Annotated in this window: 54 protein-coding genes; 26 read left to right on the top strand and 28 right to left on the bottom strand. The window is 64.8% G+C overall.

Annotated features, from left to right (window positions below; genetic code table 11):
• Window positions 1-24 precede the first annotated feature (24 nt).
• Window positions 25-1290, top strand: coding sequence for a D-amino acid dehydrogenase (locus tag ABIC03_RS36105; protein ID WP_354065309.1), 1266 nt, complete (start codon window positions 25-27; stop codon window positions 1288-1290).
• A 117-nt stretch (window positions 1291-1407) separates the two neighbouring features.
• Here the strand turns inward: ABIC03_RS36105 and ABIC03_RS36100 are convergent, their stop codons facing one another.
• Entirely contained in the window at window positions 1408-2082 is a 675-nt protein-coding gene (locus tag ABIC03_RS36100; protein WP_354065307.1) for a helix-turn-helix domain-containing protein, read from the bottom strand.
• Between the two features lie 180 nt (window positions 2083-2262).
• Between ABIC03_RS36100 and ABIC03_RS36095 the strand changes: the two genes are divergently transcribed.
• The 4 genes from ABIC03_RS36095 to ABIC03_RS36080 are packed head-to-tail and all read left to right on the top strand — an operon-like array spanning window position 2263 to window position 5733.
• The gene (locus tag ABIC03_RS36095) at window positions 2263-3021 is read left to right on the top strand and encodes an ABC transporter substrate-binding protein (protein ID WP_354065305.1); all 759 of its coding nucleotides are present in this window, start codon (window positions 2263-2265) and stop codon (window positions 3019-3021) included.
• Window positions 3022-3052: 31 nt separating this feature from the next.
• Window positions 3053-3706, top strand: coding sequence for an amino acid ABC transporter permease (locus ABIC03_RS36090; RefSeq protein ID WP_007600584.1), 654 nt, complete (start codon window positions 3053-3055; stop codon window positions 3704-3706).
• Window positions 3703-4434, top strand: a complete 732-nt coding sequence (locus tag ABIC03_RS36085; protein WP_063993772.1) for an amino acid ABC transporter ATP-binding protein — start codon at window positions 3703-3705, stop codon at window positions 4432-4434. Before ABIC03_RS36090 ends, ABIC03_RS36085 begins: the two co-directional genes overlap by 4 nt.
• Window positions 4435-4446: 12 nt before the next feature.
• Window positions 4447-5733: an NAD(P)/FAD-dependent oxidoreductase gene (locus tag ABIC03_RS36080; protein WP_354065302.1), complete on the top strand. Its 1287-nt coding sequence runs from the start codon at window positions 4447-4449 to the stop codon at window positions 5731-5733.
• Window positions 5734-5735: 2 nt separating this feature from the next.
• On the opposite strand, the gene ABIC03_RS36075 is transcribed toward ABIC03_RS36080, so the two are convergent.
• The 3 genes from ABIC03_RS36075 to ABIC03_RS36065 form a co-directional block, all read right to left on the bottom strand.
• On the bottom strand, window positions 5736-7325 hold the full coding sequence (locus ABIC03_RS36075) for a gamma-glutamyltransferase family protein (RefSeq protein ID WP_354065300.1): 1590 nt from the start codon (window positions 7323-7325) through the stop codon (window positions 5736-5738).
• Between the two features lie 224 nt (window positions 7326-7549).
• Window positions 7550-7726: a hypothetical protein gene (locus tag ABIC03_RS36070; protein WP_275172179.1), complete on the bottom strand. Its 177-nt coding sequence runs from the start codon at window positions 7724-7726 to the stop codon at window positions 7550-7552.
• A 9-nt stretch (window positions 7727-7735) separates the two neighbouring features.
• The gene (locus ABIC03_RS36065; protein WP_007600593.1) at window positions 7736-7969 is read right to left on the bottom strand and encodes a DUF6894 family protein; all 234 of its coding nucleotides are present in this window, start codon (window positions 7967-7969) and stop codon (window positions 7736-7738) included.
• A gap of 206 nt (window positions 7970-8175) precedes the next feature.
• Between ABIC03_RS36065 and ABIC03_RS36060 the strand changes: the two genes are divergently transcribed.
• From ABIC03_RS36060 to ABIC03_RS36050, 3 genes are all read left to right on the top strand, one after another.
• Entirely contained in the window at window positions 8176-10248 is a 2073-nt protein-coding gene (locus ABIC03_RS36060; protein ID WP_354065297.1) for a PQQ-dependent sugar dehydrogenase, read from the top strand.
• Complete coding sequence (locus ABIC03_RS36055; protein WP_354065295.1) at window positions 10205-11146, top strand: SMP-30/gluconolactonase/LRE family protein; 942 nt, start codon at window positions 10205-10207, stop codon at window positions 11144-11146. The genes ABIC03_RS36060 and ABIC03_RS36055 overlap by 44 nt, the downstream gene beginning before the upstream one ends.
• A 126-nt stretch (window positions 11147-11272) precedes the next feature.
• The gene (locus ABIC03_RS36050) at window positions 11273-12298 is read left to right on the top strand and encodes a histone deacetylase family protein (protein ID WP_354065293.1); all 1026 of its coding nucleotides are present in this window, start codon (window positions 11273-11275) and stop codon (window positions 12296-12298) included.
• 137 nt (window positions 12299-12435) lie between these two features.
• Here the strand turns inward: ABIC03_RS36050 and ABIC03_RS36045 are convergent, their stop codons facing one another.
• The 4 genes from ABIC03_RS36045 to ABIC03_RS36030 form a co-directional block, all read right to left on the bottom strand.
• A complete protein-coding gene (locus ABIC03_RS36045) occupies window positions 12436-13416 on the bottom strand; it encodes an LLM class flavin-dependent oxidoreductase (protein WP_275172173.1) in 981 nt (326 codons plus the stop codon).
• Window positions 13413-14144: a 4'-phosphopantetheinyl transferase family protein gene (locus tag ABIC03_RS36040; protein ID WP_354065290.1), complete on the bottom strand. Its 732-nt coding sequence runs from the start codon at window positions 14142-14144 to the stop codon at window positions 13413-13415. Before ABIC03_RS36040 ends, ABIC03_RS36045 begins: the two co-directional genes overlap by 4 nt.
• Window positions 14145-14389: 245 nt before the next feature.
• Window positions 14390-14560, bottom strand: a complete 171-nt coding sequence (locus ABIC03_RS36035; protein ID WP_162847227.1) for a hypothetical protein — start codon at window positions 14558-14560, stop codon at window positions 14390-14392.
• A 141-nt stretch (window positions 14561-14701) separates the two neighbouring features.
• Window positions 14702-21157 carry a non-ribosomal peptide synthetase gene (locus ABIC03_RS36030; RefSeq protein WP_354065288.1) on the bottom strand — a complete coding sequence of 2152 codons (6456 nt, stop codon included), beginning with the start codon at window positions 21155-21157 and terminating at the stop codon, window positions 14702-14704.
• 143 nt (window positions 21158-21300) lie between these two features.
• Between ABIC03_RS36030 and ABIC03_RS36025 the strand changes: the two genes are divergently transcribed.
• The 3 genes from ABIC03_RS36025 to ABIC03_RS36015 all read left to right on the top strand — a co-directional run bounded on the left by ABIC03_RS36025 (window position 21301) and on the right by ABIC03_RS36015 (window position 26607).
• A complete protein-coding gene (locus ABIC03_RS36025; RefSeq protein WP_354065286.1) occupies window positions 21301-24765 on the top strand; it encodes an ATP-binding protein in 3465 nt (1154 codons plus the stop codon).
• A gap of 1 nt (window position 24766) precedes the next feature.
• The gene (locus ABIC03_RS36020; protein ID WP_354065284.1) at window positions 24767-25561 is read left to right on the top strand and encodes a protein-L-isoaspartate O-methyltransferase family protein; all 795 of its coding nucleotides are present in this window, start codon (window positions 24767-24769) and stop codon (window positions 25559-25561) included.
• A gap of 95 nt (window positions 25562-25656) precedes the next feature.
• Entirely contained in the window at window positions 25657-26607 is a 951-nt protein-coding gene (locus tag ABIC03_RS36015) for a DUF6492 family protein (RefSeq protein WP_354065281.1), read from the top strand.
• A 3-nt stretch (window positions 26608-26610) separates the two neighbouring features.
• Here ABIC03_RS36015 and ABIC03_RS36010 read toward each other — a convergent pair whose 3' ends face one another.
• Window positions 26611-27678: an endo-1,4-beta-xylanase gene (locus ABIC03_RS36010; protein WP_354065279.1), complete on the bottom strand. Its 1068-nt coding sequence runs from the start codon at window positions 27676-27678 to the stop codon at window positions 26611-26613.
• A 304-nt stretch (window positions 27679-27982) separates the two neighbouring features.
• Between ABIC03_RS36010 and ABIC03_RS36005 the strand changes: the two genes are divergently transcribed.
• From ABIC03_RS36005 to ABIC03_RS35995, 3 genes are all read left to right on the top strand, one after another.
• Window positions 27983-29419, top strand: a complete 1437-nt coding sequence (locus ABIC03_RS36005; protein WP_354065277.1) for a lipopolysaccharide biosynthesis protein — start codon at window positions 27983-27985, stop codon at window positions 29417-29419.
• Window positions 29420-29584: 165 nt separating this feature from the next.
• The gene (locus ABIC03_RS36000) at window positions 29585-30616 is read left to right on the top strand and encodes a fatty acid desaturase (protein ID WP_354065349.1); all 1032 of its coding nucleotides are present in this window, start codon (window positions 29585-29587) and stop codon (window positions 30614-30616) included.
• Between the two features lie 318 nt (window positions 30617-30934).
• Window positions 30935-32491, top strand: a complete 1557-nt coding sequence (locus ABIC03_RS35995; protein WP_354065275.1) for a L,D-transpeptidase — start codon at window positions 30935-30937, stop codon at window positions 32489-32491.
• 22 nt (window positions 32492-32513) lie between these two features.
• On the opposite strand, the gene ABIC03_RS35990 is transcribed toward ABIC03_RS35995, so the two are convergent.
• The 6 genes from ABIC03_RS35990 to ABIC03_RS35965 form a co-directional block, all read right to left on the bottom strand.
• Window positions 32514-33329, bottom strand: coding sequence for a class I SAM-dependent methyltransferase (locus ABIC03_RS35990; protein WP_354065273.1), 816 nt, complete (start codon window positions 33327-33329; stop codon window positions 32514-32516).
• Between the two features lie 115 nt (window positions 33330-33444).
• Window positions 33445-33981: a VOC family protein gene (locus ABIC03_RS35985; RefSeq protein WP_354065271.1), complete on the bottom strand. Its 537-nt coding sequence runs from the start codon at window positions 33979-33981 to the stop codon at window positions 33445-33447.
• A gap of 40 nt (window positions 33982-34021) precedes the next feature.
• Window positions 34022-34153: a hypothetical protein gene (locus tag ABIC03_RS35980; protein ID WP_354065269.1), complete on the bottom strand. Its 132-nt coding sequence runs from the start codon at window positions 34151-34153 to the stop codon at window positions 34022-34024.
• Complete coding sequence (locus ABIC03_RS35975) at window positions 34150-34989, bottom strand: Bug family tripartite tricarboxylate transporter substrate binding protein (RefSeq protein ID WP_354065267.1); 840 nt, start codon at window positions 34987-34989, stop codon at window positions 34150-34152. Before ABIC03_RS35975 ends, ABIC03_RS35980 begins: the two co-directional genes overlap by 4 nt.
• Before the next feature lie 14 nt (window positions 34990-35003).
• Window positions 35004-35897 (bottom strand): MBL fold metallo-hydrolase, encoded by an 894-nt coding sequence (locus ABIC03_RS35970; RefSeq protein WP_354065265.1) that lies wholly within the window; start codon window positions 35895-35897, stop codon window positions 35004-35006.
• Between the two features lie 3 nt (window positions 35898-35900).
• Window positions 35901-37103 (bottom strand): ABC transporter substrate-binding protein, encoded by a 1203-nt coding sequence (locus tag ABIC03_RS35965; RefSeq protein ID WP_354065263.1) that lies wholly within the window; start codon window positions 37101-37103, stop codon window positions 35901-35903.
• A 107-nt stretch (window positions 37104-37210) separates the two neighbouring features.
• Between ABIC03_RS35965 and ABIC03_RS35960 the strand changes: the two genes are divergently transcribed.
• From ABIC03_RS35960 to ABIC03_RS35950, 3 genes are read left to right on the top strand one after another with little or no spacing between them, the layout of a single operon-like run.
• Window positions 37211-37912, top strand: coding sequence for a TetR/AcrR family transcriptional regulator (locus ABIC03_RS35960; protein WP_354065261.1), 702 nt, complete (start codon window positions 37211-37213; stop codon window positions 37910-37912).
• A complete protein-coding gene (locus tag ABIC03_RS35955; RefSeq protein WP_354065259.1) occupies window positions 37890-38441 on the top strand; it encodes a carboxymuconolactone decarboxylase family protein in 552 nt (183 codons plus the stop codon). Before ABIC03_RS35960 ends, ABIC03_RS35955 begins: the two co-directional genes overlap by 23 nt.
• 10 nt (window positions 38442-38451) lie before the next feature.
• Window positions 38452-39300 (top strand): SDR family NAD(P)-dependent oxidoreductase, encoded by an 849-nt coding sequence (locus ABIC03_RS35950; RefSeq protein ID WP_354065257.1) that lies wholly within the window; start codon window positions 38452-38454, stop codon window positions 39298-39300.
• Between the two features lie 15 nt (window positions 39301-39315).
• Here the strand turns inward: ABIC03_RS35950 and ABIC03_RS35945 are convergent, their stop codons facing one another.
• The 4 genes from ABIC03_RS35945 to ABIC03_RS35930 are packed head-to-tail and all read right to left on the bottom strand — an operon-like array spanning window position 39316 to window position 41860.
• On the bottom strand, window positions 39316-39825 hold the full coding sequence (locus tag ABIC03_RS35945) for a DoxX family protein (RefSeq protein WP_354065255.1): 510 nt from the start codon (window positions 39823-39825) through the stop codon (window positions 39316-39318).
• Window positions 39825-40604 (bottom strand): HvfC/BufC N-terminal domain-containing protein, encoded by a 780-nt coding sequence (locus tag ABIC03_RS35940; protein ID WP_354065253.1) that lies wholly within the window; start codon window positions 40602-40604, stop codon window positions 39825-39827. Before ABIC03_RS35940 ends, ABIC03_RS35945 begins: the two co-directional genes overlap by 1 nt.
• Window positions 40594-41508: an MNIO family bufferin maturase gene (gene bufB / locus ABIC03_RS35935; protein ID WP_275172146.1), complete on the bottom strand. Its 915-nt coding sequence runs from the start codon at window positions 41506-41508 to the stop codon at window positions 40594-40596. Before bufB ends, ABIC03_RS35940 begins: the two co-directional genes overlap by 11 nt.
• 46 nt (window positions 41509-41554) lie before the next feature.
• On the bottom strand, window positions 41555-41860 hold the full coding sequence (locus ABIC03_RS35930; protein ID WP_354065251.1) for a BufA1 family periplasmic bufferin-type metallophore: 306 nt from the start codon (window positions 41858-41860) through the stop codon (window positions 41555-41557).
• A 319-nt stretch (window positions 41861-42179) separates the two neighbouring features.
• On the opposite strand from ABIC03_RS35930, the gene ABIC03_RS35925 reads away from it, so the two are divergent.
• From ABIC03_RS35925 to ABIC03_RS35915, 3 genes are all read left to right on the top strand, one after another.
• Window positions 42180-44273, top strand: a complete 2094-nt coding sequence (locus tag ABIC03_RS35925; protein ID WP_354065249.1) for an adenylate/guanylate cyclase domain-containing protein — start codon at window positions 42180-42182, stop codon at window positions 44271-44273.
• Window positions 44274-44380: 107 nt separating this feature from the next.
• Entirely contained in the window at window positions 44381-44965 is a 585-nt protein-coding gene (locus ABIC03_RS35920; protein WP_275172142.1) for a HutD/Ves family protein, read from the top strand.
• Window positions 44966-45107: 142 nt separating this feature from the next.
• The gene (locus ABIC03_RS35915; RefSeq protein WP_275172140.1) at window positions 45108-46295 is read left to right on the top strand and encodes an adenylate/guanylate cyclase domain-containing protein; all 1188 of its coding nucleotides are present in this window, start codon (window positions 45108-45110) and stop codon (window positions 46293-46295) included.
• Window positions 46296-46307: 12 nt separating this feature from the next.
• On the opposite strand, the gene ABIC03_RS35910 is transcribed toward ABIC03_RS35915, so the two are convergent.
• Window positions 46308-46811 (bottom strand): hypothetical protein, encoded by a 504-nt coding sequence (locus ABIC03_RS35910; protein WP_502916977.1) that lies wholly within the window; start codon window positions 46809-46811, stop codon window positions 46308-46310.
• Between the two features lie 116 nt (window positions 46812-46927).
• Between ABIC03_RS35910 and ABIC03_RS35905 the strand changes: the two genes are divergently transcribed.
• On the top strand, window positions 46928-47725 hold the full coding sequence (locus tag ABIC03_RS35905) for an adenylate/guanylate cyclase domain-containing protein (protein ID WP_354065347.1): 798 nt from the start codon (window positions 46928-46930) through the stop codon (window positions 47723-47725).
• A 28-nt stretch (window positions 47726-47753) separates the two neighbouring features.
• Here ABIC03_RS35905 and ABIC03_RS35900 read toward each other — a convergent pair whose 3' ends face one another.
• Window positions 47754-48755, bottom strand: coding sequence for an NADP-dependent oxidoreductase (locus ABIC03_RS35900; protein ID WP_354065244.1), 1002 nt, complete (start codon window positions 48753-48755; stop codon window positions 47754-47756).
• A 47-nt stretch (window positions 48756-48802) separates the two neighbouring features.
• A complete protein-coding gene (locus ABIC03_RS35895) occupies window positions 48803-49660 on the bottom strand; it encodes an oxidoreductase (RefSeq protein ID WP_354065242.1) in 858 nt (285 codons plus the stop codon).
• Window positions 49661-49788: 128 nt separating this feature from the next.
• Here ABIC03_RS35895 and ABIC03_RS35890 point away from each other — a divergent pair, with 128 nt between their 5' ends.
• The 5 genes from ABIC03_RS35890 to ABIC03_RS35870 all read left to right on the top strand — a co-directional run bounded on the left by ABIC03_RS35890 (window position 49789) and on the right by ABIC03_RS35870 (window position 52855).
• A complete protein-coding gene (locus tag ABIC03_RS35890) occupies window positions 49789-50340 on the top strand; it encodes a TetR/AcrR family transcriptional regulator (protein WP_354065240.1) in 552 nt (183 codons plus the stop codon).
• A gap of 120 nt (window positions 50341-50460) precedes the next feature.
• Window positions 50461-50643, top strand: a complete 183-nt coding sequence (locus tag ABIC03_RS35885; RefSeq protein ID WP_354065238.1) for a hypothetical protein — start codon at window positions 50461-50463, stop codon at window positions 50641-50643.
• 25 nt (window positions 50644-50668) lie between these two features.
• The gene (gene rpoH / locus ABIC03_RS35880) at window positions 50669-51541 is read left to right on the top strand and encodes an RNA polymerase sigma factor RpoH (RefSeq protein WP_354065236.1); all 873 of its coding nucleotides are present in this window, start codon (window positions 50669-50671) and stop codon (window positions 51539-51541) included.
• A gap of 365 nt (window positions 51542-51906) precedes the next feature.
• Window positions 51907-52398 (top strand): Hsp20/alpha crystallin family protein, encoded by a 492-nt coding sequence (locus ABIC03_RS35875; RefSeq protein WP_354065234.1) that lies wholly within the window; start codon window positions 51907-51909, stop codon window positions 52396-52398.
• A gap of 166 nt (window positions 52399-52564) precedes the next feature.
• Window positions 52565-52855 carry a hypothetical protein gene (locus ABIC03_RS35870; protein ID WP_354065232.1) on the top strand — a complete coding sequence of 97 codons (291 nt, stop codon included), beginning with the start codon at window positions 52565-52567 and terminating at the stop codon, window positions 52853-52855.
• A 69-nt stretch (window positions 52856-52924) separates the two neighbouring features.
• Here the strand turns inward: ABIC03_RS35870 and ABIC03_RS35865 are convergent, their stop codons facing one another.
• From ABIC03_RS35865 to ABIC03_RS35840, 6 genes are all read right to left on the bottom strand, one after another.
• On the bottom strand, window positions 52925-53221 hold the full coding sequence (locus ABIC03_RS35865) for a hypothetical protein (RefSeq protein WP_354065230.1): 297 nt from the start codon (window positions 53219-53221) through the stop codon (window positions 52925-52927).
• Window positions 53222-53326: 105 nt separating this feature from the next.
• Window positions 53327-53539, bottom strand: coding sequence for a hypothetical protein (locus ABIC03_RS35860; RefSeq protein WP_354065228.1), 213 nt, complete (start codon window positions 53537-53539; stop codon window positions 53327-53329).
• A 242-nt stretch (window positions 53540-53781) separates the two neighbouring features.
• The gene (locus tag ABIC03_RS35855; protein WP_354065226.1) at window positions 53782-53961 is read right to left on the bottom strand and encodes a hypothetical protein; all 180 of its coding nucleotides are present in this window, start codon (window positions 53959-53961) and stop codon (window positions 53782-53784) included.
• Between the two features lie 118 nt (window positions 53962-54079).
• On the bottom strand, window positions 54080-54289 hold the full coding sequence (locus ABIC03_RS35850) for a hypothetical protein (RefSeq protein ID WP_354065224.1): 210 nt from the start codon (window positions 54287-54289) through the stop codon (window positions 54080-54082).
• Window positions 54290-54428: 139 nt separating this feature from the next.
• On the bottom strand, window positions 54429-54557 hold the full coding sequence (locus ABIC03_RS35845; protein ID WP_007600646.1) for a hypothetical protein: 129 nt from the start codon (window positions 54555-54557) through the stop codon (window positions 54429-54431).
• Window positions 54558-54629: 72 nt separating this feature from the next.
• Window positions 54630-55097, bottom strand: coding sequence for a universal stress protein (locus ABIC03_RS35840; protein WP_354065221.1), 468 nt, complete (start codon window positions 55095-55097; stop codon window positions 54630-54632).
• Between the last annotated feature and the right edge of the window lie 298 nt (window positions 55098-55395).

Genomic DNA, 55395 nt, shown 5'->3' with positions numbered 1-55395 from the left:
GATGCCGCGGGAGTTTGACGAAGCGTGAAAGTTCTGATCCTCGGCAGCGGTGTCATCGGTGTCACCTCTGCCTACTACCTCGCGCGTGCCGGCCATGAGGTGACGGTTGTCGACCGTCAGCCCGAACCGGCGCTCGAGACCTCCTTTGCCAATGCCGGCGAAGTGTCGCCCGGCTATTCCTCGCCCTGGGCCGGTCCCGGCGTCCCGGTGAAGGCGGTCAAATGGCTGCTGATGAAACACGGCCCGCTGGTGATCCGGCCGAAGCTCGATCCCGTGATGTGGGTCTGGCTGCTCAAGATGCTGCGCAATTGCACCAGCGAACGCTACGCGATCAACAAGAGCCGGATGATTCCGATCGCGGAATATAGCCGCGATTGCCTGCGCGACCTGCGCCGCGACATCGGCATCCAGTATGACGAGCGCTCGCAGGGCACGCTGCAGCTGTTCCGCTACCAGGCTCAGCTCGACGGCACCGGTGAGGACATCGCCGTGCTCAAGGAGTACGGCGTGCCGTTCGAGGTGCTGAGCCGAGAGGGCTGCATCGCGGCCGAGCCGGCGCTGGCGGGCGTGAAGGAGAAGTTCGCGGGCGGACTCCGCCTGCCGCAGGACGAGACCGGCGATTGTCACATGTTCACGCAGGCGCTGGCCAAGCACGCCGAAGCGCTTGGCGTGCGCTTCATGTTCAACACCGGCATCGACCGCATCGTCACCGACGGCGCGCGCGTCAGCGGTGTCGCGACCAGTGCCGGCATGTTGCAGGCAGACGCTTACGTGCTCGCGCTCGGAAGCTGGTCGTCGCGGCTGGTCGCGCCGCTCGATATTTCGCTGCCGGTCTATCCCGTGAAGGGCTATTCGATCACTGTGCCGATCAAGGACGCTTCCGGCGCGCCGGAATCGACCGTGATGGACGAGAGCTATAAAGTCGCGATCACGCGCCTCGGCAATCGCATCCGCGTCGGCGGCACCGCCGAGATCTCCGGCTTTTCGAGCCAGCTCTACGATGCGCGCCGCGCGACGCTCGATCACTCCCTGACCGATCTGTTCCCGCGCGGCGGCGACCTCTCCAAGGCGACGTTCTGGAGTGGCCTGCGTCCGATGACGCCGGACGGACCGCCCGTGATCGGCCCGACGCAGTACGCCAACCTTCACCTCAACACCGGCCACGGCACGCTAGGCTGGACCATGTCCTGCGGCTCCGGCCGCGTGCTCGCCGACATGCTGTCGGGCAAGAAGCCGGACATTGATGTGAGTGCGTTGACGGTGGATCGGTACAAGTACCGGTTTGGCTAAGTGAGGCCGTCATTCCGGGGCGTCTCGAAGAGACGAACCCCGAATCTCGAGATTCTCAGGTGCGCAATCGCGCACCATAGTTCGATGCTGCGCATCGCCCCGGAATGACGGGCTGCACTACCCCGTCCCCGTCACGCAATTCACCCACAGCACCACCGCCTTGGCATCCTCAGCCGGATTTGAAAACCGGTGCGGCCTCCGGCTGGCAAACCGAAAACTGTCGCCGGTCTTCAGCGACCATGTCTCGCTGTCCACTGTCAGCATCATCTCGCCTTCGAGCACGAGGCCGGCTTCCTCGCCGTCATGGGTATAGAGCTCGTCGCCGGTGGAGCCGCCGGGCTCCAGATGTACCAGGAACAGGTTGAGCCGGTTGTCGGTGCTGGCGGGGCTCAGCAATTGCTTCGACACGCCGGTGCGCCAGAGCTTCAGTTCGGGCCGCTGCAGCCCTCGCGTGACGATTTGATCGGATGCACCGTCGGCATTCGGGCTCGCGCCGAACAGCGCGGCGATGCCGACGCCGAGCACGTCGGCGAGCGTGGCCAGCACGCGCAGCGACGGCGACGACAGGCCGCGCTCGATCTGGCTGAGGAAGCCGATCGAGAGATCCGTGCGCGCAGCGACCGTCTCGAGCGAGAATTGCCTGATCCGCCTGAGATCGCGAACGCGGCGGCCGACCGCGACATCCATCGCCGGCTCGGCCGCTTTCGCAATAGTCCTGGTGCTGGCGCTGGCTTTCACCTTCACCTTTATCTGCACCTTCTTCACCCGCTTTGCGGCGGCCGGTCTGCGCATTCTTTTGCCACCGCTCACGTCAAACCGCTTCCTTCATGTGCATGAAAACCGCTTGCATCACCCGCGAAAATGTGACCAAATTTTCATACTGGTGAAACTAGGCCGAAACGGCTTGGCCCGCAACGTCTGCGATGACGATATCTGCGAGCGCTGCCATCGGCCGGGCCCAAGGGGGATGCGATGAAGCGTTTTGGTCTGGCCGCGGTCGCGGCACTCGCGATTGCCGCAGCAGCGCCGGCTTCGGCGCAGCAAGTGCTGAAGGTCGGTTCGACGCCGACAGGCATTCCGTTCACGTTCCTCGACACCAAGACCAATAGCATCCAGGGCATCATGGTCGATCTTGTCACTGAAGTGGGCAAGGATGCCGGCTTCAACGTGCAGATCGAGCCGATGCAGTTCTCGGCGCTGATTCCGTCGCTGACATCGAGCAAGATCGACATCATCGCGGCCGCGATGTTCATCACGGCGCCGCGCAAGGAGGTCGTCGACTTCTCCGATCCGATCTACACCTATGGCGAAGGCCTCGTGGTCCCCAAGAGCGATACCAAGGCCTACGCCACCCAGGACGATCTGAAGGGCGAGACGGTCGGCGCCCAGGTCGGCACCGCCTTCGTCGACGCGCTGAAGAAGTCCGGCCTGTTCGCCGACGTCAAGGCCTACGACACCATCCCCGACATCCTGCGCGACGTGAACACCGGCCGCCTCAAGGCCGGTTACGCCGACTATCCGATCCTCGCCTACAATCTAAAGCAGGGCGGCTTTCCCGAGGTGCGCCTGGTCGACGGCTATAAGCCCGTCACCGTCGGCTCGGTCGGCATCGGCGTGCGCAAGGGTGAGACCGCGCTGCTCGGCAAGATCAACGCCTCGCTCGCCAAGCTGAAGGCCAACGGCACCATCGACAAGATCCTCGATAAATGGGGCCTGAAGGCACAGGGTTGATCGCCAGACGCCGATCGATGAAAGCTGATTGATGAAGGGCTTCTGGCACGACGCGGCCGAATTCTTCCCGATCCTGATGAGCGGCGTCGTGCTGACGATCGTCGTCACCATCGGCTCGCTGCTGCTGTCGACGGTGCTTGGCCTCGTCTGGGCGATGATGCGGGTCTCCGGCATCCGCGTCCTGTCGCTGCTCAGCGCCAGCCTGATCAATGTGATCCGCGGCATTCCGATCATCGTGCTGTTGTTCTACCTCTACTTCGTGATGCCCGATCTCGGCGTCACGCTCAGCGCGTTGCAGGCCGCGATCCTCGGGCTCGGCATCGCCTACTCGGCCTATCAGGCGGAAAATTTCCGCGCCGGCATCGAGGCGATCGACAAGGGCCAGATCGAGGCGGCGCAATCAATCGGCATGGGCTGGTGGCTGACCATGCGCCGGGTCGTGCTGCCGCAGGCGGTGCGCATCGTGCTGCCGCCCTATGGCAATGTCATGATCATGATGCTGAAGGATTCCTCGCAGGCTTCGACCATCACGGTCGCCGAGCTCGCCCTTCAGGGCAAGCTGATCGCGTCATCGACCTTCAAGAACACCAACGTGTTTACGATGGTTGCGCTGATGTATCTCACCATGAGCATTCCGCTGATCCTGCTGGTCCGTCACTTCGAGAAGCGGGCCGGCAAGAAATGATCGAGCTGACCGACGTCCACAAGAGCTTTGGCGAGAACGAGGTGCTCAAGGGCATCACGGCGTCCGTGCAGAAGGGCGAGGTGGTCTGCATCGTCGGCCCCTCCGGCTCCGGCAAGTCTACCATTTTGCGCTGTATCAACGGGCTCGAAAGCTATGACCGCGGCGAGATCAGCGTCGAAGGATTGAAGGTCGACCGCGACGCTCCGTCGATCGTGAAAATCCGCACCCAGGTCTCGATGGTGTTCCAGCGCTTCAATTTGTTTCCGCACCGGACAGTGCTGGAGAACGTGGTCGAAGGTCCGCTCTATGTGAAGAAGGAGCCGCGCGCTGCCGCATTCGAGCGTGGCCGCGCGCTGCTCGCCCAGGTAGGCCTTGCCGAGAAAGCCAACGAACATCCGCCGCAGCTCTCCGGCGGCCAGCAGCAACGCGTCGCGATCGCGCGGGCGCTGGCGATGCAACCCAAGGCCATCCTGTTCGACGAGCCGACCTCGGCGCTCGATCCTGAATTGGTCGGCGACGTTCTCGGCGTGATGCGCAAGCTCGCCGACGACGGCATGACCATGGTCGTCGTCACCCATGAGATGGGCTTTGCCCGCGACGTCGCCGACCGTGTGCTGTTCATCGACGGCGGCGTCATCGTCGAGCAGGGACCGGCGAAATCGGTGCTCAACCAACCGCAGCACGCGCGGACGCAGGACTTTTTGCGCCGCGTGCTGCATCCGCTCTGACTGGTTCTTGCCATGAACGCGCGCCTGCCTCTGCCCCCATCTCTCTATGCCGACACCGCCGTCGCGCCGGTGGCCACGCCGCCGCTCGACATCGACAAGACGGTCTCGGTCGCCATCATTGGCGGCGGCTACACCGGCCTGTCCACCGCGTTGCATCTGGCGGAGCAGGGCGTCGAGGCACTGGTGCTGGAGGCGCAGGAGCCTGGCTGGGGCGCCTCCGGTAATAATGGTGGCCACACCAATCCCGGACTGAAGCACGACCCCGATCAGATCGAAGCCGATTTCGGCGCTGAACTCGGCCGCCGCATGGTCGCGTTCTCCTACGGCACGACGAACTTCACCCACGATTTGATCCGCCGCTACCAGATCCCGTGCGAAGCGCGGCAGAATGGTACGCTGCGCGCGGCCTATAACGAGGCCAGCGCCGCCGCGATCGAGACAACCGCACAACAGTGCATCGCCCGTGGGATGCCGGTGACGTACCTCAATCGCGAGCAATTGCGCGAGATGACCGGCACCGATCGCTACATCGGCGCCATGCTGGATACCCGCGGCGGCGACCTGCATCCGCTCAGCTACGCCCGCGGCCTTGCGCGCGCCGTGATCTCCGCGGGCGCGCAGGTGCATGGCGAAACACCGGCACTATCGCTCCGTCGCGAGGGCAGCCGCTGGCGCATCGAGACTCCGCGCGCGGTGGTTCATGCCGACAAGGTGCTGCTCGCGACCAACGGTTTTACGGACGATCTCTGGCCGGCGCTCCGCCGCACCATCGTGCCGGTGTTTTCCTCGATCGCCGCCACGGCGCCGCTTTCTGATGACGTGGCACGTTCGATCATGCCGACGCGACCGGTGCTCTACGAGAGCGGCCACATCACCGTCTATTACCGCATCGATCAGCAGAACCGCCTCTTGATGGGCGGCCGCGGTCCGATGCGCTGGATCAGTTCGCCGCGCGACGTGGCCTATCTCATGCGATACGCGGAGCGGCTTTGGCCGCAACTCAAGGGCGTCGCCTGGACCCATGGCTGGAACAGCCGGCTCGCCATCACCGCGGATCATTACCCGCATGTGCACGAGCCCGCAGACAACATCCTGATCTCGCTCGGCTGCAACGGCCGTGGCGTCGCGCTCTCGACGGCGATGGGCGCGCAGCTGGCGCGACGCCTGATCGGTGGCGCCAAGGCCGAGATCGACATGCCCGTCACCGGCATCAAGCCGATCCCGATGCACGCATTCTGGCCGGTCGGCGTGACGACGGCAGTGATCGCAGGCCGGGTGCGCGACCGGCTCGGGATCTAAGCTTAGCCCTCCGCCACCGCGTCGGCCCAGGGCTGGAAAATCTCGACTGCGCCGGAATTGGTGTCGCCGTCGCGCATCACCACGCTCGGGCAGGCGAACTTCTGCGGCAAGGACTGCACCCGCGCTTCCTCATAGTCGAAGCGCGCCGCGAGCGTCTCGCGTGTGCCCGCAGGCAACCTGGTATCGCCGATCACGATTGCGCCTTCGCTGGCATCGATGCGCGGCTGATGGATCGCGGCATCGAGATCCATGCCGAAATCCATCGCAAACGACACGATCTGCATCACCGACGGCAGAATGCGTCGGCCGCCGGAGGCGCCGACCGCAAGCCGTCTGCCGTCCTTGGCCTCGGCGATAACAGGCGTGTAGTTGGTGAGGCAGCGCTTGCCAGGGGCGAGCGAGTTGGTGGTGCCCGGCGTCGGGTCGAACCACATGATGCCGTTGTTCATGGCGATGCCGGTGTTCGGCGTGACATATTTCGAGCCGAAGGAAGACAGCAGCGTCTGCGTCACCGCCGCGATGTTGCCGTGGCGGTCGACCACGGAGAAGTGCGTCGTGCAGGCGGGCGCCAGAAAGTCCGCGCCGAGCGAGCGCTTGCCGTCGGCATCGCCCATATCCTTGAGCCGCTCGCGATAGGCTGATTGCAGCGCGGCGGCATATTCGACGTAGGCGGCTGCATCCGGCGCGCTTCCCGGCTTAAAGTTCTGTTGCAACAGGCGCAGCGCATGCGCCATCGTCGGTCCGGCCGTGAGCTCCGGCGTCGCAAACACCTTGCCGCCGCGATAGGGAATCGCCAGCGGCTCGCGCAGATGGGCTCGGAACGCGGCGAGATCCTCCACCGACAGCGCGCCGCCGTCGGCCTTGATGTCGGATGCGATGCTCCTGGCGAGATCGCCCTGGTAGAAATCGCGCGGACCGGCATCGGCAAGGTGCGCCAGTGTCGCCTTCAGCGTGTCCAGCGGCAGTCGCGTCTCTGACTTGATGCCCCATGGCGCGCTCGGCGGCAGGCCGTCCTTCAGGAATGCTGCCGCGCTAGCGGGATAGCGCCGAAGATCGGCCGCCGATGCCGCGATCGTCAGCGTGGTCCACCAGTCGACCAGCAGGCCTTCGCCGGCGAGGGCGACGGCCGGCGCGACCAGATCTTTCCAAGGCAGCCTGGCGTGACGACGATGCGCCTCTTCCATGCCGGCGACGACGCCGGGCACGGCGATCGAGCCGGGGCCGTGGATGTTGCGGTCGTCCTTGACCCGCTGCCAGGGAAACAGATCGGAAGCCGCGCCTTCGCCGCTGAGCGGATAGTCGGCGGTGCGCAGGCTTTGCGGGGCGCACATGCCGTAGTCGATCACTTCGTAGCGATTTTCCGCCGCACGGTAGAGCACCATCGCGCCGCCGCCGCCCATGCCGCTGTTCCAGGGCTCCAGCACGTTGAGCGCGAAGGTGGTGGCGACGATCGCATCCACACAGTCGCCGCCTGCCGCCAGCACTTGCGCCCCCACTTCGGCCGCCCGCCGCGATTGCGCAGCGACGATGCCGCCTTTGGATGTAACGGCGGGCTTGCGGACGGTTTGGGCGTGGCTGAACTGATGAGGCATGATGATGTCTGTGTGCTGTCTTCGGTTTGGCTTCGTTGCGCTGAGCTCCGCAATGGGCGGGAGCGTGCGAAGAATGGCACATCGCCCCCACCGAGAACATGGAAAGGGAGGCGCGACATGGCTGGTGTGAAGCAGGCGGGGGAGGCGCCAACACGTGAATGCCCGGGCAGGCCCGGGCATGACGAGTTGTGAGACCGATCAGTGGGAAGCAGGAGCCGCAGGGCTCAGCGGGCGCGATCCAGCCGGCTGGCCTGATACTTGGCGTGCCATTTCGGGCCAGGCCCGCGCATGTAGTGGAGCTCGGGCCGGTAGGGATTGCCGGCGATCCGGATCAGCGTCTGCCATTTGCTGGCGACGAAGCTCAGGGGCTGGCGGAGTAGGGTCAGTGACGCGAGCAACATGGCATCACCTCAGTGCGGCTTGCCGAGCATGGCAGTGAAGGGGAGGTCGAAGATCTCCTCGCCGTCGGAGCCGCTGACATGGATCACCCAGTCGCGCCAATCCTCAGCGCCGGGCGTCAGGATCATCGCGTTCATGATCTGGGCGGCACGGTCGCGCGCCTCGGTCAGGTTGGTCACGGCTGTGCCGCTGCGATCGATCAGCGTGCCCTCGGTATTGGAGCAGTGAAAATAGACCTGGACCATATGCGTCTCCTATTGGGAGCGATTCGGACGGCAAACCGATACCATTCCAAGCCTTCGCGAAACATTCGGGTCGAGCCCGGTAAGGGAATCTACGGAGATTGGTCGGCGCCAAGCCCCCTGCTGGTTTGATCACAAGGGGGTGTTGATCAACTGGACGGCATTCCCACGGCATGGAACAACCCTGGACGGAAAGTCCGGGAGGCGCCGTGAACCACCTCACATTCTGGCGTGAACGCCGAAGCCTGCGCGCATGCGCGGGCGTCTTGGTGGTCCTCCTGACCCTCGCCTCGGTAGGCTCATCAGAACCGGTCCGCAAGAGCGGCTATGTGATCGGCATGGAGACCTGCGGCAGCGCCGATCTCGCCTTTCCCAGAATCCAGATCGACATGAAGGCGGGATTTTGCGCTGGCCTCGTCGCCAGCGAGGAGGATCGGCTGAAATTCCCGCGCTCGATCATCCAGGTGCCCGGTCGTGACCTGTTCGTGGTCGCCGACATGGCGGGCTGGGGCCATACCGACGGCCGGCTGCTGTTGCTCGACCCACGTGCACCCCAGGGACAGCGGTTCAAGGAGCTGCTGACTGCAATCGAATATCCGTTCGGTCTCGTGATCGGTCCGGACAAGAAGCTCTATGCCTCGAGCGCGGAGACGATCTTCCGGTTCGATCCGCTCGCCGACAAACCGCGCGATACGGTCGAGACCATCGTCCGTCACATGCCGGGCCGCCGGATCACATTGCCCGACGGCACCAGGGTCGACGAGAGCGCGCATCCACTCAAGCAGTTTGTCTTTGATAAGAACGGCCGGCTGTTCGTCAACATCGGCTCGCACAGCGACGACTGCATCACGCCGGCGCCGATCACGAAACCTTGCGCGGCGGCCGAGGGCGCTTCCGCGATGGCATCGATCTGGCTGTTCACGCCGCCCCCGGGCGGTATCTTCCCGGCGTTGAAGGCTGGCGAACCCGACCCGCCGCACAGCGTCTATGCGCGCGGCCTGCGCAACTCGATGGCGCTGGCGCTGCACCCGAGCTTTCCCGATGCTGGTTATGCCTTCCTGCAAGGCGAGAACGGCCGCGATCTGCCTGACATTTTCAAGCCGAACGAGGAGATCAATTCGATCGAGCAGGGGAGGCATTACGGCTGGCCCTATTGCTACGATCTGTCGACGCCGAGTCCCGAATTCAGAATCGTCTTGCAGTCGGGGGTCTACAAATCGCTGTGCACCTCCAACGTTCTCTACAAGTCGCCGTTCTCGCTGCTGCCGCCGCACGGTGCGCCGCTGGCGATGCTCTATTATCACGGCGCGAAATTTCCGGAGCTCGAGGGCAAGCTGCTGGTCGGCCTGCATGGCTATCGCCCGACCGGCAGCCGCGTCATCGTCTATGAGGTCGACGACCACGGCTTCCCGAAGCCCGCCCCGGCGCCGGTGCGCTATCATGTCAGTTGCGCGGCCGATCCGACCCACAGCTTTCAGACCGAGGCCGGCGACGTCGCCGCCGCGCCGTTCGAGGAGCTGATCGCAGGCTGGCACCGCGTCAACGGCGCGCGGCCGCAAGGTGAGCCCGTCGGCATGACGGTTGCGGAGGACGGCGCAATCTGGTTGGTCGAGGACAAGAACCAGACCGTGATCCGGATCGACCGGGCCGCGGGCGATGCGCCCGCGCCGTTGCCCTGCGACATACGTAGCCAGGCGCTGATCGATCAACTGGCGGTCTTCGTTGCCAGGGACGCGCAGAACAGCGTCCGGCTCACCAATTTGCGCAAGGGCCTCGTCGAGAAGCATTGCGTCGGCTGTCACTCGGATTTCGGCCTGAAGCCGGGCCAATCTGACGCACAGAAGGACGCGACGGTGCTTCGCTTCATGCTGTCACAGGACGGCTGGATCTATCCTGGCGATCCAGACTCCGGCAAGTTGCGCACGCGGCTTCGCGGGTTAGGCGCGGAGAAGCTGATGCCGCCGGGTGGCGAAGGCTTGCCGAAGGCCGAGCCTGGTTACACGCGCCTGCTCGACACGGCGGATCTGCTGGTGTCAAAAATGGTTCCGGGCATCCGGATGCGGATCAAGCCCGGCCCGCCGCAGCGCAAGTTCTTTGGGAAAACCAACAAGGAATGCGGCGAAATACCGGCTGCCAAGGTCGTCGTCGTGACACAAAGGAACGCTGTAGACAAACCCGGCTTCAGCCGCTTCTTCCGGCCGGCCGATCCCTATCTGAATGGCGAGTGCAGCGACGGCGATGGCTATTACATCCGGCAGGAATTTCTGGTGCCTGTGCAGTAGCGTTGTTCTCGTCCTTGCGACGGCACCGGTCCGAGCGGAAACGAAACTGTTCGAAAGCGTACAGGTGACGCCATCAGGCGAATACACCTTTGGCATCGAAGGCCCGGCCGCCGATCTCGACGGCAACCTCTTCGTCGTCAATTTCGGCAAGCCCGGCACCATCGGCAAGCTGCCTGTCGGCGGCGCGGCGTCCGTGCCGTTTACGGCTTTGCCCGAGGGCAGCGTCGGCAACGCCATCCGCTTCGCGCGCGACGGCACCATGTTCATCGCCGACTACAAGAAGCACAACATCTTCGCGATCCCGAAGGGATCGACCGAGCCCGCCCTCTGGTTTCACTCCGACGAGATGAACCAGCCCAATGACATCACCATCGCCCGCGACGGCACGATCTACGCGAGCGATCCGAACTGGAAAGGTCGCGAAGGTCACATCTGGCGCATCGCGAGGGGCGCCGACGGAACGGTGCAGGGACAGCTCATGTCGGCGCCGCGCGCGATGGGCACGACCAACGGCATCGATCTCAGCCCTGATGACAAGACGCTCTATGTCGGGGAATCCAGCAGCGGCCAGATCTGGTCCTACACGCTCGGCGGCAACGAGCTCACCAGTCCAAAACTCGTCAAGGCGTTTCAGCCCGACACCGTCGACGGCCTGCGCACCGACGTGGCCGGCCGCCTCTATGTCGCGCGCATCCTCAAGGGCACGATCACGTTGATGAAGGCCAATGGCGCGGTCGAGCGGGAGATCGCGCTCAGGGCCAAGGAGCCGACCAATCTCGCCTTCGGAGGCCACGACGGCAAGACGATCTTCGTGACCCAGCGTCAGGGCGGCTTCGTCGAGTCCTTCCGCACCGACCAGCAGGGCCGCGAGCACTGTCTTCAGCGCGGGCGCTGCTGAGTTTCACGAGCGATCTGCTTCCGGCGCAGGGCGGTGCGACACGGGCGGCATTCTTCTTGCTTGCATCTCGCCGCCGCGGGAATTTAGACATCTGTGGCACCGTCAAAGCGACCACGGAGTGTTTGAGTGAAAGCCGTCCATACCGAGCTGCATCGCAGCCACGATCCGCAATTCTTCCTGGTCCGCGGCGTCGTCAAGCGCACCACCGAGCAGCCCGAACGTGCCGACCGCCTGCTTAAAGGGCTCAAGGACGGCAAGCATCAACTGGTCGAGCCCACCATATTCGGGCAGGGGCCGCGTGCGCGCATCCACAGTCCGGAATATTTGTCGTTCCTGAGCGAGGCTTGGGAGGCCTGGACCGCGCTCGGCGATTCCGGCCCGGAGATGATCGGCAACATCCATCCGGTGCGCCATGCCGCGACTTATCCCACTCATATCATTGGCAAGCTCGGCTGGCACACCGCCGACACCGCGGCGCCGATCGGCCCGGGCACCTGGGCCGCGGCCTGCGCCGCGACCGACGTTGCCGTCAGCGCGGCACAGATGGTGATGGACGGCGAGGATGCGACCTATGCGCTCTGCCGGCCGCCCGGCCATCACGCCTATCGCGATATGGCCGGCGGTTTCTGCTTCCTCAACAACAGCGCGATCGCGGCGGCGCATCTGCGGCAGAAGCACGAGCGTGTCGTGATCCTCGACGTCGACGTCCATCACGGCAACGGCACGCAAGGCATCTTCTACGCGCGGCCGGACGTCTACACGGTCTCGATCCATGCCGATCCCGTCGCGTATTATCCTTACGTGTGGGGCTATGCGCATGAGCGCGGCGAAGGTCCCGGCCTCGGCACAAATCTCAACATCCCCCTGGCGATCGGCACCGGCGATGACGGTTACATCCAGGCGATGGACGTCGCGCGCAAGGCGATCGAATCCTTTGCGCCCGGCGCCCTCGTCATCGCTCTCGGCCTCGACGCCTCCGAGCACGATCCGCTGAAGGGTCTCGCCGTCACTACGCCCGGCTTCCGCCGCATCGGCCAGGCCATCGCGAAGATGGGCCTGCCGACCGTGTTCGTGCAGGAGGGCGGCTATCTCTCGGATATCCTGGGCGCGAACCTGACCTCGGTGCTGGCGGGATTCGAAGAGGCGCGGTGATTCTCGCTGAGTAGCCCATCATTCTCCGTCATTGCGAGCGTAGCGAAGCAATCCAGAATCTTTCCGCGCAGGGACTCTGGATTGCTTCGCTACGCTCGCAATGACGATGTGATGGTTAGGTCGACTTCATCAACAACTCAAAACATCCCGCTTGCCGCGAGCGCCTTGCAGACGTGCTGCATCTCGGTCTCGTCTGCGACCATGTCGAGCATGATCGTGGTCAGCCCTTTCGCGGCAAATTCCTTCAGCTTCGCGCCGATCTCCGCGTAGCTGCCGACGAGGTAGGGGCAGTCGGCCTGGAAGGTCAGGAACGGCAGCAGCCAATAGCCATTGTCCGCTAGCTCGCCGCTCTGGCCCTCGTAGAGGCGCCGCTTCCACACGGAATCGCTGTTTTCCACGGTGAGTGCGAGCAGTTCGCGATCGTCGGCATTATCGCGGAAACGCGCCTTTGCCGCTTGTCGTGCCTCGTCGCGTCCCTCGCGGGCGAAAATTCCAAAATTCACGCCCGGCGCATCGAGGCCGCGGTCGAGATCGGGCGGCAGCATCTGCATCTTGATGCAGCCGGTCTCCTTCGCCACGCGCTGTGCCGGCTCGGACTGGCCTGCGACCAGAAATTCCGGCATCAGCTCCGGCGGCAGGCGCGGCCGCAGTTGCAGGTTGCTTGCGCGGTAGAACCGGCCCTCGAAAGTCGCCGGCCGCGGGCTTGCCAGCAGCTGGCGCATCAGCGCAACGAATTCGCCGAGCCGGACATAGCGGTCGGCATGCGACTGCTCGTCGCCGAGCCCCTGCAAATCGCTGACCGCCGTCCCCGTGATCATGTTGAGATAGACCTTGCGGCCGTGGAGCTGCGCAAAGGACGAGACAAATTTCGCCGCCGTGAACGGGTGCATGTAGACCGGATTGACCGCGATCAGCGGCGAGGATCGGGTCGTCTCGCCGATGATGTGCTGGGCCATCGCCCAGGGCTCGACGAACACGTCGTTGCCTTCGAACAGCAGGATGCCTTCGAAGCCGTTGCGGTCGGCGAACTGCGCGACCCGCATCAACTCGGCGACGTATTTCTTGGGGTCGCGGTTGCGCGAAATCGCGGGAAATACGCGCAGCCGCCGCGGCGTCATTCAGCCGCCTCCTGCAGCGGCCACGCATTGCGGGTGATGGGAAGGCCGCCGGTGGCGCGGGAGCCATCGGCAATCGCGAGACGATGCGAGGGCGACGGCGAGATCAGCTGGAATCGCCACCCTTGCGGATCGTCGGCAATATCGGGCTTGAAGCTGATCTCGATCGCCTCGCGCGAGACCTGCATTGCGAAGGCGTCGAGCGGCAGATTGAGGCCGAAACCCCTGGCCTTCAGATAGGCTTCTTTCAGCGTCCAGTAGTCGAAGAAGCGCTCGGTCGCAGCGGGCTCCGGCAGTCCGCGCAGCGTTTCGACCTCTTCCGGCGCGAAGAACCGAAGCGCGGTCGACAGCGGCGCCACCCGACTCGAGACGGTCTCGACGTCGACGCCGACGGTCTCATGCCCTGACACGACGCAGGCGACGCAGCCGTCGGCGTGTGACAGGCTGAAATGCAGCGAGCTCGAGGTCTTGGGCGATGCGACAAACGGCCGCCCGTAACGCCCGGCCGCAAACGACCAGTCGGTGGGTGCGACATCAGGTGCGACATGCGAGAGCGCAAGGCGCAACATTGCGTGCGCGAAAATATATTGCCGCTGGTGTCGCTCGAACACGAAGCGGTCGGCTCGTACGCGTTCGTCGACCGAGAGCAGGCGCCGGCACGTATCAACCGCATCCGGCCCGTCAAAAGTCTCGATCAGTCCGACAAACAGTTCAATTCTGTCGTCTGCCATCAATTGGGCCCATGGCGTCAGGCCGGGGCCAAATCCCCTGCCATGACGGAAGAATCAACTGAGCAAGAATCAACTGAGCGGACCGCTTCTAGCGGTCCACTCGGGCGAATCCTTGTCGATTGCTGGCCGGTTTACGGGCGCAAGCTTGTGCGAGACCCCAACTCGACACGCGAGCGGCCAAATTTGAAAGCTGAAGCCCGAAAACTGAAGCCTGGAGATTGGTGCGGCGTCCCGGCCGACGAGTCTTACGTCTTCTTCTTCTTGGACTTCTTTGAGCCGCCCAACATCGAGATGCTAGCGTCGACGTCCTTCAGCGCGGACTGCAGCTTCTTCTTCTCGGCGCCGAGCAACTTCTGCAGGGCCTTGCGGTCCTTGTCGCTCAACGAGGTGCCCTTGGTAAATTTGATGAAACCCATAACGAACTCCCCGGTTGAAAATAATCGTCCAAATCAAAACGCGAGAATAATCTTGCGCGATGGCGCCAAATAATCAAGATGCAACTTGGTCATTCACAGCTTTGACGAGTGACCCCGTATTCGTCCGTGCTTTGCGGCCGGTTATGCCGCCCTGCGATTGAGCAATCGGCCGAGTGGCGCATTGGGTTGGACGAGAGCAGCCCCGAGCAGCGCGACAAGATCCTCTATCCACTGGCCGATCGTAGCGCCGTCGAGCAGCTCGCTCTTGTAATTGCATGAACCGGTGATTCCCGTCGACCGCTCCTTGAGCATCAGCGACAGCCAGGTCTGGTCGATCGGCAGCACCGGCTGGCCTTCGCGGGCGATGTTGCCGATCGATGCTGTCGTGAGATCAGGCAAATCGAGCGGCCGGCGCAGCGGATTTTGCAGGGTGAAATAGACCTGGAGCAGCGAGGCTGGATTGATCCCCTCCTGCTCCAGATGGTCGGCCAGGATGTTGAACGGCAGCTCCTGGCGCGCATGCGCGTCGAGCACGCTCTGGCGGACCCGGTCCACGGCCTGCGCGAACGACAGCTCCGGGGTGATTTTGGTGCGAACGATCACCGTGTTCTCGAACGGACCGACGATCCGGTCGGTGTCCGGCTGGGCGCGATTGGCCATGGCGGTGGCGACCGAGATGTCGTCGCGACCGGTCCGCGCCAGCAGCAGGGCCTTCAAGCCGGTCAGCAGGCACATGAACAGCGTGCAATTGTGCTGGCCGGCGAAAGCCGTGAGCCGGCTGATCAGCTCACGCTCGAGACTGACCGGATGGTGCCCCCTGGACGGGCCCGGGCTTGATTCGCCCTCGAAGAGGGGAGGCGCCCCGCGCAAATTCTCGGTCCAGTCGGCCGCCTGACGGCGGGCGGCATCGGTGCCGCACCACCAGCGTTGCCAGCGCGCCACGTCCGAAAAAGCCGGCGGCGGTTTCGGCAGCGGCACCGACCGATAGCCGGCCAGCGCCGCATAACGGTTGGATATTTCCTCGAACAGCACGCCGATCGACCAGCCATCGACGACGGCGTGGTGCAGTGTCAGCAGCAACACGTGATCGCCGTCGTGAAGTCGCAGCAGCCGGGCGCGCAGCAGCGGCGCGCGCGTGGTGTCGATCGGGGTATAGGTCTCCTGTTCGATCAGGAGATCGATCTTGCGGAGCTCCAGCGCCTTGCGCCGCTTGTTGTTGTGGGGCTGACCGTCGCCGATCGTCTCGACGGCCAGAACACGGCCGAGGGCGCCGGGCGCGGCGATGCGGCTGACGGGCTCCCCGCCGTTCCAGCCGAAATGGGTCCGCAGCGATTCGTGCCGGCGCACGATGTCGTCGATCGCCTGCGCCAGAGCAGCCAGAATGAGCGGCCCCTGGAGACGGAAGGCGAAAGGCAGGTTGAACAGCGGCAGTCCCTGAAGATTCTGCTCGATCCGCAGCATCTGGTCCTGCGCGATCGAGAGCGTGGGAGGGCTGCCTTCGGCCAGGCTCGCTGTAGCCAGCCTTGCGAAACTTGCGGCCGGCTTGCGCGGCTTTGCCGCCACGGCCTCGTCGACCCGCCGGGCAAGCTCGTCGATCGTCGGTGCCTCGAAGATGGTCTTGATCGGCAGCGACACGCCGAGCGCCCGAGCGACGCGCGCCATGACTTGGCCCGCCAGCAGCGAATGGCCACCGAGGTCGAAGAAATTGTCGGTCACGCCGAGGCTCTCGACCGTCAGCAGGTCGATCCAGATGTCGGACAGTACCTTTTCGGTGAAGCGCCGCGCCGGCACGGTCGTATCCGGTCCGGACGTTTCCTGCTGCGCCGGCGCCAGCAGCGCGCTCCGGTCGATTTTGCCATGGGCATTGAGCGGCACCTGATCCAGGAACAGGAACGCGGACGGGATGGCATGGCCCGGCAGCCGGCTCTTCAGGAAGTCGCGCAGCTCGCTGGCGCTGCTCCGGCTGCCGGATCTTGCGACGATATGGGCGATCAGCCTGACATCGCCGCTCGCTTCGCGACGGGGCTCGACGATGCCGGCGCGCACATCCGGATGGTCGGCAAGCGCGTTCTCGATCTCCTTGAGCTCGATACGGTAGCCGCGGACCTTGACCTGATGGTCGGCGCGACCGAGGCATTCGATCGTGCCGTCGGCGCGGCGACGGGCGAGGTCGCCGGTCCGGTACAGCCGGCTGCTTGCTTTGCGCGAGAACGGATCGGGCAGGAAGCGCTGCCGGTTCTGCGCGGGATCGTTGACATAGCCGCGGCCGACACCGGCGCCGCCGATGCAGAGCTCGCCGGTCACGCCGACCGGCTGCGGCTGCAGGCTTGCGTCGAGCACGTAGAGCTGCATGTTCGGAAGCGCCGCGCCGACCGGGACATGGCCCGTGTCGGTCGCCGGCGCCTTGGTCAGGCGATGCAGCGACACGTCGTCGGAACATTCCGACGCACCATAGGCATTGATCAGCGGCACTTTCGGGCAGTGGGCAAACCAGGCCTTGCAGAGATCGACGGGCAGCGGTTCGCCCGTCGAGATCAGAAGGCGCAGCCTTGCAAAGGCGCGTCGGACCTGTGTCTCGTCCATGCGATCGAGGATCACGCGCAGCAGCGACGGGACGATCTCCAGCACTGTGATGCCCTCGCGCTCGATCTCGCGCGCGAGCAAAATCGGGTCCTGCACGATCGCGGTACCGCAGACATGGACGCGCGCGCCGACCATGGGCCCCGCGAGGAACTGCCACACCGAGATGACAAAACTCTGCGGCGCGGTCTGCGCGATCACGTCCCGGGACGAGAGGTTCAGCTCGGAGATGAGCGAGGCCAGATGGTTCGAAAGCCCGCGCTGCTCGATCATGACGCCCTTCGGCGCGCCGGAGGAGCCGGAGGTGTAGATGAGATAGGCAAGGCTCGAAGCCGCGCGCCGCGTTGCGCGGGCCGGCTTGGTCGACGCTGGCGCGATGGCGTCCTCGAGCTCGGCCGTTTGAATGCGCTCGACCAGCGGTTCGAGCAGCGCCTCGGCCATGGACGACTGCGCCCGTCCGGTCAGCAGCATGCGGGCGCCGCTCGATCCGAGGATGGTTGCGAGCCGTGCCGGTGGCTGGTCGGGATCGAGATTGAGGAAGGCGGCGCCAACGCGTTGCACGGCGATCATCGCGGCAAGCAGGTCGGGCCCGCGATCTGCAAGCAAGGCAACCACGGCCTCGGCACCGATGCCTTCGAGGGTGAGCCAGCGCGCGACCGCCTGGCTGCGGCGGGCCAGCTCGCGATAGCTCAGGGACGTGCGGCCGTCCGACACCGCGATCGCGTTCGGGGTCTTCTTGACCTGGCGGTCGAAACGTTCGCTCGGATTGCCGCGCGTGGCGAAATTGGCCGGCACGCCCCGGCCCTGCGCCAGCAGCTGCCGGCGTTCGGTCTCGGTCAGGAGTGGCAGGTGCGAGATGCGCTGCTCGGGATCGGCGATGACGGATTTGAGCAGGGTTTTGAACTGAGCTGCCATACCTTCGATCGTCGCCGCGTCGAACAGATCGGTGGCGTATTCGAAGAAGCCGGTGAAACGGCCGTCGGCCTCGACCAGTTCGAGCGTGATGTCGAATCGCGCCACCTTTGGATCGATCTCGAGCCGCCGCGTCGACAGACCGGAGAAACGTGCCGCCTCGATCGAGGCGTTCTGGAGGATGAACATGATCCGGAACAGCGGGTTGCCGTCGCTCCTTCGCGCGATCTGAAGCGCGCGCAGGACTTCCTCGATCGGGAGGTCCTGATTGCGATAGGCATCGAGCGTGACCTGCCGTACCCGGCGCAACATGTCGACGAAGCTCGGATCGCCGCCAAAATCATTGCGCAGGATCAGGGTGTTGGCGAACAGTCCGATCAGGCGCTCGCTCTCGATCTGGTTGCGGTTGGCGATCAAAGATCCCGTCGCGACATCCTCATGTCGGGTGTGACGGAACAGCAGGCACTGGAACGCCGCGAGGAGGGTCATGAAGGGCGTGACGCCCTGGTTCTGGCTCAGCGCACGCAGGTCGGCCGACAGAATTCTGGAGAACTCGAGATAGTGACGGGCACCGTGGCCGCTCCAGACCTCCGGCCCTGGCCGGTCGGTTCGCAGCGGCAGCGTGGTGACGCCGTCGAGATGCGTCCGCCAGTAGTCGAGCTGCTCTTTTGCCGCCGACGTCTTCGTCCAGCTCTGCTGCCAGAGCGCAAAGTCGCGGTACTGGAAGGCGGGCGAAGGCAGTGCCGCCACGTCGTTCTTGCGCGCTGCCGAATAATGGGCGGCGAGTTCTTCCCAGAACAGCCGCTGCGACCAGCCGTCGGTGACGAGGTGATGGACATTGACCACGAGCGCGTGGCTGCTCTTGTCGAACGAGAGCAGCGTGACCTTCAGGGGCGCCTCATGCGCAAGGTCGAACGGATGTTGCGCGAGCCGGAGCGCTTCGCGCCTGACGACAGCGGCCCGCTTGTCCGCAGGGCAGGGCTTGAGCTTGATCCGCTCGAACTGCGGCGGCGATTGCAGCACAAGCTGCACCGGCTCGCCCTCGCGTTCAACGATGATCGATCGCAACGCCTCATGGCGCGCCGAGATCGCGGCGAGGCCAGTAGAAAGTGCGGCGACGCCGAGCCCACCCTTGAGGAGCGCGACTTCGACGACGTTATAATTGTAGCGCGTGGGGTCGAGCCGCGAGAGCACGTACATCCGCTGCTGCTGGAACGAGAGCGGCGCGTCTGCTTCCGTGGCCTGCTGCCAGGCCGGCAGCAGCGTTTCGCGATGGGTTGAGGCAGTCTCGATCCGGGCCGCAAGCGCGGCGGCCGTGGCGCAATCAAAAACGTCCTCGAACGAGAAGTCGACATTGAAACGCTCGCGCAGGCGCGAGCGCATCTGCGTCACCGCGAGCGAGTCCGCGCCGAGCGCGAAGACGTCCTGATCGCCCCCGACCTGCGGCAGCTCCAGCAAATTGGCCCAGACCCCGGCGAGCTCAGTCTCCAGCGCGTTGCGCGGCAGACGGGCAGCCTCCTCGCCGCCGTCCACGTTTGCGATCAGCTCGGCCAGCGCATTGCGCTTGACCTTGCCGCTGGCGCCTTTCGGCAGCGTCGCCACGCTGCGGATCAGGCTCGGCACCTTGTAGGCCGCGAGCCGCTTCCGGGCGAACTGACGCAACTGGTCCGAGGTCGCCTCGGAATTCGGCCGCAGCACCACGATTGCGGCGACGTTCTCGCCGAGCTTCTGGTGCGGGACGGCAAACACGCCGGCCTCCAGCACCGCCGGATGGCTGAGCAGAACCTCTTCCACCTCGAGGGGCGAGATCTTCTGCCCGCCGCGGTTGATGACGTCCTTGATGCGGCCGACGATGAAGAGATAGCCGTCAGCGTCGAGATAGCCGAGATCGCCGGTCCTGAACCAGCCGTTGCGAAATGCAGCCTGCGTCGCCGCCTCGTCATTATAGTAGCCGCGGCTCATGTTGAGTCCGCGCAGCATGATCTCGCCATGCTCGCCGCTGGCGAGCGCGCGGCCCGTCTCGTCCATGATTGCGATTTCGGGGCCCGCGGCACGGCCGACCGATCCGGCCTTGCGCAGCTCGAACGGGTTGGCCGCGATCTGCGAGGCCGCCTCCGTCATGCCGTAGGTTTCGAGCACGGGAACGCCGAACGTCGCCTCCAGCCCGTCGAGGATCGCAGGCGCAAGCGATGCCGAGGCGGAGCGGATCACGCGCAGCGACGACGATCGGGCAAGATCCGGGTTCGCCTCCGCCGCCGTCAGCAGCGCGCGATGGATGGTCGGCACTGCCGTGTACCAGGTCGGTTGCAGCTGCCGCATCCAGCCGAAGAAGGAGGATGCGTCGAAACCGTCGGTACAGATCACGCTGGAGCCCGCGGCCAGCGCCGTCAGCAGGCCGGAGATCAAACCATGGGCGTGAAACAGCGGCAGGACGTTGAGCAGACGATCGTGGGACGCGAGCGACAGCACGCGGCCGGCGTTGTAGGCGGAGAGACACACATTGCGATGCGTCAGCGGCACCATCTTCGGCCGCGCCGCCGTGCCCGATGTCAGCAGGATGAACGCGTCATCGTCGCCGCGCGAGGCGCCGATGCTGCTCGCCGGTCCAACCGCAGGCCCGACGAACGCGCAGCCGCCGAGATCATCTTGCGGCCCCGGCATGAAATCGATCACGGCAATATCGAGCGCCTTGGCGACATCGCGGGCGGCCGAGTTCGTGTCGGCCCTGGTGACGAGCGCCGTCAGCTTCAATTCGCTGAAATAGCGTTGCAGCTCGTCCGCCGTCAGATCGGGATTGACGGGGACGCAAGCGCAGCTCGAGGCGACCGTAATCAGAGCCAGTGCGCTGTCGGCACCGCGCGGCAGCGCAACCGCAATGCGGTCGGCAGGTGCAATGCCAAACCCGCGCAGCGTGCTGACGAGCTCATGCGTTCGCTCGGCAATCTCGCCGTAGTTGAGGACCGGCCGGCCGGGGGCGAGGAGGGCGGGGGCCGCCGGCGTCTTGCGGGCATGGAAATCGAGAAGGCCGCCGATATGCGCGAATATCTTCGTTTCGGCCGTCGTGCCGGCTGATTCCTGCGGCGCTGGGCGTGTGGCGTCCGACAATTCCGTTCCCTTTTGATCCGATTGGGCTATTCTTCCAAGAAGTTAAGGAACGCGTCCAGTCTGAGGTGAAGTTTTGGCCCCAAAATCTGTGGTTGCGGGGCCCTGAGCCCTTCGACGGAGTGATTGGGTCGGGCAGAATCACCATGCTGGAGAATGAGCCGGGCACGGGAGCGGAAGGCGGGCTGAAGCGCTGGCTCGAGGGCATCGGTCTTAGCCACTATACCGATCTCTTCGCGCAACACCGTCTCGATCTCGACGTCATGGGGGACCTGACCGAATCCGATCTGGTCGAGCTCGGCTTGCCGCTCGGCGATCGGAAGCGGCTCCAGCGGGCCATGACCGCGCTGTTCCGGGCCGAAACCGCGGAGAAGGCCGACGCGACGGTGCGCCCGCAAGTCCGGACGGAGGTCGGCGCCGAGCGACGTCAGCTCACCACCATGTTCTGCGACATGGTGGATTCCACCTCGCTCTCGGTGCAGTTCGATCCGGAAGACGTGCGCGACATGATCGCGAGCTTCCGCGAAACCTGTGTCCGCGTGGTGAAGCATTACGAAGGTTTTGCCGCCCGTTTCGTCGGGGACGGTATTTTGGTCTATTTCGGCTATCCGACCGCACATGAGGACGACGCCGAGCGCGCCGTGCGTGCGGGGCTGGAAATCGTCCGGGTGCTGTCCACCGCCCGCGCGATCGAGCCACGTGGCGCGCTCAGCCACTCACCCGCCGTCCGCATCGGCATCGCGACCGGTATCGTCGTGGTTGGCGACCTCGTCGGACAGGGCACCGAAGAGCGCGACTCCGCGGTCGGAGAGACCGTCAATCTCGCCGCGCGCCTGCAAGGTCTGGCGCCGCCCAACGGTGTGGTGATTTCCACGTCGACCCAGTCGCTGCTGAAGGGGAAGTTCGACTACCGCGATCTCGGCGTCCACGCGCTGAAAGGCATCTCGGAGAAAGCCCAGGCCTGGCACGTGATGCGCGCCTCGCGGGTGGAGACCCGCTTCGCCGCCGCGATGGGCACGCGGCTGACCCCGCTCGTCAACCGCGAGGAGGAGATCGCGCTGCTGATGGGGCGCTGGCAGCAGGCCAAGGAGGGCGAGGGCCAGGTCGTGGTCAAGTTCGGCGAGCCCGGCATCGGCAAGTCGCGCATCATCCAGGAAATCTTCGAGCGCATCGCGGGCGATCGCCATGGACAGGTCTCGTTCCAGTGCTCGCCCTATTACACCTCCACGGCGTTCTATCCGTTCGCCGAACAGCTCAAATTCTCTCTCGGTCTCGATCGCGAGGACGCGTCCGTGCAGTCGCTGGCGAGCCTGGAGACCGCGATCGCCGCCGCTCATGGCGACATCGAGCAGGTTGCGCCGCTGCTTGCCGCGCTGTTGTCCATTCCGACCGGTGACCGCTATCCGCCGCTGGAGCTGTCGCCGCAGCAGCAAAAGGATGCAACCGTCGCGGCACTGGTCAATCATTTCCTCGGCCTTGCGCGCGAGCAGCCGCTGGTGATCGCATTCGAGGATCTGCACTGGATCGACCCGACATCCCGTGAGGTGATCGATCTCCTGGTCGACCGGGCACAGAACCGGGCAATCCTGGTCATCATCACCGCGCGGACCGAATTCCAGCCGAGCTGGAACGCCCATTCGCATATCACGACCCTGGTGCTGAGCCGGTTGAGCCGGCAGTTGCGCGCGACGCTGGTCGAGCGCGTGGCGGGACGCGAGCTTCCCAAGGAAGTCATCGAGGAAATCATCGTCAAGACCGACGGCGTGCCGCTGTTCCTGGAGGAGCTGACCAAGACGGTGCTCGAATCCAACCTCCTGACCGAACGGCACGGGCGCTACGTGCTGTCGGGCCCGTGGCGGCAGCTCGCGATCCCGGCGACGCTGACGGACTCGCTGATGGCGCGGCTGGACCGGATGGGGCCGTTCAAACGGATCGCGCAGATCGGCGCCACCATCGGCCGCGAATTCTCCTACGAGACCCTGCACGCAGTCGCCAACACGCCCGCCGAACAGATCGAGGCCGCGCTCAATCATCTGGAGGAGGCCGGGCTGATCATGCGCCGCGGCCATCCGCCCGACGCGCTCTACTCCTTCAAGCACGTGATGATTCAGAACGCCGCGCATGCGAGCTTGCTGCACAGCGAGCGGCGCAAGCTGCATTCCCGGATCGCGCAGGTGCTCGCCGAGATGTATCCCGAGAAGACCGAGCGCGAACCGGAACTGCTCGCCCATCATATGACTGAATCCGGCCAGAGCGAGAGCGCCGCCAGCTTCTGGCTCAAGGCCGGCAAGCAGGCGGCCAAGAGTGGCGCCAATCTGGAGGCGATCGGGCATCTGGGCCGCGGCCTCGGCGTCGTGCAGGCCAATGCGCGCATGCAGGGCGCCGACGAGATGGAGCTCGAGCTGCGCATCGCGCTCGGCAACGCACTGATCGCCGCCAAGGGCTATGCCGTGCAGGAGGTCGAGGAGAACTACGTTCGCGCCCTCGAACTCGGCCAGCAGCTCGACGACGACGAAAAGGCCTTCGCCGCCACGCGCGGGCTCTGGGTCTGTCATTTCATCCGCGCCGATCTGACCCGCGCGCACGATCTCAGCGTCGAGCTGTTGAAGTTCGCCAAGCGCGAGCGGCTGAACGAAGGGACGCAACCGGCGCAGCAGACCGGCTATCTGATCGAGGCGCATCGCTCGATCGCGATGACCATGCTCTATCGCGGGCGCTTTGCCGCGTCCCAGCACCACCTGCACCGCTGCATCAACCTCTACAGCCCCGACCTGCACTCCGATCTGATGGAGCGGCACGGCACCGATCCCGGCGTCGTCTCGCTGTCCTATCTCGGCTACCTGCTGTGGTTCCTCGGCCGGCCCGACGCGGCGCGCCAGCACAGCGAGCAGGCGATCGCGAACGCCGAGAAGATCCGCCACCCCTTCACGCTCGCCTTCGCGCTCGTGTTCGGCGCCTATCTCTGCCAGCATTTACGCGATGTCGAGGGCACGCGCGACCACGCCAACCGCGCCATGATCATCGCCACCGAGCACAATTTCCTGCACTGGAAGCAGCAGGCGGCGATCCTGCGCGGCTGGGCGCTGGCGCAGCTCGGCGAGGCCGACGAAGGCCTCAGCCAGATGCGGTTCGGCCTCGACGAATACGAAGCGATGGATTCCTGGCTCGCCGGCTGCTGGTTCCGCTGCCTGCTCGCGGAGGCCTACGCCAAGGTGGGGATGCGCGACGCCGCCCTGCGCGCGCTGGACGGTGCGCTCGCGACCGCAAGACGGACCGGCGACCACTCCTACCTCGCCGAAGTCTACCGCCTGCAAGGCGAGATCACTCTGTCGGACGGGAATCCAGCCTCGGTGCAGGAGGCCGAGGACCTGTTCAACCTGTCGCTGGAGATCGCGCGCAAGCAGGGCGCACTGTCGTGGGAGCTTCGCACCGCCGTCAGCCTCGCGCGCCTGTCGCACGAGGCCGGCAAGCGCGAGCACGCTAGTCTCCTGCTCGTACCGATCGTCGGCAGGTTCAGCGAGGGCTTTTCCACGCCGGACCTGAAACAGGCGATGCAACTGATCAGCGAGCTCGGAGCGGACGCGCCTGTTCGCGAACAGGCCATCCCGTGAGATGAGCGACCTTGCCGCCGCGCGTGCGCGTTACGTGGAGCTGATCGCAAGGCGCGAGCGCATCTCCTCGACGCGCCTGCTCGAAGCCCTCGCCATTGTTCCGCGTGAAAACTTTCTGGCGAAGGGGCCGTGGCGCATCAAGAGCGAGGCGGCCCGCAACTATCGGCTGACGCCGGATGCCGATCCCGTTCATCTCCAGGACAATGTGCTGGTCGCGATCGATGCGCGCCGCAAGCTCGACACCGGACTGCCGAGCCTGTGGGCGCACTTCATCGATTTGCTCGACGTCGGGGAAAAAGACCGTGTCGTCCAGATCGGCTGCGGGCTCGGTTATTTCTCGGCCGTGCTGTCGAAGATCGTGGGCCCGAAGGGCAGGGTGCGGGCAATCGAATGCGACGAACGGCTTGCGTCGCGCGCCGCGAATTATCTCAGCGCCTATCGCAACGTCGCGGTCGTCCATGGCGATGGATGCGAGGACATCGGCGAACCCGCCGACGTGATCATCGTTCATGCCGGCTTCTCGCAGCCGCATCCGCTCTGGCTTCGTTCGCTTCGTCCGCGCGGCCGGCTTCTGGTGCCGCTGACCCAGCGGGACCGCGAAGGCGCCGCCCTCAAGATCACCCGCAAGGGCAAGGGGTTCGAAGCCGAGGCGGTGCAGCAGGTCCGGATCTTCCCCGGCCAGGGCCGAGGTGTGACCGCACTCGACGACCGCGTCGCCGACTGGTGGCAGCGCGCCTCCGCGCTGGCCCCGCTGCGTTTTCGCGGCATCGAGCAGGGGCTGCCATCGGATGGCTAATGCTTCGTTTCATTTTACCTTGATTGCGAATGTAAGTATCCAACGCGTCTCGACGCCGCTATGACTGCGGCCTGATCGCCATACGAGCGCGTGCCATGCATTCCGTTGCCCTGCTGACCGCCAGCTACGCCAAGGATATCGAACGCTTTTCGCTGCTCAGCGAGAGCATCGACACCTGGTTGACGGGCTACACGCGGCATTATGTTCTCGTTAACGATGAGGATCTGCCGCTGTTCGCGCGGTTCGCTTCCGACAAGCGTGTCATCGTTCCGGCCTCGCTCTATTTGCCGAAATGGCTGTGGGCGCTGCCGCCGGCTCTTCAGTTCATCAGCAAACGGCGCGTCTGGCTGTCGTTGCTGTCGTCACCCGTCCATGGCTGGCACATCCAGCAGATCCTCAAGATTGCCGGCGTCCTCAACGCGCCCGAGCAGCGCGTCTGCATCCTGGATTCGGACAATCTGTTCTTCCGCGAATTCGACGTCAGCCAATACGCCGGCGCCGAGAAGACGCCGCTGTTCGTCACGCGCAACGGGATCGACGCCGCCCACCCCTTGCATGTCCTGTGGCTCCGCACCGTCGATCAACTCCTTGGTATCAAGAACCGGTCCTTCCCCGCGGACGACTATGTCGGCAACGCACTGGTCTGGGACAAGGACACCGCGCGCGCGATGACCGACGGGATCAAGTCGGCGACGGGATTGAACTGGGTTCTGGCACTGTGCCGGAAGAAGAAGTTCTCGGAATATCTCATGTACGGCCATTTCGTCGCGAACTCGCCCGCGCATCTGGCCACCCATCGGATCACGGAAGACAGCATCGCGGTCTCGCATTGGGACGACACGCGCCTCGACCGCCCGGCCATCGAAACGATGATGCGCGCCGCTTCGCCCGACCAGGTGGCGCTGTGCATCCAGTCCTATTCGTCGACCTCGATCGACGATATCCGCGACGTGTTCCGCCTCAGTTCGCGCGACCGTCGCGCTCCGAGCCTGTCGCCCGAGCACATGGGCGAGGAGGCTCAGTTCGAAGTGCCGAAAGCTCGCTAGACCTTACACGTCCCTCGTGAACTTGCTGATCACGTTCATGAACGGCTTCGGCTTGAACTCGCCGTCTAGCGGCAAAGGACGGTTCGGCTGCTTGTCGGCGCGGGCAAAGGTGCCGTTGATCCAGCTGTAGCGGTCCGACAGGCCCCAGGTCAGGATCGAGCGCACCGGTCCGCTGGTCGAGATCGCGGTCAGGAGGTCATTAACGCGCTTGGCAACGATGGCATCGCGCTCCGCCGGCGTCCCCGTCAGCTTCTGGTCGTCGACGTCGAGCTCGGTGACGAGCACCTCGAGGCCCCAGGCGCGCAGCTCGGTCACGAATTCCGCGAGCCCATGGGTGTCGATCTCGAGTTCGGCATGCAGATGCGACTGCAGTCCCACGGCGTGCAACGGCACGCCCTGGTCGAGCAGGTCCATGATGAGATTGCGGTAGGCCGCGCGCTTCGCAATGAACGTGTCCTTTGCCGACTCGATGTCGTATTCGTTGATCGCGAGCTTGACGAAGGGGTCGGCCGCGGCCGCCGTACGGAACGCCAGCGGAATCCAGCGATTGCCGAGGTGCTGCGTCCAGAACGAGTCGCGCCGGTCTTTTGGACTGCGCGGATTGTCCGGGATCGGCTCGTTGACGACGTCCCACGACGTCAGCTTGTCCTTGTAATAGGAGACGACGGTGCCGATGTGGTCGACATAGGCGCGCTCGACGCCCTTGCTATCCTTGATCTGCTTGGTCCAGTCCGGAATGTCGTGATACCAGGCGAGCGCGTGGCCGCGCATCGTCAGGTCGTTCTGCCGCGCGAAATCCAGGATCGCGTCGGCACGTTCGAAGGCAAAGGTGTGCGCGTCGGGACGCAGCATCGGCCATTTCAGCTCGAGCACCGGAACCACCTGCGTGCAATAGGTGCTGATGGCTTCGCCGAGCCTGGGATCGGCTTGCAGATCCCAGAGCGTGGCCGCGGCACCAAATCCCTGATGGCGCTGGGCGAGTTTCGACATCGGCGCTGCGGACGCCGATGCGCCCGCCGCGAGTGCGGCGGCGCTGCCGACAAGAAATTCGCGTCTGTCGAGCCTGGTCACGGCATTCCTTATCGAGCCAACGCGCCATCGTACCAAGCGACGCCTTGCAACGCCGGGGTTTCCCCTCGTTGGGTTAACTTTGCCATTTCCAAAACACGGTTCCTTTCGGTAGCCACGCCCCCGTCAGGGAAGGGCAAATTTAACGCTAACCCGCGAAAGCGGCCTCAAAGCCGCATTCGCCGCCCGATCTCCAGACTTATGTGACACTGTTGAAGGATGCTGCGGCGCAATTCGTTCGCCCCGCCATGGTCCAATTGATGAACGGCCGTCACACTCGCAACAATGTTGCCGGTCCCGTGCTCGCATGCTGAACCGCCATTTCTCGATTTATCTCGTCGCCTACATCCTGCCCGCGGCTGTGGGCTTCTTCGCCGTCACGGCCTACACGCGGCTGCTGACGCCGGCGGAGTACGGCGTCTATGTCGTCGGCATCAGCCTCGCCGGCATTCTGGGCGCGATCTTCTTCGCCTGGATCAAGCTGTCTGTGTCGCGCTATCAGGCGATGTCGGCCGAGGTGGATTTTCGCGGCACTGCAATGGTCGCCTTCGCGCTCACCGTTGCCGTCCTCTGCGCCACCACGCCGCTGGTCTTCCTGTTCCGCAGTGATCTCAGCGTTGGGCTGCTGCTTGCCAGCATGTTCGTCGCAATCATGGCGAATGCCGTCGATGTCGGGCAGGAGTTCGAGCGCGCAAAACTGCGCCCTTACAGGTTCGCGGCGATCTCGATCGTGCGCAGTGTGTCGAGCGTCGGTTTCGGCCTGCTCGGCATCTGGCTCGGCTGGGGTGGATTGGGACTGCTCGCCGCATTCGGCCTGGGTTCGCTCGCCGGGATCATCCTGAACCTCGTCGGGGACCGCACCAGGATCGCGCGCTTTCAGCGCAGCCAGTTCGTGCAGCTGGCGCGCTACGGCCTGCCGCTGACGCTGGCCGGATTGTCCGTTGCGGTCTACTCGGCCTGCGACCGCCTCATCGTGGCTTATTTGCTCGGCAAGGACGCCGCGGGCATCTTTGGCGTCGCCGCCGATCTGCCGCGACAGTTCATGGTCATGATCGCCTCCAGCGTTGCTGCGGCGACAGTCCCGCTGGTATTCCGGTCATTGTCGGACAAAAATACCGAGACGACGCGGGAGCGGCTGACCGAGAGCCTCGAACTTCTCCTCGTCGTGGTCGCGCCCGTCGCCGTCTGGCTCGCGCTCGCAGCCGACCAGGTCGCCGGCACGCTCGTCGGCGTCGACTTCCGCGCCGGCGTATCGGCGCTGCTGCCGACCCTGGTGCTCGCCCGCTTGTTCGGCATCGCCAATCAATTCTACGTGCAGATCAGCTTCCAGCTTGCCGAGCGGCCGTTCATGCTGGCGGCGCAGTCGTTCCTGACGCTGGTCGTCAGCGTGGCGTTGATGTTCGTGCTGGTGGCCGGTCATGGCCTCTACGGCGCGGCGCTGGCGACGCTTGCGACCGAAGCGATCGGCTTCCTCGTTGCCGTCGTCCTGATGCATCGCGCCTACCCGGTCCCGTTCGACCTCCACCGCCTCGCCGGCGTTGCCGTCTCCGCCGCGGCGATGGCGGCTGCCATTCTCGTTGCACGATCCCAGGTCAATGGCATCGGCCTCGTCCCGCTCATTGTCGTAAGCCTTGCCGGCGGGCTCGCTTATGCCGCCGCAGCGTGGTTGCTGAACGTCGCCAATGTCCGGACGCTGTCGCTGCGTTTCCTGCGAACCTTCAATCGGAAGGCGTTGGGCGTTTAGCCGCGGTCTCTGACGAGGCTCGGCCTCGCTGTGCGAGGCCTTGGAAACCCCCTTGGCTTGGCGATGTCTCGGTTCCGGCTAGAAGTGGTCCAGGCGAAGGGCGATTTTGTTGCGTCGGTGGCCATAACCGTGCTTCTTGGGCGGCATGTCGGGAGCAGAGCAGATATGAGCCAAGGAATACCGGAAATCCGCGCATCGGCGCAGTTGCTTGCCCGCTATCGCGAGCCCGACAATGCGCGGGGTATCCTCGAACTGGCGATTACGGCGATACCGTTCGTCGTCATCTGGGCTCTGATCTGGGCCGCTCTTGACCAGGGTTATTGGTTTGCCCTCCTGCTGGAGGTGCCCGCGGCGGGTTTGCTGGTCCGCCTCTTCATGATCCAGCACGATTGCGGACACGGCTCTTTCTTCCGCGGCCGCCTTGCGAACGATTGGGTCGGCCGTGCCCTCGGCGTGATGACACTGACGCCATACGGGTACTGGCGGCGCAACCATGCAGGCCATCATGCGAACTCCGGCAATCTCGATCAAAGGGGCTTAGGCGACATCGACACGTTGACGACGCGCGAATTTCTCGGGCGGTCGCGATGGCGTCGGACGCTATATCGTTTGTATCGACATCCCCTGGTGATGTTTGGCGTCGGTCCCTCGTATTTGTTCATCTTGAAGCACCGATTGCCGGTCGGGATGATGGGGCGCGGCTGGAAACCCTGGCTGAGCACGATGGGCACGAACATCGCCCTCGCGGTTCTCGTCGTCACGATGATCCAGCTGGTCGGCTATGGGCCGTTCCTGCTCGTGCACCTGCCGATCATTGTTCTGGCAGCGTCGATCGGTGTCTGGCTGTTCTACGTCCAGCACCAGTTCGAGCACACGCATTGGGCCCACGACGAGACCTGGAATTTTCACGACGCCGCGCTGCACGGCAGCTCCCACTATCAATTGCCGGGCGTCCTGCGATGGTTCACGGCAAATATCGGCGTCCACCACATCCATCATTTGTCCAGTCGAATTCCCTACTATCGCTTGCAGGACGTGTTGCGCGACAATCCGCAGTTCGCTGGTGTCGGGCGGATTACGCTGCTCCAGAGTTTGCGGACCGTGCGGCTGACCTTGTGGGACGAGGAGCGGCAGCGGCTCGTCTCCTTTGGGGAGGCGGCCTTGTTTGGCAAGGCGGCTTTGACTCCAGTGGCTTAGCTTACGCGGCCGCCGAATGGCGTGAATCCGCGCGATCGGAAACGATGGGCGTCTAGCGGCCGTTCAACGTGGCCTCGCCGTCCGACGCCAGGCGCTGGCAGCCGTGTCACCGACCCCTCGGTCATTCTGTCGCAGCGATAGACCGCCAGCTTCGGCCGGGCGCCGCCCTTCCGCCTGCGTTAACCGTCGTATATGAGATTTATCGCCGGAACGTGCCGAATGTCGCCACAGACGGAACGTAAGGCGGCTGCGATTTCTTAATTCAAAGATCGCAATCTGATCAATGACCGGCGGACTGGCATTTCGACCGAGGATGGCATGAGAAACCTGATGACAACGGCGCAATCCACCGTGGCGATGCGGCGTTGGGGGCCTCCCGGGATTGTGACCTTGGCGGCAATGCTCGCCTTTGCGGCTGTGGGCCCGGCCAATGCGGCCAAGCAGGCGCGCCAGCCGGCCGAGGCGGCGGCGCCGCGCGAGGCCGGCGAGCCGATCATGGCGATCGTGTCGATCAAGAGCCAGCAGGTCACCTTCTACGACGCCGAGGGCTGGATTTTTCGCGCGCCGGTGTCCACCGGCACGACGGGACGCGAGACACCGGCCGGCGTCTTCGCCATCGTCGAGAAGGACAAGGACCACCGCTCGACCATGTATGACGACGCCTGGATGCCGAACATGCAGCGCATCACCTGGAACGGCATCGCGCTGCATGGCGGGCCGCTGCCCGGCTATGCCGCTTCGCATGGCTGCGTGCGGATGCCGTTCGGCTTCGCGGAAGGCCTGTTCGACAAGACCAACATAGGCATGCGGGTGATCATCTCGCCGAACGACGCGGCTCCGATCGACATCGTTCATCCCGCATTGTTCATGCCGAAGCGGGACGCCATTGCGGCGGCGCCGGGCCAGATCGGCAAGCTCTCCGGCGAGGCGGAGGAGGCCACAAGGGCGGCCGACGAGGCCAAGAAGGCCGCGACTTTGGCCGCGAAAGAGGCGGCATCGCTGCCGGCCTCGCTGCGCAAACTGGAACAACAGAGGACCCGCGCTGACGCCGAGCTCGCCTTCGCCGACAAGCAGCTCGCGGCCGCCAAGACCGATCAGGCCCGCGCCAAGGCCGAGGAGCTGAAGCAGAAGGCCGCCACCAGGGCCGCCGACGCGGCGACGCAGCTCGATGCCGCCAAGGCCGCCGCACAGCCGAAGCGCGATGCGGTCGCGGCCACGAAGGAGGCGGCCAAGGCGGCAGCGGCCAGGAAGGTCGACGCCGTGAAGGCTGCGACCGACGCAAAGCTCGCGCTCGAACCGGTCTCGGTCTACATCAGCCGCGCGACGCAGAAGCTCTACGTGAGGCGGAACACGCACAAGCCGGCACCGGACGGCGGCGGCGAGGTATTCGACACCAGCATCGAGGTTCCCGTCACGATCCGCAATCCGGATCAGCCGCTCGGCACGCATATCTTCACGGCGATGGCGAAGAACGATACGGGCCTGCGCTGGAGCGTGGTCACGATCGAAGACGGCGACAACGCCAGGAACGCGCTCGACCGCATTACCATCCCGCAGGAGGTGCTCGATCGCATCGCGCCGACCGCGTTGCCGCGGTCCTCGATCATCATCTCGGACGAGCCGCTGAGTGCTGAAACCAACTACCGCACCGAGTTCGTCGCGGTGCTGAGCAACCAACCCCAGGGTGGTTTCATCACGCGCAAGCCAACCGCGCCTCCGATGGCCATGGCGAGCGACGACGGCTGGGACAATGGCGGCAATGGTTTCGGCTTCTTCTTCCAGCGCGATCCGAACCCGCAGCCCGTCAATCCGCGCCGGCGCGGCCAGTATCAATATTATCAGCCGGCACAGCCGATGCAGCGGGGCTTCTGGTAAGAGGCGGGCAGATCGAAGCCCGTCACGATCGCCGCGCTTCGATCACGATCGCCTGGATCTTGCCTTCGATCGGTCCGGACCCATGGCGCGTTCGGATCGCCTCGGCAACGATGTCGGTCGCAGCCTGAAGCTTGCTGGCATCGCGTGCCTCGATCTCGCTGCGCAGCGGCGTGCCCTGGCAGAGCGCGATCGCGACGTGCTCCGGCGACGGCGCCCGGCTTATTTCAGTTCGCGTTTCGATCGATATGTCACGAAAACCTGCGTGTTCGAGGTCGGTTCTGATGACGGCCTTGTCGTGATAGCCGTGCGGCGTCCGGGCCATGAAACGGGGCGGGTCGTCGGGGAACAATTTTTCGAGCGCGACCGTTGCTTCATGCGTCCGCACATTGTCCTCGATGCGATCCCAGACGTTGAACACGAACGTGCCGTCGTCCTTCAGGACGCGCTTCACCTCCCCGTAAGCCTTGACGCGGTCCGGAAAGAACATGGCGCCGAACTGGCAGCAGACCACGTCGAAGGCGGCATCCTCGAAGGGCAGGGCCGCTGCGTCGGCCTGGCGCCACGAGATGCGATCGTCATCTGCCTGACGCTGTGCCGCGACGGCGAGCATCGGCTCGTTGAGGTCGGTCGCGACATAACGGACGCCGGGCGGCAGCGCCGCCGCCACCGCGCGCGTCACTGCGCCGGTGCCTGCCGCGATCTCGAGCAGCACGGAGGGAGACAGGGCCGCGACACGTCTTGCGATGTCGTCGGCGTAGACGGCGAAGATCATCGGCACCAGATATTCGTCGTAGAGCTTTGGGATCGAGCCGGCGAAAACCTTGTCAGTGTTGGACATGCTTGCCTCGCTGAAGGTTCGGACACGAGGCTCATATTACCACGGATTGCCGTCTACCGCGCCAGCAGCGCGGTGAACCCGGCCGGTTCCTGGATCGCCTTGCGGGCCTCTGGCGTCATCGGCTCGCACCGACCTCACGGATCGGCCGCGTGCCGTCCCAGTTGGCCGCGGCCTGCCGGACCTTCTCGAAGAACGGCCCCTTGGTGCCGCTGATGTCGGAGATCTCGATCACCGTGCCCGGATGGGCCTGCGTGTCGAAATAGGCAAAGCGCCCTTTGTCGCCGCCGATCTGGCCCTCATGGCCGATCCTGTAGCCGAGCTCGAGCGCCCTGTCGTAGAGCGCCTGGTAGTCGTGGCTCCAGTAGGACATGTGCTGGAGGCCTTCGTGGCCGGACTCGAGGAATTCCCGGTACAGCGAGGGCGCGTCGTTGCGCTGCTGGATCAGCTCGATCTGGAGATCGCCGGAATTCGCCAGCGCGATGCTCATCTCGACGGCTGAGTTTTCGCCGCGATGGCGAAACCAGTCGGTCTTGACGCGGTCCATGTAGTACCAGGGGCCGACGCCCATCACCTCGATCCAGTGCTTCATCGCGCCGTGGATGTCCCGCACCACATATCCGTTCTGGCGCACCGCGCCGAAGATGCGGCTCATGTCGGCGCTCCCCTTGTCACTTGGCTCACTTGACCTCGGTTCACTTCACTTCAATGCCCGCGTCCTTGGCAACCTGCTTCCAGGCCGCGATGTCGCGGGCATTGATGTCGCGCTGCTCGTCGCCCGGCACGAATTGCGGCGTGATGCCGAGCCCCAGCAGCTTCCCTTTCACTCGGCATCGGCGAGCGCGTCCTTCAATGCCGCCGACAGCTTTTTCGCAATCGGTTCGGCGAGGCCCGCAGGCGCATACATCGCCCAGGACAGGCTGCGGTCGAACGGTACGCCCTGTTCCTTGTAGCTTGCGACATCCGGCAGGCTCGGCGAACGCTCGCCGCAGGCGGCCAGCGCCTTGATCGAGCCGTCCTTCACCAGCGGCGTCGCGGTCGCCATGTCCAATGTCGCCAGCGAGATGTGGCCGCCGAGCAAATCGCCAGCCAGTTTAGCGATGCCGTTGAACGGCACGTGGTCCATCTTGATTCCGGTCTGCTGCATCAGGATTTCCGCGCAGAATTGTCCGGTCGAGCCCACGCCCCAGCTTCCGTACTGGATCGGTTCGCCCTTCTTGGCCAGCGCAATCAGGCCCTTGATGTCGTTGGCCGCAAAATCCTTGGTCGCGACCAGCATGATCGAGGACGTGCCGATGCGCCCGATCGTGGTGAAATCCTTGATCGAATCGTAGGGCAGTTTCGGATAGATCGCCGGCGCGAGCACATGTGTGGTCATGCCGCCGACGGTGATGGTGTAGCCGTCATTCGCCGATGCCGCGACCATCTGCGTGCCGAGCGTGCCGGCAGCCCCGGTGTGGTTCTCGATATAGACGCTCTGTCCGAGCGTCTTGCCCATTTTGTCGCCCAGCAGCCGCCCGATCACATCGCCGCCGCCACCCGCCGCATAAGGCAGCAGCATCCTGATCTTGTGCGTGGGATAGGCGGCCGGATCCTCGGCGCGCGCGGGCAGCGCTGCCGAGAGCAATGCGAGCAACGACAGTGTGATAATGCGCAGCTTCATGGTGTCTTTCCCCCTCAATCCTCGAACCGAAACCGGAATGCCTCGCCGTGCCGGATCACGCGCCCGCCTGTCGGCGCCGGAAAATGGCCGGTGAGCAGATAGCTCGGCGTGTCCGCGAGCTCGTCGAGCAGCGCCAGCCGTGTCGCGATCGCAGCATTCGGATCGACATCGGCCGCATTCGACAGCCAGGGCGCGGCACACTGGATCGGATGATGGATGACGTCGCCCGACATCACCGCGTGATCGTGGCCGCCATTGAGATGGATCTGCATGTTGCCGGTGGTGTGGCCCGGCGCCGGCGCGAAGCGCAAGGCGGCATCGCGATCGTCAAACAGGCGATGATCGGTCTCGACGAATTCGGCAAGGCCCGCCGCGACCACCGGCAGCACCGAATCCTCGAACGAGCCGTGGTTCACCGGGCTGTTTGGCGCGGCATTGTGCGCGGCCTCGAAGTGGCGATATTCGGCGCGCCCCATCAGATAGCGTGCCTGGGGGAAAGTCGGTACCCAGCGGCCGTCGAGGAGGCGTGTGTTCCAGCCGACGTGATCGACATGCAGATGCGTGCACATTACGAAGTCGACCTGTTCGGGCCTGACGCCGAGCGCCTGCATGTTCTCGAGATAAGGCTGGTCGAGGTTGTTCCACGCCGGGACGCGCGGCCGCTGCTTGTGATTTCCGCAGCAGGTGTCGACGATGGCGGTCCAGCGCGGCGTGCGAACCAAATATGAATGGTGGCTGAGGATGAAGCGGCCGGTCTCCGGCTCGATATAGCGGTGATCGAGCCAGCTTCGGTTCGCCTCGATCACCTCGTCGGTGACGTTGGCGAACAGCCAGGCCTTGTCGAACGCGAGCGCTGCGATCTCGCTGACGAGATCGATCCGCATGCTGCCGATGCGCACCTGCCGCATCGCTCAGTTCTTCAGAAGATCGCCGAACGGCATCCAACGCGTGCCGTCGAAGCGGATCAGCTGGAGGCTGGTCATGGGCGTGAAGCGTTCGGGCGAATTGCTGACCGCGGTGCCGTTGATCAGCATCGGCAGGCGCACGTCCTTCATGGTCGTTGCCTGCTTCATCACGTTGGCGCGGGTGAGGTCGTTGCCGGCGGCCTTGAGCACGGTCACCAGCGTTTGCGCGATGGTGTAGCCATAGACGTTGAGCCAGTCGCTCTTGTTGGCCTCGGGCAGGTACTTGTCCATAAAGGCGACCCACTCCTTGAGGCCGGCATCGTCCTTCAGTGCCGGGTCGGTCGCGTCCTTCAGATACTGGCTGGAGATGACGCCGGTGGAATTGTCCTTGCCGGCCGGCTCGAGCACGCCGCTGATCGAGGCCGAGACGTTGGAGATGATGGTGACGGGCTTCCAGCCGATCTCGCCGATCTTGCGGATCGCCTGCGCCGCAAACTTCGGCGTTGCCGCCACCAGCACCACGTCCGCGCCTGCGGTCTTCAACTGGAGGATCTGGGTGTCCACGGTCGGCGCCGAGGTTTCATAAGCCGCGCGCGCGACGATCGCCTCGCCGTTGCCGAGCCCTTCCTCCAGCGCCTTCAGATAATCCTTGCCGAGGTCGTCGTTCTGGTAGAGCACGCCGATTTTCGCATTGGAATGGCTCGCCTTGATGTATCTGGCGTAGGCGATCGCCTCGTCGCGATAGGTCGGCTGCCAGCCGACGGTCCACGGGAAATTCTTCGGATCGTCCCATTTCGCCGCACCGGATCCCAGGAAGAGCTGCGGCACCTTGCGGTCGTTGAGATATTTGTGCACGGCGCTGTTGGTCGGCGTGCCGACACCGCCGAAGATCAGCAGCACGTCCTCGCTCTCGACCAGCCGCCGCGTCTGCTCCACCGTCTTCGGCGGGCTGTAGGCATCGTCCGCGATGATCATCTGGATCCGACGCCCGTTGACGCCGCCGTCGTCGTTCACCTTGCGGAAATAGGCCTCGGCGGATTTCGCGATCTGCGCGAAGGCCGACACCGGGCCGCTCAGCGGCGCGGTGGTGCCGATCTTGATGATCTTGTCGTCGGCGCCGGGATCGTATTTGCTTTGGGCCTGAGCGGTGCTTGCGGCGAGCATCGGCAACAGGATGCAGGCCGCGCGAAGGCGGGCGAAGCGCGCCATGACGTCGTCTCCCCAAAGTTTGCTCTCCGCTTCTCTGAGGCGCGGAGTTGAAACGAACGATCGTTCGTACGGTTGACTAACGAACGATCGTTCGTTAGTCAAGTCGCATGGCTGTCCACACCACCAGCGCGGCGGAAGCGGCTGCGCCCACGACCCGCGAGCGCATCCTCGCCGAGGCGCTCGATCTGTTCGCGCAGAGCGGCTACGGCGGCGCCTCGATGCGAGAGCTCGCGCGTCGCGTCGGCATCCGCGAGAGCAGCCTCTACAATCACTTCGCCGGCAAGGCCGCGATCCTGGAGGCGATCGTTGCCGAGCACGGTCCGGCCAGCTCGGCGAGCCGGCTCGAAGAGCCGCGCTACAAGCAGCTTGCGCGCCAGCCCGCCGCGTTCTGCCGGCAGTTTGCGTTGGACCTCGTCGAACAATGGTCCGATCCGCGCGAGCACCAGTTCCAGAAAGTCATCACCGCCGAGCGCAATCGCGTGCCCGGCATCCGCGCCAAATTCGCCGATCATTTCTATGCGCGCGAGCAGAGCATGATGACGGATTATTTCCGCGGCTTTGCGCTCGCCGGTCTGGTCTCGACGCCGGATCCGCGCGAGACCGCGCGGCTGTTCGCGGCCGGGCTGATCTACATCCGTCTCGAGCATTACGTGATGGGCGCGGCACCGTCGCCGCGGCCGAAGGTGATCGAGGCGATCGACCGCTACCTCGCGTTCTTCCTGTCGCTGATCGCGGCGGATGGCGGGACAAACGACAACAAGAAACGAAAAGCCAAGGGAGAGAATCGTGGCAAGGCTGCCCCTGATTGATCCGGAGACGACCAGCGGCGACATCCGCGCCTCGTTCGACCGCATGCCGGTCAAGCTGAATATTTTCCGCATGATGGCTCATGCCGAGGCCAACATGATCCCGGCGATGCGGCTCGGCAATTCGATCCTGCACAAGCAGAAGCTCAGTGCAGTCAATCGCGAGCTCCTGATCCTGCAGGCAGCCCAGCTCGAAGGCGGCGCCTATGAATGGCGCCAGCACGTGCCGATCGCGCTCGGAATCGGCTGCACGCAAGCACAGGTCGATGCGGTCGAGCGCGCCGACTACGATGCCGCCGGCTTGAACGAGGCCGAGCGCGCCCTGCTGAAATTCGGCCGCGAAGTGGTCGAGAACGTCCGCGTTCCCGAGGCGATCTTCGCCGCCATGCGCGAGTATTTCAGCGACCAGGAGATCGTCGAATCCATCGTCGCGCTCGGCTTCTACATGATGATGGCGCGTCTCACCGAGGCGACCGAGACCGATCTCGATCCGGCAGCTGGCATGAAGGTCTATGACGGCGGCAAGAAATAAGGCGGCGCGCATGTCCGAAAATTCCGAGACCAGGCCAGACCGCTATGTCCGCCCGCCGAGCGCGGAATCGCTGGGCGAAGCGCCGGGCAGGGGACGTCTCGAGGGCCGCCGCATCCTGATCGTCGGCGGTGGCCAGCGCGTGTTCGACGCCGCCACCGATCCGATCGGCAACGGCCGCGCCATGAGCATTCTTTGCGCGCGCGAGGGCGCGAAGGTCGCGGTCGCCGACCGCAACCGAACCTCGGCCGAACAAACGGTCAAGCGTATCACCGACGAAGGCGGCGAGGGCTTTGCCATCGCGGCCGATGTCACCTCTGAATCCGACGTTCAGCGCATGATCGAAGAGGCGCATCGCGCCATGGGCGGTCTCGACGGCATGGTCCTCAACATCGGCACCTTCGGCAAGGTCGGGCTCGACGCCCTCAGCCCCGAGGAGTGGAATGGGATCTACGACGTCAACGTTCGCGGTCCGATGCTGTGTTGCCGCGCGGCCCTGCCGAAATTCGACAACGGCGGATCGATCGTCTTCATCTCCTCCATCGCCGCGCTGAAGGCCGGCTCGCAGATGGCGGTGTATGATTCCTCGAAAGCCGCGCTCGGCGGCCTCATGCGCAACATCGCCCATCTCGGATCGCGCCGCGGCATCCGCGCCAACCTGGTCTATCCCGGCCTCGTCGACACCCCGAACGGCCGCGAGGCCGGCGCCGGCCGACCCAACCGCGGCAAGGGCCACGTTCCCTTCGGCCGCCAGGCCACCGCCTGGGAAATCGCTTATGCCGTGCTGTTCTTCCTCTCGGACGAGAGCGTCTACGTCACCGCGCAGACGCTCGCGGTCGATAGCGGCCTGAGCGGGATGTGATAGGACGCCTCGCGCCTATGGCCGGGGGCCGCGCGCTCGGCAGATCAAATGGTCCAGCGAGACCCAGCCCGGCCCATAGGCCATGATGCCGAGCGCCATCGCCGCCCAGGTGATGTGGATGGGCCAGCCGTCAGGCACGGTCAGCTCGACGATGACGGTCATGAACAGCAGTCCGAGCGCCGCAAACCGCGTGCCGAAGCCGAGCAGGAGGAGGATCGGGAACATGATTTCTCCGCATCCCGAGAGGAAGGCCATCACGGTCGGCGCCGGATAATGATAGGGCCCGCCCGGCAGATGCAGCATGAACTCCTCGCTGAACAAGGTCACCGCGGTGTCGTTGAGCCTGAGGAAGCCTGCCCATTTGAGCATGCCGGAACGCCAGAACGGCACCGCCAGCGCGATGCGGAGCGCAAGCTGAACGACCGACGGCGAGGCGATGGTCTGCACCAGATGATTGGCCTTGTCGACGAGGAGCCCGAGCGCGGGGAGGCCGCCACCCGCCTGCATGCGTTGGTCCGTGATCATCAGACATCTCCGAAAGCAATTGAGGTGAAGGCGCCCGCCTCGATCAGGCCGGTGATGTTCGAAGCGAGGTCGAAGTCGGCTGCTGCGTCCAGCGCGCGTGCAGCGGCCTCGCCGAGCGGCCGACCCGACATCAGGCTGCTCGCGAATGCCGCTCCGCCGGGCGGCAGGTGCCGGACCACGACATCGAATTCGGCGCGCGTGACCAACGCGTCCTCGGGCGACGCAGCATCGATGCGCCCGACCGGCGACGTATCGCGGTTGGCCGCGAATATCGTCACCGCCGCGAATTGCGACCGCACGATCCCCGCTGCCGGGTGCGGTATGAGAACGAGATCGCCCAGCCGCTCAGGCGCAACTGCGGCAAGCTGCGCCGGCGACACCGGTACGGCGTCGGCGGCATGATAGGCATCGAGCCAGGCCCGCTCGATGCGGGCGACATCTGCAAGCCATGGCATCATCTGCGCATGTTCATATTGCGCGATGAAGGCCGGGAAGTCGCGGCCGTAGTCGAACAGCAGCGGTGAGATCGGTGGCGTCTGGCGAACATGGAAGCGCGCCATGGCGCGGAAGAAGTCGATCCCGGTGATGCGCTGCACCGCCGGATAGATCGCAGCGAGCGCGTCGATCAGGCTGACCGTGACATTGTTGCGGTAGACATCGTAGCGCTTGCCGGGTGCCTTGCCGTTCGGACCGGTCACGATTTCAGGCGCAAGGCGCACCGGGTCCAGCAGCGCCGGTGCGAAGGCTGCGGCAAAGCCAAGGTCAGGCTCAGGCGGCATGACGATCTCCCGTCAACCCGACCGGGCGGCAACGATCGAGGATCGCCTGCGCGGCGGCGGCTTCCGCCTGCAGGACCGGCCAATCCGGGATCTTGCTGTCCCACTCGATCAGCGTCGGCACGCCGCCGCGGCGCCGGACGACGATCTCGTACAGCTTCCACACGGCGTCCGCGACCGGGCCGTCATGGCTGTCGATCAGCAGCAGGTCGCCTTCGTCATCGGCCTGCTCGGCATGGCCGGCAAGATGGATCTCCCCGACGCGGGCCAGCGGAAAGTCCGCGAGGTAGTCGAGCGCCGAGAAGCCGTGATTGGTCGCTGATACGAATACATTGTTGATATCGAGCAGCAGCCCGCAGCCGGTCCGCTCGGCGACAGTGCGGATGAAATCGGTCTCGCTCATCGACGATTCGCGAAAGGCGATATAGGTCGACGGGTTTTCCAGCAGCAGCGGGCGGCGGATCGCGTCCTGCACCTGATCGATGTGATCGCACACATTTCGGAGCGTTGCTGCGGTGTAGGGCAGCGGCAACAGATCGTTGAAGAAGCTGGTCTCATGCGTCGACCAGGCGAGATGCTCGGATACCAGCGCAGGCTGGTAGCGCGCCACCAGCCCGCGAAAGCGGGCCAGATGCGCCTTGTCGAGCGGCTGTGGTCCGCCGATCGACATGCACACGCCATGCAGCGACAGTGGATGGTCGCGGCGGATCGCTTCCAGCGCGCGATGCGGCGGTCCGCCTGCGCCCATGTAGTTCTCGGCGTGGACCTCGAAGAAGCCGCGCCGCTGGTTCGCGCCCAGGATCGCCTGAAGGTGTTCGGGCTTGAAGCTCGTCCCGGCGACGCCGCCGATGGGCGCGGAATAGCGGAGGGGCACCGCAGACATGTCAGGCGCGATTGCCGTCGTCATGGTTTCTCTCCGCTCTTCCCTGTTGTCGTGCTCGTGTCGCAGCGCGTCAGACCGGCTTGAGCGAGCCCTTCTTGCCGCCCGGCAGCTCGATGCTGGTGCAGGTGCCGCCCTGGACGAATTTCCATGCATTGCCCTGGAAGTCGGTGGTCGAGGTGCCCTGGCAGGTCGTGCCCGGTCCGGCGGCGCAATCGTTCTGGCCCTTCAGCGCGACGCCGAAGCATTTTTCCTTTTTGGCCGCGATGGCCGCGTCGCCCTCGGCCTTGGTCAGCGGAGCAGCAGCGGCCAGGGTCGCAAGTGCGGTCGACATGGCGCCGGCGAGAACGAGCGTGGTCACGGCAAGTTTGGCAGACATTGAAGATTCTCCTGTTCGAGATGGCATCGCCTGGCAGGCGAAGAGCGCCTTGTTCGGTTCGCCTCGCACCCAGCTCGTGTTACCGATCGAGCAGGTCACGAGTTTGTGAGGCCGTTGGATGGGCGCACGGGCTGTGCGCTTGGACCGGATTAGCGGGTGACGGGCGGGTCAATCCAATGCCTAGTCTCTATCGAGACCTTAGCCGGAGAGCATTGGCGGCGGCACGCGGTGCCTGTCACAGGTAACGAATGCACGCGTGCCACGTAGAACGGTAACAGGAGGTGGCCAGTCGCCGCTTTGCCGGAGAACGGAAACAGCGATGAATGTTGATCCCGGACGGCACCTGCGCGCGATCGCGAAGCTGACGGTCAGCATCCGCCTCGCCGTCTCGGCACTGGTCCTGACCGCGATCCTTTTGACCGCGGCCCTCTCCAGCCTGTTGTGGTGGCGCACGGCGGAAGCGGCTAGCCGGCAGCTCGCATCGACCATCAACGAGCAGATCGTGGCCGCTGTCCGCAAAGAGGTCGCCGCGATCGTGGACGAGGCGCGTGCCGCCCATACCGCGATCCGAACCCTGTTCCTGCAGAACGTGCTCGACACCCGCGAGGCCGACAAGCGCGAATTCGTGTTCCTGTCGCAATTGCAGTCGCAGGCGACGATCTCCTGGGTCGCCTTCGGCTGGCCCGATGGCTCCTTCTTCGCCGCGCACAAGCTCGGCGACCGCCGGCTGGAGATGATGGAGATCTCCCTGACCGATCACGCCGGCCAGCGCCGCATCGACGAATACGAGGTGGTGCCCGGCGACATCGAATTCGCCAATCGCCGTTTCGAGCCGACCGATTTTCGCGTCGCCGATCGCGCTTGGTTCAAGACCGGGCTCGACGCGCAGGAGCCCCAATGGTTCAGGGTTGTGGACCATCCGACCGGAGAGCGGCCTTCGATCGCCTTTGCCGGTCCGATCGACGTCTACCAGGAGCGGCAGGGCGTCCTCGCCATCGTCATCGAGTACACCAGGCTCGCGCGCTTCCTGTCGCAGCTCGAGGTCGGGCGCACCGGAACGGCTTTCATCATCGACGGCAGTGGCGAGCTGATCGCGGCGCCCGACAAGGACGCCGACGAGCTGCACGTTGCGAAGGGCGATACGACGCTGTTGCCGCTGGCGCGGATGGCGCTCGTGAAGGCGGGCGAGGATGGTCGCAAGGACGCCTGGCGAAGCCGGTTGACATCGGCTGGCGCGGCTTACGAAGTGGCGCTCACGCCGCTGCCGTTTCCCGGCTGGTCGCTGGCGACCGTGATCCCCGAGGCCGAGTTCCTCGGCCCGGTCGAGACGACGTTGCGCCGCCTGATCCTCGGCCTTGCCATCGGCGCCGTGCTCGCGGCATTGGCCTCGGCGATGCTGGCGCGTTCCGTCATCGCGGCGCCGCTGTCGCGCGTCGTCGGCGAGCTCCGCCATGTCGAAGCCTTCGCGCTGGAGCAGGTCCGCCGCCATCCATCGCGGCTCAAGGAGATCGCGAGCCTGTCGGGCGCGATCGCCGAGATGGCGGCGGGCCTGTCGGCGTTTCGCAAATTCATCCCGGCCGATCTGGTCCGCTCGCTGTTGCGCCAGGGCGTCGAGGCAAAACCCGGTGGCAGCATGCAGGAGCTCAGCGTGATGTTCGTCGACATCGCCGGCTTCACCGGGCTGTCCGAGCGGCTCGGCGATCGCGTGGTGCCGTTGTTGTCGCGCTATCTCGACCTCGCCTCCGAGGCCGTCGTCGCCAATGGCGGCACCATCGACAAATTCATCGGCGACGCCGTGATGGCGTTCTGGGGCGCCCCGCAGCCACAGGCCGACCACGCGCTGCGCTGCTGCCGTGCGGCGCTCGGCTGTTGCAGGGCCATCGCGGCGTCGGGCCTTGCCGACGATCTCGGCCAGCCGCTCCAGATCCGGATCGGCATCAATTCCGGCCGCATGCTGGTCGGTAATATCGGCTCGGAATTGCGTCTGAACTACACCGTGATCGGCGATGCCGTGAACGTCGCGAGCCGCCTCGAGGGCGCCAACAAATCCTACGGCACGCAAATCCTCATTGGCGAAGCGACCGAACGTCTCGCACGCGGCGCCATCGTCACGCGCGAGATCGATAGCATCGCCGTGTATGGACGCGAGGAGGGTTTTGCAGTCTATGAATTGATCGGACTTGCCGGGGAGGGCGGCGGCGACCAGGCAGCCTGCTGGATCGGGCGCTACGAGCAGGGGCTCGCCAGCTATCGCGCTCGCCGGTTTGCGGCTGCACTCGCCGATTTCGAAGCCGTGCTGAACATGCGTGGCCCGGATCGCCCGGCCGAACTGATGCGCGACCGCTGCCGGCAGTTGGTTGAGAGCGCGCCTGATGTTGCGTGGCGCCCGGTCGCGGCACTGACGACGAAGTAGTCGCGAAAGATTGGCGCGCTGACGGGAAGCGAGCTGGCGACGATCCTGTCTGCATGATACGCAACTGACACCACCCGTCCTCTTGCGCTCCCGGACCACCTCAAGACATGAAAACCACACTGCTGAAATCCGAAGACTACGCTCGCTCGCCCTGGAAGAACGGCGGCGGCATCTTCACCGATATCGCGGATGCCCATCGCGCTGATTCCAGCGTGAAGGATTGGGACAGCCTGCTGTGGCGTTTCGCGGCGACCCCGATCGTGGCGCCCGGCCCGTTCTCCCATATGCCCGGCATCGACCGGTTGCAGATGGTGGTCGGCGGCCGCGGGCTGGTGCTGAAGTCGCCCACCCAGGAATTCGACGAGCGCGAGCCGTTCACCACGGTGCGCTTCACTGGCGAGCACGCGATCGTCACCGAGCTCGAGGAAGGGCCAGTCGAGGTCGTGAATTTGATGGGCCGGCGCGGTGCGGTCGCGCTAGAACTCGAAGCGCTCAGGGAGCCCGGTGAGCGGCGATTATCCGCCGGCACGCATCTGGTCTATGCGGCGCGCGGCGACTGCGGCATCCGTCTTGACGGCACGGATTTTTCGATTTCGCACGAAAACACGTTGAAGGTCGAACTGACGGGGGCATCGACGCTTGCGCTCGTCTCGGGGCTGGCCGTGCTGGGCTCTATTCAAATCGTCGGCTGAACGGCGTTCCCGCCCATCAGAGCGATGCGTACAATCCGTGCAACTGGCTAGGTTGACGCCGTCGCGCCGGAGCACGATATCTGCCCTGATGCAGCCGCCGCCCAAAGCACGATGCGGGCGGCCACGATATGAACGGGCAGATATGATCCTAGAGAAGAAATCCGCCACGCTGTCCGATGGCGTCGTCGACTGGCTGATCAACGGCACGCGCGACCAGCGCTTCATCGACGTTATCTTTGCCGAGATGTGCATCCGGCTTCAGCAGGCCGGTATTCCGCTGGCGCGGTCGACGCTACACGTGCTGATCCAGCACCCGCAATGGCTTGGCGCCCGCTTCATGTGGTCCGACGGCATGCGCGAGGCGGAGATTGCGCGGGTCGACTATGACGTCCGCGAGCGGTCCGAGTTCATCGGTAGTCCCGCCAGCGAAATGTTCGAAGGCGCAACCGAGTTGCGCGAGAATCTCGAAGGCGACCCCGCGCTCGGCCGCAAGCACACGCTTTATCGGGAGATGCGCGCGCAGGGCCTGACCGACTATGTGGCCTGGCCGCTCTACCATACGCTCGGCAAGCGCCATCTCGTCACCTTCGCGACCGACCGGCCCGGCGGTTTCGACGACGCGCATATCGCCGCCCTCAAGAACATATTGCCGGTGCTGTCGCTGGTCAGCGAGATCCGCATCAAGAACCGATTGGCGCGGACGCTCCTTGAGACCTATGTCGGCTCCCACGCCGGCGAGCTCATCCTGGCCGGCGCCACGCGACGCGGCACCGGCACGACGGTGCGCGCCGCGATCATGATCTGCGATCTGCGCGAATTCACCAAGATTTCGGACAACTGGCCGCGAGACGACGTCATCGATCTGCTCAACGATTATTTCGACGCGATGTCGGAGCCGATCGCCCGGCATGGCGGCGAGATCCTGAAATTCATCGGTGACGGCCTGCTCGCCATCTTCCCGCTGAGCGAGCCCAATGCCGGTGCAAACCTGCTGCACGCCGTGACCGAAGCCCGGCAGGCCATGATCGCGTTGAACGCGCGCAACGACGGCACCGGCCGCGCGCCGCTGAACTACGGCATCGGCGTCCATGTCGGCGACGTCATGTACGGCAATATCGGATCGTCCACCCGGCTCGACTTCACCGTGATCGGTCCCGCCGTCAACATGGCCTCGCGCCTCGAAGCCCTGACCAAGCAATTGGGAAAGACGGTGCTGCTGTCACGCGAATTCGCCGATCTCGTTGGCAGCCAGTTCGATCTGGAGCGCGTCGGAGAGCACGCGGTGCGCGGCTTCAGCGAGCCGATCGAGCTGTTTGCGTATCAGGGCTGAGGCAAGGAAACATCACTGTTTCGATCCGGTCCAGCTTCCGACACATCCATCGGATCGCCGGAACGTACCGGAGCCGCTGCGGCCTGAAAATCGGCCGGACATGGTCCAGGTCAGGCTTCCGGCGGCACCGACCCCGGATGTGGAGCCGTTCGGACTGACTTGAGCGGTGCCGTACTGTCCGACCAGCTGGCCGCCGGTGATGACCACCGTATCGGTGGAGGTGCCGCAGGACGCGCCGACACTGGTCAGGACCCATGCTCCGTCGAGATTGCCGCCTCCGCCGCTCTTTTGCGGCGCGCGGCGCGGCTCGTCGTCCGCGGGCTTGCTGCGTCGTGCCGGCTTCGAAGGCTCGGCCGCCCGCGGCGTCTCGCGCGAACCGGACAGCGATTTTTCGTCGTTGCCGATGCTGCCGCCGGCGCTCCCCGACTGCGCACGCGCCATGCCGGGCACGGCGATGATTGCGAGCGCGGCTGACAACAGGGCGGCTTCACAAAAAGCGCGAAAATGATTTTGCATATTGCACTGGTTTCAAATGAACAGGTCTTGACGGCGGATCGTATTGCCAATGCGCGAGTGTGTCACTACGCTTGGCCCTGGGTCGCCCAAACGTTGCTTCGATCGGCCGCATGTTCATGCCAAAATTCCTCCGCATCGGAATCCATCAGTCGAACGTATCGGGTTACACGTCGAAGGCGTGGTGTGTCCGGCGCGTCGGCACGGCGATCCTCCTGAAGTGGGGCGCCGTGGAGGTCCAGGGCGCCGGTGACGGACGAAAGGTCTATTGGACGCGTCTGCCGCAGGAGAAGACAATTCGCTGTGGCAGCGCGCAGCGTGCCCAGGATTACGCAAAGGCCGCGATCGCGCGGCGCCGCAACCATCGTTATGAACCGCTGGCCGGCGCGATCGTGCTCCGGCGCCGGCCGGCCGCAGGCAACACCGAGCTCAAGCGAGCGCTCGCCACGATCCTGATCGTCGATATCGTCGGCTCCACCGCAAAAGCGGCAAAGCTCGGCGATGTCCGCTGGACCAAAATCATGGGGCATTATTACGCGGCGGTCCGCAAGGAGCTGAAGAGTTCGCGCGGCAAGGAAGTCACGACGACTGGCGACGGCGTGCTGGCGACATTCAAGACGCCGGCTGCCGCAATCAATTGCGCGACCGCGCTCCAGAAGGCCGTGCGTACGCTCGGTCTCGAGATCAGGGTCGGCCTGCATGCCGGCGAATACACCGTGAGCGGCACCGAGGCGGTCGGCCTCGCCTTCCACATCGGCACCCGCGTCGCCGCAAAGGCGCGCGCCGGCGAAGTCTTGGTCTCCAGCGCAGTCAAGGAGCTGCTGGCGTCGCAGTCCGAAATCCGCTTCAGGGACCACGGCGTGCACCAGCTCAAGGGCGTGCCGGAACGATGGCGGCTGTGGCGGGTGGAGGGCTGAGGCGATTGGGCGGGCCGCATCCACGCCCTCATCTCATCTGGACGACGATTTTCCCCTTAGCTCGTCCCCTTTCGAGATACGCCAGCGCCTCTTTCGCTTGTTCGAACGGAAAGACCTTGTCGATCACCGGCCGGATACGCTCCGCCTTGAGAAGCTCGCCGATCTCGGCGAGTTGGCTGCCGTCCGGGTGCACGAACACGAACGAATAGTCCGCGCCGATTTTGCCGGCCTGGCGAATAATCTTGCGGCTCAGCAATCCGAACAGCAGCACCATGAAGACATTCATGCCCCGGGCGCGCGCGAACGCGGCGTCCGGCGGCCCGACCAGCGAAGCAATCCTGCTCCCCCGCTTCAGGATCCGAAGCGATGTCTCGAGCGCGTCGCCCCTGAGCGTACCCAGCACCGCGTCGTAGTCCCGCAGCACCGCCTCGAATTGCTGGGTCTTGTAGTCGACCACCTCGTCAGCCCCGAGGCTGCGCACCAGATCGATATTGCCGGTGCTGGTCGTCGTCCCCACTTTTGCTCCGAGATATTTCGCGAGCTGGATCGCGAACGTGCCGATCCCGCCGGCGCCCGCGGGAATGAACACCTTCTGGCCGGGCCTCAGAAGGACGCGCTGCTTGAGCGCTTGCCACGATGTCAGGCCGACCATCGGAATCGAGGCCGCCTGCACGAAGTCCAGGTTCGGCGGCTTGAGTGCGGCGGCATCCTCCGGCACGATCGCGAATTCTGCGAGAGCGCCGGTGCCGAGATCGAAGATGCTGGCAAAGACGGCGTCCCCCGGCTTGAAGCGGGTCACGCGGCTTCCGACCTCGACGACGACGCCCGCCAGGTCGCTGCCCAGCGTGGCCGGCAGCTGAAACTTGAGGATCGGCTTGAACGTCCCTTTCGGAATCATGTTGTCGATTGGGTTCAAGCCCGCGGCGTGAACCTGGACCAGGATTTCGTTCGGCTTCGGCGTCGGCCGGGGGATGTCGGCCAACGCGATCTGGTCCGGCTTGCCGTAGCGCTTGAAGACGAGTGCTTTCATTTTTCCTCTCGGTCCGGAGGTTCTTCGCGACGGCAAGCTTGCGCCCCTCAGAAAGCCCGCGCCATGCGGGCGGGCTGCGACGCCGCCACCGCATCGAGCCGCAAATCCTTTCGGATCCCGGCATCCACCAGGGCTGCGGGCGCAAACCTGCGTAGCAATCGCAGGCGCTTCGCAAGGCTGCCGGCCGCGTATTTGAGCTGCGGGCGCGCCGCGCTCGCGGCCTTCAACACGGTCTCGGCCACCACGCCGGGCTGTTCGGCCGTCGCCATCACCTCGTTCACCCGCTTGGTCACGCCGGCGCGCGCCTCGCGATATTCGTCGAGCGTGGCGTCGGGCTCCATGAAGTTCGCGTCGAACGGCGTCTTGGTGTAGGCGGGCTCGACCACCGAGACCCGGATGCCCCGCGTGCGCAGTTCATGGTCGAGCGATTCCGAATAGCCTGCCACCGCGTGCTTGGTCGCGGCATAGAGCGCGCCATAGGGCATCGGCAGAAAGCCAAGCACCGAGCCGATATTGATGATGCGGCCATTCCCCTGGCGCCGCATGTGCGGCACGACGGCGCGCGTCATCCGGATCAGGCCGAAGAAGTTCGTCTCGAAAATCGCGCGCGCCTGCTCCATCGAGCTCTCTTCCGCGCCGGCAGGGGCAACGCCGAAGCCGGCGTTGTTGACGAGCAGGTCGATGCGGCCCTCGCGCCGGATCACTTCGCCGACGGCGGCTTCCACCGATGCATCGCTGGTGACGTCGAGGGCCAACATCTCGAACGCCTGCTTGCCGGCCTGCGCGCCCCGCCTGCTGGTGCCGAACACCTTGTAGCCGGCATTTGCGAGCCGCTCCGCCGTGGCCTGACCGATGCCTGAGGAGGCGCCGGTCACCAGCGCGATCTTCGGTTTAATCCTGTTCATAGTGCCTCTCCGACGCCACTACCGGGCCTGAAATCGTTTGATTACGATCGTAACTATTGATATAGATGACGATCGTAATTATAAAAGTCAAGCCCCGTGCCCAAATCCCTTGTCCAAGGATCGGTCCCATGCGCGTCTCAAAGGAACAGGCTGCCAAAAATCGCGAGCATATTCTCGAGACCGCCTCCCAGCTGCTGCGGGAGCGCGGCATCGCCGGCGTCGGTGTCGACGCGCTCGCCGAGGCGGCCGGGATGACGCACGGCAGCCTGTACAGCCAGTTCGGCTCCAAGGAGCGTCTGGTCGAGGAAGCGGTCGCCCATGCGATCAAGGCCAAAGGCCAGGAATTGCCCGAGGCCTTCGCGCTCGAGGACTATGTTTCGCAGTATCTCTCCCCGGGGCATCGCGACGATGCCGCCGCCGGCTGTCCCTTCGCTGCGCTCGCCTGTGAGGTGTCACGTCAAGGCAGCGGCTTGAGGCAGCGCTTCACCGCCGGCGTGCGCGGCGTGATCGGCTTGCTGAGCAGCCGGATGGCCTCCACGCTGAAGCCACGCCAGCGCGAGGACAAGGCGCTCGCCGCGGCCGCCTCCATGGTTGGCGCCCTCGTGCTCGCCCGCGCCGTGGACGATCCCAAGCTGTCGGACGATATTCTTCGCGCGACGAGGAATTCGCTGGCGGAGTGAGGCGCGTCTCGGCGGGGCGCCGAACCTCAGGAACAAAATTTCGGTGACGACGTTCGATGTCGCGGACAGCCAAAGCCGATGGCTGCCGATCTTCGACATCGACATACGTTTCGAACGCGCATGGATGACTACAGCGATCTGGTGCTCGGCATGTTGGCCGTGGCGGTCGCTGCCCTCCTATTGGTGGCGGGCGAGCTCTATCTCGTGACGCGGCCGGAGCCGCCGCAAACTCAGCCGCCAGCCCCACCGGTCGTAACATCCTCGGCCGAAACCATTTTCTGTCATGTCGATTTTGGAGCGTAAGCAGACAAATTCGAAGAGGTGGGCAATGGGAAGCACTGTAACTGTTCCGATGCTGTCGCCTGAGGGCGGCTTGACACATTACCTGGCGGAAATTCGAAAGTTTCCGATGCTGCGGCCCGACCAGGAAATGGCCTACGCGAAGCGATGGCGCGAGCACGGCGACCGTGAGGCAGCCTATCATCTGGTTACAAGCCATCTGCGGCTCGTTGCCAGGATCGCGATGGGATATCGCGGCTATGGCCTGCCGGTTGCGGACATCATTTCCGAAGGAAACGTCGGCCTGATGCACGCCGTCAAGCGCTTCGAGCCGGAGCGGGGCTTTCGGCTTGCGACCTACGCGATGTGGTGGATCAAGGCGTCGATCCAGGAATACATCCTGCGGTCCTGGTCGCTGGTCAAGATTGCCAACAGCGGGGCGCAGAAGAAGCTGTTCTTCAAGCTTCGCCGGACCAAGGCGGAAATCTCCGCCCTGGAGGATGGTGATCTCCGCCCCGAGCACGCCAGCCGGATCGCGCGGCGGCTCGGCGTGCAGGAGAACGACGTGATCGAGATGAACCGGCGCCTCGGCGGCGACCTGTCGCTCAATGCTTTGGTGCGCGATGCCGACGGCGGCGAAGTCCAGGACTGGCTCGTCGACCCCGCGTCCAGTCCTGAAGCCGAATACGCCGAGCGGGAAGAAACCAGACGGAGGCGTGAAGCCCTTGCCGGCGCGCTGGACCTCCTCAAGCCGCGCGAGCGCGACATTCTCGAGGCGCGCTGGCTCTCCGAGCCGCCGCTGAGGCTCGAGCAGCTCGCGGCACGATACGGCGTTTCACGCGAGCGGGTGCGGCAGATCGAAATGCGCGCGTTCGAAAAGGTTCGGGCCGCCATCGGGGGGCGCTTGGCAACCGGCTCTTGAAACCAAATCGCCGCCTCCTAATTCTTTTGGCAACCGCATGCGAGTGCGGTGCCGGACGCCAAAGCAGGGTCCGGCGAGGCCATCGGGGCTCGCCCCGGTGATGCTCTTAATCCATGTTGCTCACAGGAGGATGTGGTTATGAGAAACGACGATATGTCTCCCCTCTGGCGTTCGATCATTGGTTTCGACCGCCGTTCCGCCGCGTCGCATCGCGAACGATGCTGCCGGCAACGCCGACCCGAAATCGTGCAAAAGCAGGCGGCCTGACGAGCTGATCGTCCGGGCTTTGCAGCGCGTGCGTGGCCCTCGCCGCGCGCCGAGCTGCGCCAATCGACCATCAAGACAGGAGATAAGGAGAAACGACAATGGCACTGCGCGATCTGATTCCGTGGAACAACGGCTCACGCAACATGGCCGTTCAGCGCGGCGAACCCGGCAATCCGCTGCTTGCGCTTCATCGCGAGATGAACCGGCTGTTCGACGACGCCTTCCGCAGCTTCGATCTCAGTCCGTTCGGCTCCTCGACCGCAATGGGCTGGCCGAACGTCGAACTCGACGAGAGCGACAAGGAGGTCAAGGTTGTCGCCGAGCTTCCCGGTCTCGAGCAGAAGGACGTCAACGTCGAGCTTGCAAATGGCGTGCTGACGATCAGCGGCGAGAAGAAGAGCGAAACGAAAGACAAGGAACGTCTCTTCAGCGAGCGTTACTATGGCCGTTTCGAGCGGCGCATTCCGGTCGATGACGTCGACCAGGACAAGGTCGCCGCTTCCTTCAACAACGGCGTTCTCACCGTCACCCTGCCGAAGTCACCGGCGGCACAACAGAAGGTGAAGCGCATCGCGATCAACGGCAAGTAGGCGTGGAGTGTAAGCATGAAGCGGGCGGGAGCCGCCGCTCCCGCCCGCGTCCTGCCGGCGGCCGCATTCGCGTCCGTCGGCTCGCTGCAAAGTTTTCCGGAACGCCCGGAAACTTCAATTCCGGTCTGGCGTTTTGCGGTCGGTTTCCAAGTTCTGGGAGTCGCACATGAAGAAACTTGCTTTGGTCCTCACGATGATCTCGGCCCTGTTTGTGGCGGCGGCCTCGCCGGCGGAAGCCCATGGCTGGCGCGGCGGCTGGCACGGCCATTGGGGAGGCCCCGGTATCGGCTTCGGTCTTGTTGCCGGTGCGCTTACGGCTGGTCTGGCGGCCAACGCCTTTTATGGCCCGCGCTACTATGGTCCGCCCTACGGCTACTATGGGCCGCGCTTCGTGCGGCGGGCCTATTATGTGCCTTACGCCTACGCTCCACCGCCCTATTGGGATCCCTGGTGGTGACGAGACAAGGCCCGGACCATCGTCCGGGCCTTTTGCGTGAGCGCAATCGGTCAATCGTTCGCGGCGCGCCTATTTGCGGTTCGCTCCCGTGGAGCCGGAACCTGGCATAGCCTGCTGGCCGCCTTGTGTTTGCCTGGTGTCGTTGTCGCCTGGCCGCGTCGTCGACGACTTCGCCGGTGCGTTCGCGCCGCCGCCATTGTTGTCCGATGAGGTGTTGAGGCTCGAGGCGCCCGCTCCCGTCGTGCCGCCGGTGCCTGAGGAGTCGATGCTCGACCCGGTCCTGGACGCACCCGCGCCGCCTTGCGCGAAGGCGGAAGGGGAGAATGCGAGAGCCGCAACGAGCCCCGCGAGAACCAGCTTTTTCATGTCCGCTCCTTTGCTTGACGTCGTCACATGCCGTGCCGAGGCAAAGATTTGGGGACGCACCTGTTCCTGCGCGGGAGCGGAAATGCCGCACCACCGACGATTAAGTCATCCCGAGCTCATCGCGCGCGGGGCGATCCGTTGCTGCGCTTGCGGCGACAGCTCGTAGCGATCGCCGGCCTTCACCAGCCAGCCCTCCTCGATCATGCGTCGCGTCATGCCCGCGCTGCACAGCGGGTGGCTGCCGCCGGGATGAAACAGCGCGCCCTCGCGTTCGATCAGGTAGCCGTAGAGCCGCGCCTGTCGAAGCGGGTTTTGCATCCCTGGTGTGGGCGCCTCCATGGTCTCTCGCGCAGTCCTCCAAGACGGCCCTGAAATGCCGGGCTGAGATGCCGGGCCGATCTCCGTTAGGCGGCCCCGGCTGTGGCCCGGGGGCCGGGCTTCGAGCCGAGGCCGCCATTGCCGGAATCGCAAGGACCCGGCGCGGCCCAATACGCAACGCCCCCAGGTCGTTCCTACAAAGCCGTTGCTATCTGCGGGTTGCTGCCGGCAAGGCAAAGTGCCTAGGCCGACCAACGATCCTGCTCTTCCTGGTGGGCATGCTCGTTCAGCCGTTCGGCGATCTGATCCGCGATCTTCTCCGTCTCGGCCGAGGCGACCGGCTCGCCCTTGTGTGTCTTAAGCTTGTCCTTGTCGGCTTCGATGGGAAAGTCGTCGGGCTTCAGTCCGGGATCCCTGGTCATGGCGCGCCTCATTGTGTCTCGCATCCGGAAAACACGGATGCGGGCCGTTCGTTGCTGGAACAATGAAGCTGCGATCCAAAGCCACAGCCTGGCGCAAGCGCCGCGTCCTGCGCTTTGCTCAGGCCCCGCCGACAGCTCGGATCACGGTCCCGCTCCCGCCGCACGTGGCGCAGGGAGCGCCGTCGATCCGCCCCTTGCCATGGCAATCGGGGCATACATCTTCGCCCGTGCCCGTCGTTCCGGGCGGGGCTTCATCCCCGGGGTTGAGCGCCGCCGAACCCGTCGGCGATGTCCCGGTTTTTGCGCCTTGCGCGTCGGTCTTGATCATCTGCACCTCCCTGAAAAGACCGCAACGCGCCTTGCCGCAGGAAGTGCCAATCGAGGATGTCAGGTGCGGTGCTCTCGAGAAGCACTTTGCCGGCGGCGTCCGCGCGAATTAGCGCGGCCGGAAAGTCATCACCTCATCATCACCGCACGCCCGTGCCCTTGCAGCGCTGGCACTTCACCACCTTGTCGCCCTTCTTGAGCAGGCCTTTGCCTTCGCAGTTCTTGCATTTCTGCTTCTTCTTGATGTTCGGGCCTTTTTCACTGGTCATGGATGGCTCCTGCCGCGGGAGAGCGGTCTTGTGCGGTCGTTCAGCGGATCAGCTGAGTGGTGCCAATAATCCCTACACTGATGCCGGCTTCGGCACCACCAGCACCGGCACGCTGCCATCCACCAGGACCTCGGATGTCTGGCTGCCCAAAAACAGCTTCCTGAGGCCGCGTCGTCCATGAGAGGCCATCACGATCAGGTCGTATCCGCCAAGCTTGGCTGTTTCAATGATCGCAGTCGCCGGGTGCGCATTCGGAACGTGCAAGAATTCTGCAGGCGCGCCGATCTGCTCCGTCATGGCGCGCGCTTGATCGAGCACCTTGCCCGCGCGGACCTTGCAGGCCGCGTCATAGCTATCGATCTCGTCCCGCGTCGGAATCCATCCCGAGTCATGTCCGCCCCCATAGTCGATCGGCAGTGCTTCCGTCACGGTGATGATCGTCAGCCTGGCGTTCAAGGCCTTCGCCAGGGCAATGCCATGCTCAACGCCCTTCGTCGCGACGTCCGATCCGTCCGTGCTCAAGAGAATGTTGGCGTACACGCGGTGGCTCCCTTGCTCGTCGAACAAAGTGATGCCTGGGTAATATGGGCCGGTATGCGGCATGGGTCTATGTGCGTTTTCGACGATGGTCTCGCCGTCACAGCTTCAAAAAGGCAGCCGCGCACGAGGTGAGCACGTCTCATCGTGGTGCGTAGATTTTCATTCACGTCTGCAATAAAGGATTGCGGTGACAGTGCACTTAATTCAAAGTCTTCGTACCCGCAAAAGGGGCGGGCTCACTGAGTGCGCAATCACCATATCGATGCCGCAGGGATAGCAGGCGGCGAGATTGGTATGC

This window comes from Bradyrhizobium sp. RT6a (assembly GCF_040547675.1).
GTDB lineage: Bacteria > Pseudomonadota > Alphaproteobacteria > Rhizobiales > Xanthobacteraceae > Bradyrhizobium.
Note: the sequence above shows the minus strand (reverse complement) of the source record. Positions and strands in the feature narration are given on the sequence as shown.

What these genes read in the sequence shown, in the direction of transcription:
- ABIC03_RS36100 (WP_354065307.1), bottom strand. Translation starts at nt 2,082, where the DNA reads ATGCGCAGACCGGCCGCCGCAAAGCGGGTGAAGAAGGTGCAGATAAAG.
- ABIC03_RS36095 (WP_354065305.1), top strand. Translation starts at nt 2,263, where the DNA reads ATGAAGCGTTTTGGTCTGGCCGCGGTCGCGGCACTCGCGATTGCCGCA.
- ABIC03_RS36090 (WP_007600584.1), top strand. Translation starts at nt 3,053, where the DNA reads ATGAAGGGCTTCTGGCACGACGCGGCCGAATTCTTCCCGATCCTGATG.
- ABIC03_RS36085 (WP_063993772.1), top strand. Translation starts at nt 3,703, where the DNA reads ATGATCGAGCTGACCGACGTCCACAAGAGCTTTGGCGAGAACGAGGTG.
- ABIC03_RS36080 (WP_354065302.1), top strand. Translation starts at nt 4,447, where the DNA reads ATGAACGCGCGCCTGCCTCTGCCCCCATCTCTCTATGCCGACACCGCC.
- ABIC03_RS36075 (WP_354065300.1), bottom strand. Translation starts at nt 7,325, where the DNA reads ATGCCTCATCAGTTCAGCCACGCCCAAACCGTCCGCAAGCCCGCCGTT.
- ABIC03_RS36070 (WP_275172179.1), bottom strand. Translation starts at nt 7,726, where the DNA reads ATGTTGCTCGCGTCACTGACCCTACTCCGCCAGCCCCTGAGCTTCGTC.
- ABIC03_RS36065 (WP_007600593.1), bottom strand. Translation starts at nt 7,969, where the DNA reads ATGGTCCAGGTCTATTTTCACTGCTCCAATACCGAGGGCACGCTGATC.
- ABIC03_RS36055 (WP_354065295.1), top strand. Translation starts at nt 10,205, where the DNA reads ATGGCTATTACATCCGGCAGGAATTTCTGGTGCCTGTGCAGTAGCGTT.
- ABIC03_RS36045 (WP_275172173.1), bottom strand. Translation starts at nt 13,416, where the DNA reads ATGACGCCGCGGCGGCTGCGCGTATTTCCCGCGATTTCGCGCAACCGC.
- ABIC03_RS36040 (WP_354065290.1), bottom strand. Translation starts at nt 14,144, where the DNA reads ATGGCAGACGACAGAATTGAACTGTTTGTCGGACTGATCGAGACTTTT.
- ABIC03_RS36035 (WP_162847227.1), bottom strand. Translation starts at nt 14,560, where the DNA reads ATGGGTTTCATCAAATTTACCAAGGGCACCTCGTTGAGCGACAAGGAC.
- ABIC03_RS36025 (WP_354065286.1), top strand. Translation starts at nt 21,301, where the DNA reads ATGCTGGAGAATGAGCCGGGCACGGGAGCGGAAGGCGGGCTGAAGCGC.
- ABIC03_RS36020 (WP_354065284.1), top strand. Translation starts at nt 24,767, where the DNA reads ATGAGCGACCTTGCCGCCGCGCGTGCGCGTTACGTGGAGCTGATCGCA.
- ABIC03_RS36015 (WP_354065281.1), top strand. Translation starts at nt 25,657, where the DNA reads ATGCATTCCGTTGCCCTGCTGACCGCCAGCTACGCCAAGGATATCGAA.
- ABIC03_RS36005 (WP_354065277.1), top strand. Translation starts at nt 27,983, where the DNA reads ATGCTGAACCGCCATTTCTCGATTTATCTCGTCGCCTACATCCTGCCC.
- ABIC03_RS36000 (WP_354065349.1), top strand. Translation starts at nt 29,585, where the DNA reads ATGAGCCAAGGAATACCGGAAATCCGCGCATCGGCGCAGTTGCTTGCC.
- ABIC03_RS35995 (WP_354065275.1), top strand. Translation starts at nt 30,935, where the DNA reads ATGAGAAACCTGATGACAACGGCGCAATCCACCGTGGCGATGCGGCGT.
- ABIC03_RS35990 (WP_354065273.1), bottom strand. Translation starts at nt 33,329, where the DNA reads ATGTCCAACACTGACAAGGTTTTCGCCGGCTCGATCCCAAAGCTCTAC.
- ABIC03_RS35985 (WP_354065271.1), bottom strand. Translation starts at nt 33,981, where the DNA reads ATGAGCCGCATCTTCGGCGCGGTGCGCCAGAACGGATATGTGGTGCGG.
- ABIC03_RS35975 (WP_354065267.1), bottom strand. Translation starts at nt 34,989, where the DNA reads ATGAAGCTGCGCATTATCACACTGTCGTTGCTCGCATTGCTCTCGGCA.
- ABIC03_RS35970 (WP_354065265.1), bottom strand. Translation starts at nt 35,897, where the DNA reads ATGCGGCAGGTGCGCATCGGCAGCATGCGGATCGATCTCGTCAGCGAG.
- ABIC03_RS35965 (WP_354065263.1), bottom strand. Translation starts at nt 37,103, where the DNA reads ATGGCGCGCTTCGCCCGCCTTCGCGCGGCCTGCATCCTGTTGCCGATG.
- ABIC03_RS35960 (WP_354065261.1), top strand. Translation starts at nt 37,211, where the DNA reads ATGGCTGTCCACACCACCAGCGCGGCGGAAGCGGCTGCGCCCACGACC.
- ABIC03_RS35950 (WP_354065257.1), top strand. Translation starts at nt 38,452, where the DNA reads ATGTCCGAAAATTCCGAGACCAGGCCAGACCGCTATGTCCGCCCGCCG.
- ABIC03_RS35945 (WP_354065255.1), bottom strand. Translation starts at nt 39,825, where the DNA reads ATGATCACGGACCAACGCATGCAGGCGGGTGGCGGCCTCCCCGCGCTC.
- ABIC03_RS35940 (WP_354065253.1), bottom strand. Translation starts at nt 40,604, where the DNA reads ATGCCGCCTGAGCCTGACCTTGGCTTTGCCGCAGCCTTCGCACCGGCG.
- bufB (WP_275172146.1), bottom strand. Translation starts at nt 41,508, where the DNA reads ATGACGACGGCAATCGCGCCTGACATGTCTGCGGTGCCCCTCCGCTAT.
- ABIC03_RS35930 (WP_354065251.1), bottom strand. Translation starts at nt 41,860, where the DNA reads ATGTCTGCCAAACTTGCCGTGACCACGCTCGTTCTCGCCGGCGCCATG.
- ABIC03_RS35925 (WP_354065249.1), top strand. Translation starts at nt 42,180, where the DNA reads ATGAATGTTGATCCCGGACGGCACCTGCGCGCGATCGCGAAGCTGACG.
- ABIC03_RS35920 (WP_275172142.1), top strand. Translation starts at nt 44,381, where the DNA reads ATGAAAACCACACTGCTGAAATCCGAAGACTACGCTCGCTCGCCCTGG.
- ABIC03_RS35915 (WP_275172140.1), top strand. Translation starts at nt 45,108, where the DNA reads ATGATCCTAGAGAAGAAATCCGCCACGCTGTCCGATGGCGTCGTCGAC.
- ABIC03_RS35910 (WP_502916977.1), bottom strand. Translation starts at nt 46,811, where the DNA reads ATGCAAAATCATTTTCGCGCTTTTTGTGAAGCCGCCCTGTTGTCAGCC.
- ABIC03_RS35905 (WP_354065347.1), top strand. Translation starts at nt 46,928, where the DNA reads ATGCCAAAATTCCTCCGCATCGGAATCCATCAGTCGAACGTATCGGGT.
- ABIC03_RS35900 (WP_354065244.1), bottom strand. Translation starts at nt 48,755, where the DNA reads ATGAAAGCACTCGTCTTCAAGCGCTACGGCAAGCCGGACCAGATCGCG.
- ABIC03_RS35895 (WP_354065242.1), bottom strand. Translation starts at nt 49,660, where the DNA reads ATGAACAGGATTAAACCGAAGATCGCGCTGGTGACCGGCGCCTCCTCA.
- ABIC03_RS35890 (WP_354065240.1), top strand. Translation starts at nt 49,789, where the DNA reads ATGCGCGTCTCAAAGGAACAGGCTGCCAAAAATCGCGAGCATATTCTC.
- ABIC03_RS35885 (WP_354065238.1), top strand. Translation starts at nt 50,461, where the DNA reads ATGGATGACTACAGCGATCTGGTGCTCGGCATGTTGGCCGTGGCGGTC.
- rpoH (WP_354065236.1), top strand. Translation starts at nt 50,669, where the DNA reads ATGGGAAGCACTGTAACTGTTCCGATGCTGTCGCCTGAGGGCGGCTTG.
- ABIC03_RS35875 (WP_354065234.1), top strand. Translation starts at nt 51,907, where the DNA reads ATGGCACTGCGCGATCTGATTCCGTGGAACAACGGCTCACGCAACATG.
- ABIC03_RS35870 (WP_354065232.1), top strand. Translation starts at nt 52,565, where the DNA reads ATGAAGAAACTTGCTTTGGTCCTCACGATGATCTCGGCCCTGTTTGTG.
- ABIC03_RS35865 (WP_354065230.1), bottom strand. Translation starts at nt 53,221, where the DNA reads ATGAAAAAGCTGGTTCTCGCGGGGCTCGTTGCGGCTCTCGCATTCTCC.
- ABIC03_RS35860 (WP_354065228.1), bottom strand. Translation starts at nt 53,539, where the DNA reads ATGCAAAACCCGCTTCGACAGGCGCGGCTCTACGGCTACCTGATCGAA.
- ABIC03_RS35855 (WP_354065226.1), bottom strand. Translation starts at nt 53,961, where the DNA reads ATGACCAGGGATCCCGGACTGAAGCCCGACGACTTTCCCATCGAAGCC.
- ABIC03_RS35850 (WP_354065224.1), bottom strand. Translation starts at nt 54,289, where the DNA reads ATGATCAAGACCGACGCGCAAGGCGCAAAAACCGGGACATCGCCGACG.
- ABIC03_RS35845 (WP_007600646.1), bottom strand. Translation starts at nt 54,557, where the DNA reads ATGACCAGTGAAAAAGGCCCGAACATCAAGAAGAAGCAGAAATGCAAG.